The 56,978-nt window shown below is 66.7% G+C and carries 52 protein-coding genes (1 of these 52 running past the window's edge); 36 read left to right on the plus strand and 16 right to left on the minus strand.

All coding sequences use genetic code 11. The annotated features are described in order from the left end of the window. Window positions 1–161 precede the first annotated feature (161 nt). From ACMZ6R_RS07440 to ACMZ6R_RS07455, 4 genes are all read right to left on the minus strand, one after another. Window positions 162–497: a hypothetical protein gene (locus tag ACMZ6R_RS07440; protein WP_416110284.1), complete on the minus strand. Its 336-nt coding sequence runs from the start codon at window positions 495–497 to the stop codon at window positions 162–164. 148 nt (window positions 498–645) lie between these two features. After that, window positions 646–2,061: a sigma-54-dependent transcriptional regulator gene (locus ACMZ6R_RS07445; protein ID WP_416110285.1), complete on the minus strand. Its 1,416-nt coding sequence runs from the start codon at window positions 2,059–2,061 to the stop codon at window positions 646–648. A gap of 160 nt (window positions 2,062–2,221) precedes the next feature. Further along, on the minus strand, window positions 2,222–2,794 hold the full coding sequence (locus ACMZ6R_RS07450; RefSeq protein WP_416110286.1) for an EF-hand domain-containing protein: 573 nt from the start codon (window positions 2,792–2,794) through the stop codon (window positions 2,222–2,224). Window positions 2,795–3,077: 283 nt separating this feature from the next. Further along, window positions 3,078–3,719, minus strand: coding sequence for a GDSL-type esterase/lipase family protein (locus ACMZ6R_RS07455; RefSeq protein ID WP_416110287.1), 642 nt, complete (start codon window positions 3,717–3,719; stop codon window positions 3,078–3,080). A 270-nt stretch (window positions 3,720–3,989) separates the two neighbouring features. On the opposite strand from ACMZ6R_RS07455, the gene ACMZ6R_RS07460 reads away from it, so the two are divergent. Next, window positions 3,990–4,841: a PilZ domain-containing protein gene (locus ACMZ6R_RS07460; RefSeq protein ID WP_416110288.1), complete on the plus strand. Its 852-nt coding sequence runs from the start codon at window positions 3,990–3,992 to the stop codon at window positions 4,839–4,841. 46 nt (window positions 4,842–4,887) lie between these two features. Here the strand turns inward: ACMZ6R_RS07460 and ACMZ6R_RS07465 are convergent, their stop codons facing one another. Together ACMZ6R_RS07465 and ACMZ6R_RS07470 are read right to left on the minus strand one after the other, a co-directional pair. Then, window positions 4,888–5,850, minus strand: a complete 963-nt coding sequence (locus tag ACMZ6R_RS07465) for a lysylphosphatidylglycerol synthase transmembrane domain-containing protein (protein ID WP_416110289.1) — start codon at window positions 5,848–5,850, stop codon at window positions 4,888–4,890. A 77-nt stretch (window positions 5,851–5,927) separates the two neighbouring features. Further along, on the minus strand, window positions 5,928–6,215 hold the full coding sequence (locus ACMZ6R_RS07470; protein WP_416110290.1) for a c-type cytochrome: 288 nt from the start codon (window positions 6,213–6,215) through the stop codon (window positions 5,928–5,930). 193 nt (window positions 6,216–6,408) lie between these two features. Between ACMZ6R_RS07470 and ACMZ6R_RS07475 the strand changes: the two genes are divergently transcribed. Then, window positions 6,409–7,209 carry a thioredoxin domain-containing protein gene (locus tag ACMZ6R_RS07475; protein WP_416110291.1) on the plus strand — a complete coding sequence of 267 codons (801 nt, stop codon included), beginning with the start codon at window positions 6,409–6,411 and terminating at the stop codon, window positions 7,207–7,209. A gap of 12 nt (window positions 7,210–7,221) precedes the next feature. Continuing rightward, window positions 7,222–7,788, plus strand: coding sequence for a hypothetical protein (locus ACMZ6R_RS07480; RefSeq protein WP_416110292.1), 567 nt, complete (start codon window positions 7,222–7,224; stop codon window positions 7,786–7,788). Between the two features lie 74 nt (window positions 7,789–7,862). Here ACMZ6R_RS07480 and ACMZ6R_RS07485 read toward each other — a convergent pair whose 3' ends face one another. Together ACMZ6R_RS07485 and ACMZ6R_RS07490 are read right to left on the minus strand one after the other, a co-directional pair. After that, window positions 7,863–8,057, minus strand: coding sequence for a hypothetical protein (locus ACMZ6R_RS07485; protein ID WP_416110293.1), 195 nt, complete (start codon window positions 8,055–8,057; stop codon window positions 7,863–7,865). A 99-nt stretch (window positions 8,058–8,156) separates the two neighbouring features. Beyond that, a complete protein-coding gene (locus ACMZ6R_RS07490; RefSeq protein WP_416110294.1) occupies window positions 8,157–8,582 on the minus strand; it encodes a hypothetical protein in 426 nt (141 codons plus the stop codon). Between the two features lie 272 nt (window positions 8,583–8,854). Here ACMZ6R_RS07490 and ACMZ6R_RS07495 point away from each other — a divergent pair, with 272 nt between their 5' ends. The 26 genes from ACMZ6R_RS07495 (at window position 8,855) to ACMZ6R_RS07620 (ending at window position 33,957) form a co-directional block, all read left to right on the plus strand. After that, complete coding sequence (locus ACMZ6R_RS07495; protein WP_416110295.1) at window positions 8,855–9,145, plus strand: hypothetical protein; 291 nt, start codon at window positions 8,855–8,857, stop codon at window positions 9,143–9,145. Continuing rightward, window positions 9,145–10,947, plus strand: a complete 1,803-nt coding sequence (locus tag ACMZ6R_RS07500) for a hypothetical protein (protein ID WP_416110296.1) — start codon at window positions 9,145–9,147, stop codon at window positions 10,945–10,947. Before ACMZ6R_RS07495 ends, ACMZ6R_RS07500 begins: the two co-directional genes overlap by 1 nt. Further along, on the plus strand, window positions 10,934–11,296 hold the full coding sequence (locus ACMZ6R_RS07505; RefSeq protein WP_416110297.1) for a zinc ribbon domain-containing protein: 363 nt from the start codon (window positions 10,934–10,936) through the stop codon (window positions 11,294–11,296). Before ACMZ6R_RS07500 ends, ACMZ6R_RS07505 begins: the two co-directional genes overlap by 14 nt. Before the next feature lie 70 nt (window positions 11,297–11,366). Further along, complete coding sequence (locus tag ACMZ6R_RS07510) at window positions 11,367–11,915, plus strand: hypothetical protein (protein ID WP_416110298.1); 549 nt, start codon at window positions 11,367–11,369, stop codon at window positions 11,913–11,915. Between the two features lie 21 nt (window positions 11,916–11,936). Beyond that, complete coding sequence (locus ACMZ6R_RS07515) at window positions 11,937–12,908, plus strand: phage major capsid protein (protein WP_416110299.1); 972 nt, start codon at window positions 11,937–11,939, stop codon at window positions 12,906–12,908. Window positions 12,909–12,940: 32 nt separating this feature from the next. Continuing rightward, window positions 12,941–13,660: a hypothetical protein gene (locus ACMZ6R_RS07520; protein ID WP_416110300.1), complete on the plus strand. Its 720-nt coding sequence runs from the start codon at window positions 12,941–12,943 to the stop codon at window positions 13,658–13,660. 34 nt (window positions 13,661–13,694) lie between these two features. After that, window positions 13,695–14,429, plus strand: coding sequence for a hypothetical protein (locus tag ACMZ6R_RS07525; protein WP_416110301.1), 735 nt, complete (start codon window positions 13,695–13,697; stop codon window positions 14,427–14,429). After that, complete coding sequence (locus tag ACMZ6R_RS07530; RefSeq protein WP_416110302.1) at window positions 14,426–15,337, plus strand: hypothetical protein; 912 nt, start codon at window positions 14,426–14,428, stop codon at window positions 15,335–15,337. Before ACMZ6R_RS07525 ends, ACMZ6R_RS07530 begins: the two co-directional genes overlap by 4 nt. A 24-nt stretch (window positions 15,338–15,361) precedes the next feature. Further along, window positions 15,362–15,820, plus strand: a complete 459-nt coding sequence (locus tag ACMZ6R_RS07535) for a hypothetical protein (RefSeq protein WP_416110303.1) — start codon at window positions 15,362–15,364, stop codon at window positions 15,818–15,820. Window positions 15,821–16,073: 253 nt separating this feature from the next. Continuing rightward, the gene (locus tag ACMZ6R_RS07540; protein WP_416110304.1) at window positions 16,074–16,637 is read left to right on the plus strand and encodes a hypothetical protein; all 564 of its coding nucleotides are present in this window, start codon (window positions 16,074–16,076) and stop codon (window positions 16,635–16,637) included. Window positions 16,638–16,646: 9 nt separating this feature from the next. Next, a complete protein-coding gene (locus ACMZ6R_RS07545; RefSeq protein ID WP_416110305.1) occupies window positions 16,647–17,315 on the plus strand; it encodes a hypothetical protein in 669 nt (222 codons plus the stop codon). A gap of 235 nt (window positions 17,316–17,550) precedes the next feature. Continuing rightward, a complete protein-coding gene (locus ACMZ6R_RS07550) occupies window positions 17,551–19,203 on the plus strand; it encodes a transglutaminase-like domain-containing protein (protein ID WP_416110306.1) in 1,653 nt (550 codons plus the stop codon). Beyond that, the gene (locus tag ACMZ6R_RS07555) at window positions 19,203–19,670 is read left to right on the plus strand and encodes a hypothetical protein (RefSeq protein ID WP_416110307.1); all 468 of its coding nucleotides are present in this window, start codon (window positions 19,203–19,205) and stop codon (window positions 19,668–19,670) included. The genes ACMZ6R_RS07550 and ACMZ6R_RS07555 overlap by 1 nt, the downstream gene beginning before the upstream one ends. After that, a complete protein-coding gene (locus ACMZ6R_RS07560) occupies window positions 19,667–21,085 on the plus strand; it encodes a hypothetical protein (RefSeq protein ID WP_416110308.1) in 1,419 nt (472 codons plus the stop codon). Before ACMZ6R_RS07555 ends, ACMZ6R_RS07560 begins: the two co-directional genes overlap by 4 nt. Further along, window positions 21,082–23,001, plus strand: a complete 1,920-nt coding sequence (locus ACMZ6R_RS07565; RefSeq protein ID WP_416110309.1) for a hypothetical protein — start codon at window positions 21,082–21,084, stop codon at window positions 22,999–23,001. The genes ACMZ6R_RS07560 and ACMZ6R_RS07565 overlap by 4 nt, the downstream gene beginning before the upstream one ends. Before the next feature lie 16 nt (window positions 23,002–23,017). Next, a complete protein-coding gene (locus ACMZ6R_RS07570) occupies window positions 23,018–23,437 on the plus strand; it encodes a hypothetical protein (RefSeq protein WP_416110310.1) in 420 nt (139 codons plus the stop codon). A gap of 4 nt (window positions 23,438–23,441) precedes the next feature. Then, window positions 23,442–23,915 (plus strand): hypothetical protein, encoded by a 474-nt coding sequence (locus ACMZ6R_RS07575; RefSeq protein ID WP_416110311.1) that lies wholly within the window; start codon window positions 23,442–23,444, stop codon window positions 23,913–23,915. Window positions 23,916–23,918: 3 nt separating this feature from the next. After that, window positions 23,919–25,268: a hypothetical protein gene (locus ACMZ6R_RS07580; RefSeq protein ID WP_416110312.1), complete on the plus strand. Its 1,350-nt coding sequence runs from the start codon at window positions 23,919–23,921 to the stop codon at window positions 25,266–25,268. A 9-nt stretch (window positions 25,269–25,277) separates the two neighbouring features. Next, complete coding sequence (locus ACMZ6R_RS07585; protein ID WP_416110313.1) at window positions 25,278–25,616, plus strand: hypothetical protein; 339 nt, start codon at window positions 25,278–25,280, stop codon at window positions 25,614–25,616. Between the two features lie 176 nt (window positions 25,617–25,792). Further along, window positions 25,793–26,992, plus strand: coding sequence for an HD domain-containing phosphohydrolase (locus tag ACMZ6R_RS07590; protein ID WP_416110314.1), 1,200 nt, complete (start codon window positions 25,793–25,795; stop codon window positions 26,990–26,992). A 10-nt stretch (window positions 26,993–27,002) separates the two neighbouring features. Further along, window positions 27,003–27,821, plus strand: a complete 819-nt coding sequence (locus tag ACMZ6R_RS07595; RefSeq protein ID WP_416110315.1) for a Tfp pilus assembly protein PilF — start codon at window positions 27,003–27,005, stop codon at window positions 27,819–27,821. 38 nt (window positions 27,822–27,859) lie between these two features. Beyond that, a complete protein-coding gene (locus tag ACMZ6R_RS07600) occupies window positions 27,860–28,690 on the plus strand; it encodes a hypothetical protein (RefSeq protein ID WP_416110316.1) in 831 nt (276 codons plus the stop codon). Next, the gene (locus ACMZ6R_RS07605; RefSeq protein ID WP_416110317.1) at window positions 28,687–30,309 is read left to right on the plus strand and encodes an ATP-binding protein; all 1,623 of its coding nucleotides are present in this window, start codon (window positions 28,687–28,689) and stop codon (window positions 30,307–30,309) included. The genes ACMZ6R_RS07600 and ACMZ6R_RS07605 overlap by 4 nt, the downstream gene beginning before the upstream one ends. A 22-nt stretch (window positions 30,310–30,331) precedes the next feature. After that, window positions 30,332–31,546 carry an HD domain-containing phosphohydrolase gene (locus ACMZ6R_RS07610; protein WP_416110318.1) on the plus strand — a complete coding sequence of 405 codons (1,215 nt, stop codon included), beginning with the start codon at window positions 30,332–30,334 and terminating at the stop codon, window positions 31,544–31,546. 12 nt (window positions 31,547–31,558) lie between these two features. Beyond that, window positions 31,559–32,926 carry a tetratricopeptide repeat protein gene (locus ACMZ6R_RS07615; RefSeq protein WP_416110319.1) on the plus strand — a complete coding sequence of 456 codons (1,368 nt, stop codon included), beginning with the start codon at window positions 31,559–31,561 and terminating at the stop codon, window positions 32,924–32,926. An 11-nt stretch (window positions 32,927–32,937) separates the two neighbouring features. Beyond that, window positions 32,938–33,957, plus strand: a complete 1,020-nt coding sequence (locus ACMZ6R_RS07620; protein WP_416110320.1) for an SPOR domain-containing protein — start codon at window positions 32,938–32,940, stop codon at window positions 33,955–33,957. A gap of 24 nt (window positions 33,958–33,981) precedes the next feature. On the opposite strand, the gene tsaA is transcribed toward ACMZ6R_RS07620, so the two are convergent. Both tsaA and ACMZ6R_RS07630 read right to left on the minus strand, forming a co-directional pair. After that, window positions 33,982–34,494, minus strand: a complete 513-nt coding sequence (gene tsaA, locus ACMZ6R_RS07625; protein WP_416110321.1) for a tRNA (N6-threonylcarbamoyladenosine(37)-N6)-methyltransferase TrmO — start codon at window positions 34,492–34,494, stop codon at window positions 33,982–33,984. A gap of 35 nt (window positions 34,495–34,529) precedes the next feature. After that, complete coding sequence (locus ACMZ6R_RS07630; protein WP_416110322.1) at window positions 34,530–35,375, minus strand: hypothetical protein; 846 nt, start codon at window positions 35,373–35,375, stop codon at window positions 34,530–34,532. A gap of 182 nt (window positions 35,376–35,557) precedes the next feature. Here ACMZ6R_RS07630 and ACMZ6R_RS07635 point away from each other — a divergent pair, with 182 nt between their 5' ends. Together ACMZ6R_RS07635 and ACMZ6R_RS07640 are read left to right on the plus strand one after the other, a co-directional pair. After that, a complete protein-coding gene (locus ACMZ6R_RS07635) occupies window positions 35,558–38,206 on the plus strand; it encodes a cache domain-containing protein (protein ID WP_416110323.1) in 2,649 nt (882 codons plus the stop codon). 30 nt (window positions 38,207–38,236) lie between these two features. Beyond that, a complete protein-coding gene (locus ACMZ6R_RS07640; protein ID WP_416110324.1) occupies window positions 38,237–38,605 on the plus strand; it encodes a response regulator in 369 nt (122 codons plus the stop codon). Between the two features lie 21 nt (window positions 38,606–38,626). On the opposite strand, the gene ACMZ6R_RS07645 is transcribed toward ACMZ6R_RS07640, so the two are convergent. The 4 genes from ACMZ6R_RS07645 to ACMZ6R_RS07660 all read right to left on the minus strand — a co-directional run bounded on the left by ACMZ6R_RS07645 (window position 38,627) and on the right by ACMZ6R_RS07660 (window position 45,233). Then, on the minus strand, window positions 38,627–41,083 hold the full coding sequence (locus ACMZ6R_RS07645; RefSeq protein ID WP_416110325.1) for an ATP-binding protein: 2,457 nt from the start codon (window positions 41,081–41,083) through the stop codon (window positions 38,627–38,629). Between the two features lie 636 nt (window positions 41,084–41,719). After that, entirely contained in the window at window positions 41,720–42,061 is a 342-nt protein-coding gene (locus ACMZ6R_RS07650) for a P-II family nitrogen regulator (protein ID WP_416110326.1), read from the minus strand. Window positions 42,062–42,085: 24 nt separating this feature from the next. Next, complete coding sequence (locus ACMZ6R_RS07655) at window positions 42,086–43,444, minus strand: ammonium transporter (protein WP_416110327.1); 1,359 nt, start codon at window positions 43,442–43,444, stop codon at window positions 42,086–42,088. A 451-nt stretch (window positions 43,445–43,895) separates the two neighbouring features. Then, on the minus strand, window positions 43,896–45,233 hold the full coding sequence (locus ACMZ6R_RS07660) for a glutamine synthetase family protein (RefSeq protein ID WP_416110328.1): 1,338 nt from the start codon (window positions 45,231–45,233) through the stop codon (window positions 43,896–43,898). 239 nt (window positions 45,234–45,472) lie between these two features. Between ACMZ6R_RS07660 and ACMZ6R_RS07665 the strand changes: the two genes are divergently transcribed. Beyond that, a complete protein-coding gene (locus ACMZ6R_RS07665; RefSeq protein WP_416110329.1) occupies window positions 45,473–47,836 on the plus strand; it encodes a tetratricopeptide repeat protein in 2,364 nt (787 codons plus the stop codon). A 173-nt stretch (window positions 47,837–48,009) separates the two neighbouring features. On the opposite strand, the gene ACMZ6R_RS07670 is transcribed toward ACMZ6R_RS07665, so the two are convergent. Both ACMZ6R_RS07670 and phnD read right to left on the minus strand, forming a co-directional pair. After that, window positions 48,010–50,466 carry an EAL domain-containing protein gene (locus ACMZ6R_RS07670; RefSeq protein ID WP_416110330.1) on the minus strand — a complete coding sequence of 819 codons (2,457 nt, stop codon included), beginning with the start codon at window positions 50,464–50,466 and terminating at the stop codon, window positions 48,010–48,012. Window positions 50,467–50,561: 95 nt separating this feature from the next. Further along, on the minus strand, window positions 50,562–51,572 hold the full coding sequence (phnD, locus tag ACMZ6R_RS07675) for a phosphate/phosphite/phosphonate ABC transporter substrate-binding protein (protein ID WP_416110331.1): 1,011 nt from the start codon (window positions 51,570–51,572) through the stop codon (window positions 50,562–50,564). Window positions 51,573–51,736: 164 nt separating this feature from the next. Between phnD and ACMZ6R_RS07680 the strand changes: the two genes are divergently transcribed. The 4 genes from ACMZ6R_RS07680 to ACMZ6R_RS07695 all read left to right on the plus strand — a co-directional run. Continuing rightward, window positions 51,737–54,055: a bifunctional diguanylate cyclase/phosphodiesterase gene (locus ACMZ6R_RS07680; protein ID WP_416110332.1), complete on the plus strand. Its 2,319-nt coding sequence runs from the start codon at window positions 51,737–51,739 to the stop codon at window positions 54,053–54,055. Window positions 54,056–54,326: 271 nt separating this feature from the next. After that, a complete protein-coding gene (locus ACMZ6R_RS07685) occupies window positions 54,327–55,964 on the plus strand; it encodes a chemotaxis protein CheA (RefSeq protein ID WP_416110333.1) in 1,638 nt (545 codons plus the stop codon). 68 nt (window positions 55,965–56,032) lie between these two features. Next, on the plus strand, window positions 56,033–56,488 hold the full coding sequence (locus ACMZ6R_RS07690) for a response regulator (protein WP_416110334.1): 456 nt from the start codon (window positions 56,033–56,035) through the stop codon (window positions 56,486–56,488). After that, window positions 56,473–56,978, plus strand: the 5' portion of a protein-coding gene (locus tag ACMZ6R_RS07695; RefSeq protein ID WP_416110335.1) for a chemotaxis protein CheD. It continues 31 nt past the right edge of the window; the window shows 506 of its 537 coding nt (coding positions 1–506); the start codon lies at window positions 56,473–56,475; its stop codon lies off the right edge, out of view. The genes ACMZ6R_RS07690 and ACMZ6R_RS07695 overlap by 16 nt, the downstream gene beginning before the upstream one ends.

Below are 56,978 nucleotides of genomic sequence, written 5' to 3' on the forward strand. Positions count from 1 at the left end.
GAAGAAAGGTTTCCCCCAAGCCCCCTTCCAAAGACTTTTAATAATAATAATGTGTTAGCCGTACGGCATCCGTAACGGTAGAAACTTTGGGAAGGGGAGAGCGCGAGAGGGGAGAACCCTTTGCAAAAGGGTTTCCCCTCTCGCATTCTCTTATCCTCTTCTTAAGGATTTGGAATAGCGAAAAAAAGTGGGTTTGGGCGGCGGCTTTCGGACAGAAAGCTGCCTTCGAAGTAACCCTGGCCGAATCCCGCCCGGTAGCCGGCGGCGTAGGCTCCGCCCCGGGACAGCTTGGACACCGGGGAATAGGCCGTGCCCATGTCCATGCTGGCCCGGATGAGCATGTCGCGGCGTCTGGCCTCAAGTCCGGAGATGGCTTCCCAGACGGCCTGGCGGCGATCGGTGTACGTCTCCTCTCTCCCGGTGACGGCACTGGGGCCGCCCACGAAGATGTAGGTCACGAGACCGATGATGCCGATGAGGATCACGACGTATTTCACCTGGACACCGTCCGGGGCGGCGCGACGACGCAGCCGACCCCGTGTCGGTTACGCGTGTCGTCCCTTGGTGTTCCTTTCGACGGGGGGAAGGGCCATCTTTAGCCGGCGGTGAAAAAAGCCCGCCCGGACAGCCCGGAAATGACGGCCCTTACGTCCCTGTGGCCGACAGGCCGTGCTTTTTGAGCAGGGCGTAGAGCCTGGAGCGCGACAGCCCCGAGACGTCGAGCATGCGGGAAATGTCGCCGGAGAAACGTCCGGTCAGGACGCGCAGGTACTCGGCCTCGCCCTTGTCGCGAAATTCGCGGAAAGGCGGCAGGCTTGCGGCCAGGGGCAGTCCTCCGGCCATGGGCCAGGGCGCGGCGGTCGCGGCGGCAGCCCGGGCGGAAACCCGGTTGCGGGCGACGCAGACCCGGATGTGCAGGGGCAGATGCACGGGCAGCAGCACCTTGTCGCCGCCGGCCAAAGCCAATGCGCCGTCCATGGTGTTTTTGAGTTCCCGCACGTTGCCGGGCCAGGGGTAGGCGAGCAGGGCCCGGGAAAAGTCCTCGGAAAAGACCCGGGGGGCGACCCCCAGCCTGTCCGCCGCCTCGACGACGAAATGATCGGCGAATTCCAGGATGTCCTCGGGATGCCCGGCCAGGGGCGGCAGCTCGATGCTCACGCCCTGCAACCGGAACAGCAGGTCCTCCCGGAACATCCCCTGGCGCACCATCTCCGGCAGGTCCTGGTTGGTGGCGGCCACCAGCCGGAAATCGCAGGCCGCCTCTTCGAGGCCGCCCACGGGGCGCACCCGGCGTTCCTGGAGCACGCGCAAAAAGGCCTTTTGCACCGAAAGCGGCATCTCCGCCACTTCGTCCAGAAACAGCGTGCCGCCATGGGCCCGCAACAGCACCCCCTCCCGACGCCGATCCGCGCCGGTGTACACGCCCTTTTCCGAGCCGAAGAGCACGCTTTCCACAATGCCCGCCGGCAGGGCCGCGCAGTCCACCACCACGAAGGCCCCGTCCCTGCGGGGGCTCCCGTCGTGAATGGCCCGGGCGAAAAGCTCCTTGCCGGCGCCGGTGGGACCGGTCAGCAGCACATTGACGTCGCTCGGCGCGGCCTTGGCGGCCTGATCCAGGCACTGGGCCCGCTTGGCGTTGTCGCCGACAATGCCTGTAAAATGGAAACTCGACACCGGCTTGGCCGCATCCCGGCCCCGGCATCGGTGCTCCATGGCGCTGACCAGGGGCGCGGTCATGGTTTTGACCGACGGCGGCTTCTCGATATAGTCCCACGCGCCCTGGCGCATGGCCCGTTCCGCGCCGTCCGGGTCGCCCCAGCCGGTAATGACGATGACTTCGGGATTCGAGGGCGTGCGGCGGATGTCGCTGATGGCGTCGAGGCCGTTGCCGTCGGGCATGCGCACGTCGAGAAAGACCACGTCCACATCCTTGTCGCCGGCCCGGCGAAGGCCCTCGGACAGGGTGGCGGCCATCTGGGGCGCGTGGCCAAGCCGGGTCACCACCCTGGCCAGAGCGTCGCGTATGGTCTGATCGTCGTCGATGATGAGCACGTTGCCCAAGAGCTGCCTCCGCGTGACCGCCGCAATGCCGGCAATCACCTTGCGCCCTTGGTTGAACATCCCGCCCCGGCCTGTCAAGAGCGCCAGCCGCGCGTTGCGGGGGAAACGGCCGACCCGACGTCCCCCCCGCAGCGTTTTCAGACGGCCGGCCCGAGCGCGGCTACGGCCGGCCGGCCGCCCGTGGCGTGCCGGAAAGACCGAAATCGTTTGGCGGCACCGTATTGTTGACATTGAGCGCCCGGGCATTCTCCAGGCTCGCCTTGGCGCAGGCGTCATCGCCAAGACGCATGCAGGCAATGCCCAGGTTGTAGTAGGCGTAGCTCAGGTAATCCACGCAAAGCCGCTTGGTCACGGCCTGGGAAAGCATGGCGACCGCGGCCGCGTTGTCGCCGGCAATAAGCAGGTCCGTGCCGCGCATGAAAAGGTCCATGCCCTCCCGACCCGAGCAGCGCCACCAAACCTTTTTGGAATGTTTGCCCCGGGCCGCGCGTCCGACCGTGCGACCGCCCATGGCCGCATATTCCGCCCGGTCGATCCTGCCGTCCTTGTTGCGGTCGATGACGCCGTAGCGCACCAGCGTCAATCCCGAGTTGAAGACCACCATTTCCTCGTAAACGATGAGGCCGTCCTTGTTCTTATCCACATTTTCAAAGGGCGGCTTCTTCCAGGCCAGGGCCGTGGCGGCCGAACAGCACACAAGTAAAGCGACGAACACCGCGAGCACACGTTTCATGGGCGATCCTCCTCGTTTTTTTCGGAGCCTGTGCCCACGTTACATGAAACCACAATCTTTCGCAGGTATTTTTCGACTACGCATGAAAAAAGGCGGGCATGGCCCACCTCAGACCGCTGATAAAGGCCCGATGGCTGCGTTGCTTCAAAAACTCCAAACCCTCGCGTAGTGATCTACGCGTCGGCCTTGGAGTTTTCTTGCGCCTTCCACTCGAACCTTTTCAGCAGCCTGATCCACTTGGCTTTGTCGACAAGCTCGCCTTGGTCCGTGCGCCCTTGCGCCGTCAGTTGGCCGGCGGCGGCGCAACGCCAAGTCCGGCCAACGTTTCGGGCCGGGTAAGCTCCTCGTTTGAGAGCGTGACGTACTTGTCGATCACCGACCGCCACAGGGCGTAGCCTTCCGAGCGCAGGTGCACGCCATCGGAGGTAAGGCCCGCATTGAGCGCCCCGTTGACGGCGAAATGACTGTGCAGGTCGATGTAGAGGCAGTGGGGCATCTCGGCGCAAAGCGCCTTGAGCCCGGCGTTGAGTTCCACGATCTTGTCGTTGGACAGGTCCGGCCGGTTGACCACCGGCAAAACGCTTTGCACGAAGATGAGCGTCTTGGGTGAACCCTGGCCGATGCGGCGCAGGATTTCCCGGTACCGGGCCAGTATGCTGGCGTTGGGACTCCACAACTCGTTTACGCCTTCCAGGATGAAGACCTTTTCCGGCCGCATCCGCACCACCGGCGAGAGGCTCTTGAGAATCCTGGCCGTGGTGTTGCTCACCATGCCCTTGTTGATCACGCCTTCAAACCCGCCCACGTAGTCCCAGCCGGCCGTCTGGCTCCCGCCCAGGAAAACCGTCTTGGTCCATGCCTCGGATGCGCCGAAAAAAAGCAGCGCCGTAAAAACGACGCTGATCCGGAACCATGCCGCAACCATTTCTCCCCTCTCCTTGCCCATAAGAATTCCCCCGTCCGTGCAACACGAACACGGCCGGCCAGGTAGCACGGGCCGGGAAAATTGAAAAGAGTCCGGGGACCTGCGGCAAACGAGGAAATCCTCGTTGCTGGCGGTCATTGCCCTGACCGCGATTTCTATTGTAGGAAAAGCCCACCGGGTCCCGCATCCGGCATGTCGTACCAATCCATAACCGAAGCGCGTCCGTTTTCCCTCCGGCAACCAACGGATCGCATCGTCGTGAGCCCCACCATGACCGCGCATAAGCAGTCCCGCCGTCTCATGGAAGAAGCCATCACGCAACGCTCCCACTGTTTTCTGTCCCTCCCCCAGGCCGTGACGGGCCTTCGAGAGCTCGAATGCGCCATCCTGGATTTCTCGTCGCGCGGACTTTTGCTCGAAAGCGCCGGCAAGGCCGCGGCCGGTCCCCATTGGGTGGGTCTGGACGTGAAGGGCTATTTTCGGGTGGTACTGCGCAACGGCAGCCTGGACGAAGACTTCTACACCTTCGACAGTCGTATCCGGGCGGCGGCCACGGGACAGACCGGGCAGGCCAGGTTGCGCCTGAACGAACCGGAAAGGCTCGTCTTCGGCCAGCGGCGCAAGAGCCTGCGGGTGGAACCGGAGCTGTCGCGGCTACACAAGGCGTTTTTATGGCGCTACGACAAGTGCCGGGGGTTTTCCCCGGACGCGCCGGCCATCAAGGGGAGCGATTTCCAAAGCGGCCTGGCGCGACTGGCCGACATCTCGGCCGGGGGCATGCGCCTAGCCCTGCGCGCACCGCTTGTCCGGGAGCGGGAGCTGGACATGACCACGGGCGACCGGGTGGTGGTGCACCTCCAGTTCAACGAGCCGCGCGTGGCGGGATCGCACGAATTCTGGATGGTGGCCCGCATCCGCCATGTGGCCGAGGACCGGGTCAGCCGTGACCAGTTGCTGGGCCTGGAATTCCTGGCCAGCGGCGCCATCGACGCCAAGGCCGGCAAGCTCCGCTGGCTGCCGGTCAAGGACCACGTGATCGCCGGCCTGACCGACATCTTCTACCAGTGGCACCTGGACAAGCATCGGGAAAAACTCGGAGGGAACGCCGTGCCCGTGAAATAAGCGCATGCGAATCGCGCGGAGGCGGCTGGCCCCCCCGCGCCCGGCCTCAGACGGCTTCCTCCCGGGCCTGCCTCGCCTGGCCGCGCAGGTCGCGAAGGCTCATGCCGCTTGCGGCCAGACTCCAGAGTCCCGCCAGGGTCACCGGCAGGTACTGCAACAAATGCATGGCCAGCCCCACGGCAAAGGCCCGGTCCCGGTCCACCCCGAACCAGCCGAGGGCCAGCACCACCGAGGCCTCGTACACGCCCATGCCTCCGGGCGCGCCGGGTATGGCGAAGCCGAGGGTGGCCACGGCGAAAACCGTCAGCACCAGCACCGGATCGGCCGGCAGCCCGGCCATCAGGCAAAGCCCCACGGCGTACATGATCAGGTAGCCGACCCAGGTGCCCAGGGTCCAAAGCGCCAGCCGCGCCAAAAATCCGAGCCGCAGGTTGGCGGACAAAAATCCCAGGATCTCGGCCGCGAAAAGCCGCAGCCCCTCGCCCGGGATCAGCCGCGTCAGGGCATGGGCCGCGCCGGGACGCAGCCGCAGCAGGGCAAGAAACCCCCATCCCCCGCCCACGATGGCCAGCAGCGGATACAGGACCATCCCCTGGCCGAGCAGCGCCGCCACGGCCGCGCCCAGAACCAGCAAGGCGTTGAGATCGAAAAACCGTTCCCAGAACACGGCCTCCAGCGAACGGCCCAGGGAGACCTTCGCCTCGCGGCGCAGATACAGCGCCTTGGCCATTTCCCCGAGCCTGGCCGGCAGCACGTTGTTGAGCGCCACGCTCATAAGGCACGCCCGCACGCCGGTCGCCGGCCCGATGCGGTCGGCCATGAGGAAACGCAGCCGAAGCCCCGGCAGCACGACCCCGGCCAGGGGCATGACGGCGTACAGGGCCACCGCCCATAGAGGAAAGGCCGCTAGGGTGCGCCCCAGGCCGCGCAGGTCGACGCCCCACAGGGCCCAGATCAAACAGCCCGCCACAAGGGCGATGCGCAGCGTCAGGGAAAGGATGCGTTTCATGAAAGCCACCTTGCAAAAAGGCCATGGGAGCGACGCGTTCCCATGGCCTTTTTGGGCGGACGAAGCAAGCCGTACGCCTACTTCTTGGGCAGCGAGGCGTAGTAGGCGGCCAGATCGGCGATATTCTCGTCCGACTGTTTTTTCATGATGAAGATCATGGCCTTGTTCTCGCCCTTGCCTTCCTTGAAGGCTTGCATCTGGGCGGTCAACACGGCGACATCCTTGCCGTTGAGGTCGCCCTTGCTCTTATGGCAGGCACAACCCTTGGCCATTTGCTCCCCCTTGGCGGCATCCCCGGCGGCCAGCGCCGCCGCTGCCGCGCCGCACAGCACCAGCGCGAAAAAAAACACAGCGATCCGTTTCATGCTGCCTCCTTGGCATCCGTATGCGTCCCTGCCCTCCCAGTTCGGAAAAGGGTTATTGCCCTGCTTACCCCAGCGCAAAAAAAAAGCAATCGTTGCCGCCTGTTTCCCTTGCACTTCGCAAATAATTGTTGCAATTCCCTCATCCCAAGGTAGGCTCTTCAGTCGAGCTCATCCGTTTTCAAAGGAACCGCCAATGCTTGCGCGCACCGCTTTTGTCATGCTCGCCACCCTGGTCCTTTTCGCCTGTTCGCCGGCCGCCTCGGACAACGCCGTGCGCCAGACCTTAAACGAGCATCCCGACATGGTTCTCGACGCCCTGGCCAAGCAGAAGCAGGAGCTTTACGCCCTTGTCCTGGCCGGCCAGCAGGAAAACCAGGACGTAACGCGCCAGGCCCAGCTGGCCGAGGAGCTCAAAAAGCCCCTGTCGCCGACCATCGACCCGGCCCGGGCCATGCGCGGCCCGGCCAATGCCCCGATCACGGTGGTGGTCTATTCCGATTTCCTGTGCCCCTACTGCGCCCAGGGCGCCTTGACGCTCAAAAAATTCATGGAACGCCATCCGGACTCGGTGCGGGTGCTTTTCAAACATTACGCCACGGACGACCTGTCCCGGCAGGCGGCGCTGCTTTACGAAGCCCTGGCCGCCCAGGACCCGAAACTGGCCTTTGCCTTCCACGATGCGGTCTTCGCGGCCCAGCCCGAGATCGAGCAGGCCGGCGAGCCGGCCCTGTACGCCCTGGCCGTCAAACTTGGCGCGGATGTCCCCAGGCTCAAGCGCGATCTGAAAAATCCCGCCCTGGCCAAGCGCATCGACGACGATGTGGCCGAGGCGCGGCGCTTTGACATCGAAAGCACGCCCACCTTTGTGATCAACGGTGTTTCGGTGCGCGGCGCGGCCCCGCTGGATGATTTTGAAAGCGTGCTGCGCAAGGTGGCCCCCAAGGGCGGCCAGGAAGCCCCCTGCGACACCTGCAACAAAAAGAAAAAGTCGTAACCCTTCGCGCGCATGAACCAGGAACACAACGCCCGCAGGGCTGCTTTTTTTCCCCGTCTTGCCTGCCTGGCGGCGCTTGCCTGCCTGCTTGCCCTGACGGCCGGCCCCGTCGCGGCCAAGCCCCCGGAGCAGGCCCGGCAACCCGACGAGGCGACCCTTGTCGTCATGATGGACGACGTCATCAAGTATTACGGCGAGACGCGCCCATCCGACGGCCGTATCGTGGGCCTGCTCCAGACCTATGAAAAAGACAAGGACAGCGCGGAATACAAAAAAATCCGCTTCCTCTTCGATACCCACCAGAAGGTCACGACCAGCCTCAACAACCTCATCGACATCCTCTACATCTCCCTCAAGCTCGGCCGCACGGACGAAGCCGAGGTCAACCAGTACATCTACGGCCGCAGCAAGAACATCATCACCTTCCTCAACAACATGGTGTATTTCCTGACGGCCCGGAACCAGGAGATCGAGCTTCCCGCCGCTTCCGACGTGCAAAAGCTCTACGAGGCCTATCTGGTGCGGCTGACCACCCTGCTCTACGAGCTCAACAAAGCCCTGACCCATTTCCAGAAATAGCCGCAAGCACGCCTCCGGCACCATAAAAAAGGCCGCATCCCTTGGGACGCGGCCTTTTGCTCGTGCGGCGAAGTTTATGCGTTGCGATCCGCGAGCGCGCCACGGGGAATTTCCGCCAGGGCGTCCGTCCGGATCGTCGCCTCCCGCGGCAGGCTCGGCAGGCTGACCGGCGCGGCAATGGAAAACGGCCGCCGGTCGGCCGGCTCGAGCCCATCGGCAAAGGCGACGGAGTGGTAGCCGTCGGAAAGGCCGACAACAAAGTCCGTCATCACGTCCTCCCCGGAACCAATGCTGCGTCCCTTAAAAAAAACCATCCGAGCCTGTCGCCCTCGGACGCATACGGCCGCTCGAAACCCTGCCGCGAGGTCCTACTTGGCCACTTCGGCCTGAAGCGCCTTGGCCGCCTCCGCGATCTTGGCCATGGCGGCCTTCTGGGTGTCGGTGTCCAGGCTTGCGGCCAGCCCCTGGGCCGCGGCGGCAAAGGCGGCCAGACGGTCCGCCTGCATCTGCTTGTGGATCTTGGCCGGCAGCGTGTCGAACGTCGCCACCTTGGCGTCAAGCGCCGCCACCTTGGCGTCGAGCGCCGCCATCTGGGTCGTCACATCGGCCACCGACGACAATTTGGCGCTCAGGGCCACATAGACCCCAATGGCCAAAATCACGGCCAGCAGGGCGACGAAAAGCCCGGCCCGGGCCGAGGTGGCGGTTTCCTTGGCTTCGATGGCCGGGCTATCGGCCTGGCTTCCCATGACGTCGCCGTACAGAGCCCGGACTTTCTTTTCCGTACCAAGCATAGGCGTCTCCTTCCCTGGGAAAAAATTTTGTTGCGTCCCAAGCTACCGCAAAGCCCGGCAGGGTACAATGCAAATGGCCCCCAACATGCCGTGTCCTTGGGATTTTTTTCTCATTTTCAAACGCATTTCTCCCCTGAGCACTCAGTCGATTCCGCCCAAAGCGGGCCTCCCCCGAAAAATTGACGCGGACTGACTGGTTTTGGGCCGGCTCCCATGGACTGATGGGGGTTGCGGGCGGCACGGGAAGCCGCCGCCAAAAGGGAGGCCCAAACATGATCCTGCGCTGCCGACTCTGCCACGCCGCAATAGCCGCCTTTGACCCCACCGACCTCACCCCGCCGCTGACCGGCGCCGTGTTCGGCCCCCTGGAGCCCGGCTTCCCACCGCCCTTTGATCCCGAGGCGTCCTTTGACGACGCCCGTTGTCCCTTCTGCCGCCACCATCCCCAGGGCTACGGGCCGGGAGGGCGCGGCAGCCTCGAAACCGACCAGGGAACCCTGGCCATCGGGCAGCCCGCCATCCGCCAGGAAACCAAGAAGCGCCCCCGCAAGGGAGGAAAATAATGGCCGAACCCACGTGTTCCCACGAGCTGCTGCCCCCGGCCGATCGGCCGGAGCAGGTCGGCCGGCGCGTCTTCGAACTGCTCCACGCCGTGGTCACGGACAAGGTCCGGCTGGGACTGGCCGACAAATGGACCAGCAACTACCGGCTGGGCCGCAACCGGGCCTGGCGGGGGGGCGTCCACCCCGGAGTGCCGCTGGTCAGCGCCAACCTGCTCCACCTGCACCGCCAGCGCACCGTCAACATGCTCACCGACAACAACCCCACCTTCAACGTCAACCGGGTGGGGCCGGCCGGCGACGAAGAACTTTTCCGGGCCCTGGAGCGCGCCGCCGCCTGGTGGTGGACCGAGCAGGAACAGCAGGCCATTTTCGAGCGCTCGGTCATAAACGGCGAGACCTACGGCCTGGCCGTGGAAAAGGTCGTGTTCGACCCGGACCTGGAATATGGCCTCGGCGAAGTGCGCACCGTGGTGGTCGACCCCTTCGCCTTCGGCGTCTACCCCACCTCCTGCCTGGACATCCAGGACGCCGAGGCCGTGCTCCACTTTACCCCCGTAAGCCTGCGCGAAGCCAAACGCCGCTGGCCCCGGGCGGCGGACAAGCTGACCAGCGACGCCGCCCTTCTGGCCCAGCTTGGCGACGGCCGCCGCGAGGCGATCACGGGCGACGGCTCGCGCCAGGGGCTTTTCGGCCGCTTCGGCGAGGTGGTGCGGGCCATCGTCGGCGCAAGCGGCGGCGACGGCCCCAGCGACGACGCGACCCTCGTGTGCGAATGCTGGGTGCGCGACTACACCATGGACGGCGACGTGCCGCGCTATCCGGGGTTTATTCGCTGCGTCACCGTGGCCGGGGCCGGCGCGGTCGTGCTCTCCGACCAGGGCAACCCTTCGGTCAACCCGGAGCTGGAGCCGGCCGAGGCCGTGGCCAGCTACCTCTACGACCGCTTTCCCTTCACCCTGGCCAATTCGCTGACCGATCCGGCCAGCCTCTGGGGCGCGTCGGACTTCGAGCAGCTCGCCGAGCTCCAGCTCGAAGTCAACAAGTGCCTGTCCCAGCTCACCTACCACAAGGACCGCTGCGCCCGACCCAAAATCATCAACCCCCGCGACTCGGGCGTGGCCAACGCCGCCTTCACCAACCGCCAGGGCATCGTCAACCCGGCGTCCATGGCCGCCGCCCAGGGCATCCGCTACCTGGAATTCACCAACAACACCAAGGATATCGAATCGGTGCTCGGCATCTATCGGGAACTGTTCAGCCAGATTTCCGGCATCGGCGAGATCGAGCGCGCCACGGCTCCCGACCATCCCGTCATCGCCTACAAGGCCATCGCCGCCCTGATCGAACAGGCGGCCACGCTCCTTCGCGGCAAGATCCGCAACTACTCCCGGCTGATCCGCGAACGCGGCCGCATGTTTTTAAGCCACATGCAGAACTGGTACACCGAAGAACGCTGGATCAGCTTCACCGAGAACGGCCGCGCCATGGCTGCGCCCATCCACGGGGCCAAATGCCGCATCCCGGCCCGCCTGACCGTCGTCTCCGGCTCCACCATGCCCGTCTCCCGCGTCCAACAGCGCGAGGAAGCCCTGGCCCTCTACCAGATGGGGGCCATCGACCGCCGCGACCTGCTCGAAAAGCTCGACTGGTCCAGCCGCGCCGGCGTGCTGGAGAGGATGGAAGGGAAAAAAGACCCAGGGGAGGCTTTGCCTCCCCTGGACCCCACCACCGGGGGGAATAATTCCCCCCGGGCCCCCTTGGCCGGAAAGGCCGGGAAGGAGGGTGAGTATGCCGCTTTATGACTTCCGCTGCCGGGTGTGCGGCAGGGTCTTTGAAGCCATGGCCCCGATGGACGGGAGTGATGGGGTCTGCGGCTGCGGCGGCGCGGCAACACGGCTCGTGTCCGCGGGCAGGGCCTACCGCGCCGACGCCGACTGGATCGCCTCGGTCACCGACGTCGTGGACAAGGCGTCGCCAAGCCCCCATGTCCGCGCCTTTCTGGCCGACCCCAGCCGCGCCAACTACCGGCGGTTTCTGCGCGGCGAAAAGATCCGCCCCATGGAGGAAGGGGAATTTCGCCTCCCCGCGGCCCGAAACGACGCGGTGCGCCGGGAAGTCAGGGAACGCTTCATCGCCAGAAACGGCCTCTAGCGGCCGCTTCCATACGCCGACGGCCCGGCTTCGCCGGCTCCCGACAACCCTTTAACCCGCAAGGGGAGATATGGACGCCGAACCCCGCACCTTGCCGCAGACGCCCCCGGTCGCGCCAACCGCCGACGCGTCTGCCGCCGACCCGCAGTCGTTTCTCTCGGCCCTGGAAAACCGCCTCGAAGCGCTGCTCGCCTCCCGCCTCGATGCCCTGGAGGACAAGCGCCACAAGGACGAACGCGACACGCTCATGGCCCGCTTCGTGGCCGAGCATCCGGATTACCGGGAGCTGGCCGCCTCCGGAGCTTTGGAAGCCCAGAAGCGCGCCAACACGCTGCTGGACGACGTGGGCGCCTATTTCGCCGCCAGGCTCGAAACCGAAGGGCAGGCCCACGAAGCCGTCCTGGAGAAAACCCGCCAGGAAGCGGCCGCGCAGGCCGAGGCCAAGGCCCTGGAACGCATCCGGACCAAGCGCCTGGCCCGGACCTTGAGCCGCACCCCGTCCGGGGCCGGTCGCGGCGAAGGGACCGATCCCGATCTGGCCGCGCCCGAAAAATTCGGCGGCATCAACGCCGTGCTGGCCGCCCGCCTTTTAGCCCGTCGCCAGTCCGGCGACATCTAACCCAACCAGGGAGGACGCCTCATGTCGCTTTCCATGACCGAAATCGAAGCCATCACCAGCGACTATTTCGCGGCCGCCGGCGGTCGGGCCGTGGATATCTACTTCCGCAATTCCTTCCTCCTCGACCTGCTCATGAACCGGCAGGCGGGGCTCTTCGAGCGGCCGGCCGGGGGCGAAAAAATCCGCGTGCCGCTCAACTACTCCGACGCCGAGGGCGGCTTTTTCACCCGCTCCGACACCCTTTCGAGCGACGACCGGGTGTCGGTCAACGCCGCCGCCTTCCATTGGAAGCACGCCTACGGCAACGCCACGGTCTATCTGACCGACGAGGTGGCGGCCAGCGGCGACTACGCGGCCGTGCAGTTCGTGACCCAGAAAATCGAGACCGCCCAGCGCACCTGCTCCAGTTGGCTGGCCTCGACGCTCTATTCCGCCGCCGGCGACGAGGCCCCGACACTGACCGGTCTGCGGGCGCTGACCAGCACCGATGCGGACAAGGCCTACGGCGGCATCGCCGAAGCCGACCTCGTGGCCGCCGACGGCACCACCCCCTGGAAGGGCGTGACCAACAACGCGGCCGCGACCATGAGCCTCGAAACGCTCCAGGAGCTGCGCAGCGCGGCCAAGGTCTCCGACGGCCGCGACGGCAAGCCCAACGTGGCCGTGACCACCGAGTCGCTCTACAACAAGGTCTCCCGCATCCTCCAGGTGCAGCAGCGCTTCGTCACCGACGACGGCGTGGCCAGCGCCGGCTTCACCCACCTCGTCTACGAGGGCATGGTCCTGGCCGCCGACGACTACTGTCCGGCCGGACACTGCTTCGCCGTCAACACCAACTACCTCGGCTTCGCCATCCACCAGAATGGCTTTTTCGCCCGCCAGCCCTGGGTCGACCTGGCCGGCCCGGCCGGGCGCTCCATGAAGATCCTCTGGCACGGCAACCTGATCTGTTCCAACCGCAAGGCCCACGCCTGCCACTCCAACCTGTCCTAGGCACCGACACCCCAATTCTTCAGGAGGAAATGATGGCCCAACCCATGAAGCTCTCCTTCACCCAGGACGTGGCCGAGACCTCGCCGGCCAAACGCGAGACCATCGGCGCGCTGCGCATCACCGCCGACGGCCGCAAGTTTCGCTACGCCAAGGCCGGCGCGTCGGTCCTGGCCGCCGGCAGCCTCGGCATGGCCCCGGCCGCCGTGGCCGCACACCAGAACCTTGCCGCCACCGAAGCCGCCGTCGGCGACCGGGTCGTCTCCCTGACCGTGGGGACGGCGGCCGTGGCCGAAAACGCCTATGAGGACGGCTTCCTCCAGGTGGCCGACGCCTCCGGCCAGGGCCGGCAGTACCGCATCCTCTCCAACACCGCCTGCCCCGCCTCGGGCACGGTGATCCTCACCCTGGCCGAACCCGTGCGCGGCGCGCTGACCGCCGCATCCAAGGTGTCCCTCGTGCCCTCGCCCTGGGCCGGGGTGACAGCCTCGGCCACCGAGGAGAACCTGCCGGCCGGAGTCACGCCCTGCGACGTTCCGGCCGGGCACTACTACTTCGCCCAGACCGGCGGCGTGGGCTGCTGCCTGGCCGGCGGCACGGCCGAAGTGGGCAGCATGCTGGTGCCCGGGGCCACGGCCGGCAGCCTCACGGCCATGAACGCCACCCTGGACACTGACCAGCCCGTGGCCGGCGTGGCCTTTGGCGCGGCCTTCACCGCCGGGCTGTGTCAGCCCTGCTTTCTGACCCTGGACTAGCCCCAGCGCGCAAGAGACGACTTTGGAGGATGTGATGGCGCAAGCGCAACTCTCCCTGCCCCGGGCCGCGGCCGAAGGACAGAAAAACGCCTGCCCCGACACCGTGGCCGGGCTTATGGCCGAGGTGGCCGGCATCGTCGGCGATCCGGCGGTCGGCGAGAGCGAAATCCTGCGGGCGCTCGGGCGCGGGCTTATGGCCGCCGCCGCCGCCGCCCGTCTGCCGGGGCTCGCCGCCGAGGCGCAACTCACCTTCCCGGTGGGACAGGGGCATGCCGCGCTGCCGACGGATATGCAGCACGGTCCCGTTTATGCCTTCCTCCTCCCCGGGCGTGGCCGGGTCCGGGTGGCGCCGGACCTGGCTTCGCTTCGGCGGGAAATCCGCTTCGGCGCGCGCGGGCGCATCCGCTGCGTGGCCGCCGGAGCCGGAAGACTCTACGCCCGGCCCGCGCCGACCGCCGACGCGACGCTGACCGTCGGCTACTACCGCCTGCCCGATCCGCTGGTCGCCCTGTCCGACAAGCCGGATTGTCTCCCGCCGCATCTGGCCGGACCGCTTCTGGTCAGCTTCGCCTGCCGGGAGATCTTCGAACGCCTGGAGGAAGGGGCCGATGGCAAAAAGCCCCAGACCGCCGCCTATGCCCGGCGTTTCGAGGCCGCCCTGGCGGAACTAGTCATCCTGACCGGTCCGGCTGTCATCCAGGACGAGCCGGCCGATATTCCCGCCCCCTGGGACGGCGGCCTGCCGGTCTTCGGGGAGGACTGGCCGTGAGCAAGGACATGCGGCTCACCCGTTGCCTGGGCCTTGGCCAGTCGGGATCGCCCCTGTCCCTGGTCTGCGAACCGGACACCGGCCGCTTCGAACTGGCCCGAGCCGTAAACGTCGAGGTCGTCTCCGGCCGCATCCGCCGCCGTCCCGGCTACGCGGCCATCGGGGAAGCGGGATTCGCGACGCTTTTCTCCGACGGCGCGAACCTCTACGGCGCGCGCGAGGGCGGCATCTGGCTGATCCCGGGCCAGGGCGAACCGCGCCTTTTGCGTGGGGACCTCACCCCCGAAGGCCGCGTCGTCTTCCTCACCGTCGGCGACACGGTCTACTTCACCAACGGCTTCGAAACCGGCCGCCTCCGCGACGGCACCGCCCTGCCCTGGGGCGGGGGGACCTATCCGGGCCCGGACCGTTCCGGCCGTTTCGTCCCGCCGCCGCCCGGCGGGCACCTGGCCCACTTTGCCGGCCGCATCTGGATCGCCTCCGGCAATCTGGTGCGCTTTACCGAAGGGGCCGGGCTCTTCGACTGGGTGGACGGCGTGGCCGGGTTCCTGCCGCCAGCCACCGGCCGGGTGCGGTTTCTGCGCGCCGTCGGCGGCGGGCTCTACATCGGCGACGACGCCGGCGTGGTTTTTGCCGCCGGGTACGACCCGAAAAAGGCCATGACCTTCAAGCGGGTCTGTCCCACGCCGCCCCTGTCCGGCAGCGACGTCGCCCTGACCGCCGGCCGTCGCGAGGCCGTGGCCGGACAGACGCTTGCCGGCGACGCGGCCCTTTGGGCCGGGGGGGACGGCATCTACCGGGGCGAGGCCGACGGCCGGGTCACGCGCCTAGCCGCGGCCGCCATCCCGCCGGGGAAGGCCCGCGCCGTGGCCACAAACCGCCGTTACCTGCTCTTCATCAACGCCTAGCAACAACACAAAGGAGCGCCACCTATGGCCCTGCGTCTCTCCACCGGTCTTCGCAACAAGCTGCTCGGCACCGAAGGTTTCAAGACCATCATGCAAAACGGCGTGATCCGCATCTTCCCGGGCGTGCAGCCCTCCAGCGCCGACGACGGCGAAAGCGTTTCCCCTCTCCTGGAGATCACCGTCTCCTCCGGGACCTTCACCGCCGGCACGGCCGTAAACGGGCTCAACTTCGCCGCCCCCTCCGGCGGCTCCTGCGCCAAGGCCTCCTCCGAAGTCTGGTCCGGCGCGGCCGCTTCCACCGGCACCGCCGGCTGGTTCCGCTTCTACGCCAACGACATGACGACCGGCTCGGATACCAGCCACGCCCGCTTCGACGGTTCGGTCTCCACCTCCGGAGCCCAGCTCAACATGTCGAGCACCGCCATCACCGCCGGAGCCACCACCACCATCGACAGCTTCGTCGTCACCATGCCGGCCTCGTAGGGAGGGGGAGAGGAGGAACCGGGGGGAGGGAACTTTTTGAAAAAAGTTCCCTCCCCCCGGACCCCCTACCCTCAAAAACTTTCAAAAGGGGATTCCTATAAATGCACCCCTGCGCATGGGACTTGTGGCCTGAGCCGGGGGGCGGGGTGGAGCGGGCGCGAAGGCGTATTCTTCAAATATGCGCCGCACGCGGCCGCCACACCCCGCCCCCCGGCCGACCAGCCATAAAAAATACAACCGCTAGGAAAAGACCATGTCCGACATCTATCCGCTTTCCATGCACTGTCGCTTCGAAGGCTTTCCCGCCCGCATCCGCGTGACCTGCGGCCAGGCCTTCGATACGGCCCGGGCCACGCCCTATTCCTACGGCAGCCGGGTCACCCTGTCCCAGACGCCCCGAAGCGGCCTGCTCTCCGGGACCCTCACCCCCGGCGAGCCCCTGCCGACGCTGGAAACCATCTATTCCGACACCGGCGACGACGACGATTTCTCGCTCAAGCTGGCCCATTACGGCTACGGCCGGTTCTACCTGCCGGACGCGGACGCCTCCCGCTACGCCCTGGCCCTGGTCAAGGGCATCCGGGTCGAGGCCACGGGCGTGTACCGTTCCTTCGAGACCGTGGACATCTGGGACACGCTGATCCCGGCGGCGACCGACCTGTCGAAACCCCTTGCCGCGGGGGACGCCGTCTATCTCCAGGACGACGACGGCACGGGACGGACCAGCGTGGTCTGGTATCGCGGGGACATGCCGGCAGGCGGCATCGTGGTGACCGGCACCCTGCAACTCGGCGGCGACGTCGCCTTCCAACTGTAGGAAAACGCCATGGAATCCGTCTCCATCTACAGCCGCTCGGGCGATGCCGTCACCATGGTCAGCCCCGACGCCGCCGCGCCGGCTCTTTACCGGGACCTGCTTTTCGTGCGCCGCTTCAACGATGTCTTCGGCCACGTCCCGGCCGACGAGGACCGCGTGGTGCGCACCCCGGGCGAAGTCTTCTACTCCACCAACGGCGCCCACGAACCCTGGTCCGTGCGCAACCAGATGATCGGCCAGGGCGATATGGTCAACGGCTGCTGGCGGCCCGACCCGAAAAACGCCGTGCCCGAATACGTCGGCGCGCGCTTCACCGAGCCGCTGAAGCTCACCGGCTTCCAGTTCGCCTGCAGCGTCTCCGACGAGCGCATCTACTGCCCGTGTGGCTCCGGACCCTGCGCCAATCCCACCAGCTTCACCCTGGAAGGCTCCAACGACGAGGCCCACTGGACCACGCTTCTGGACATGAAGGACTTCACCGGGATGCGCATGGTCTACGACAGCCCCTACGACGACGAGGACTGCTCCTGGTGGGACCCGGCCGTGTTCCTGTCCGACCGCATGGATATCCCCGACAGCCACTATTTCCTGGCCTACCGCATGGTGATTTCGGACTTCAAGCCGGACATCTACGGCAACTACCTCGTGTCCGAACTCGTGCTCTACGGCACGTTCTGAGTCCGCCGACAATCCTTTTTCCCGAAGGTGACGCCCATGCTGACCCCTCTACCGGAGATACCGGAAGCACCGGATGCCGGCGCGACCGAACGGCCCGTGCCGCCCCTGCTTCCCCGACCCCTCCAGGACCTGAGCGACGCGGAACCGTCCTCCGCCGGCCCCGCGCCGGAGCAAAGCTCGCGGCACAACCCCTTTGCCGGAGTGCGCGTGCGGCTCGTGCTGCCGGGGAGGCGCCATGTCCTCTCTTGAACAGTACCTGCTGACCATGGAGGCCGTGGAGGAAGAACACCTCACCGCCTCGGGACTGGCCGCCCTTCAGTGGGATGTTGCGGGGACCGGCACCTGCGGCGTGGTCACCGCCGCCGACGGCATTCCCCTGCCGATCCCGGAAATCGCCGCCTCGGGCGACTGGCTGCCGGCCGCAAGCATGTCCCTGACCGGACTGACCACCCTGGCGACGACCGACGGCTGGCGTCCGGCCTGGGGCGGGGGCAGCCTGCCGATCCCGGAAATCGCCGGACAGGCCAGCCTGGCCCGCAAGGCCCGGGCGACGCTCCCCCCCCTGTTCGGCCTGGGGCTCGCCGGAGCCTGCGGGAAAGCCGCGCTTCCCGCCATGACCGCCAACGGCCTGGACGCCGCTTCCGCGCGCATGGCCTCCGGTGTGGCGACACTGCCGGTCCTCGCCGCCCATGCCTACCTGTGCGGCCTGAACAGCCCCGTGACCAGCCAGGCCGGGTCCGCCGCCGTGGTCGGCCTGCTCTGCCTGGACGATCCCGAACTGGCCGCCGTGGCAGCATCCCTGGTGGATGCTTCGGCGGGCTGGGACGTCCTGGCCGGAGCCATGCTCGCGGCCGTGGCCCGGCGCGTGGTCTACGTTGCGGACGGCGACGACGACACGGATGTCTGGAACTGTGCCCTGGGCACCTATTTCCGGGGCAGCGGCGACTGCGAGGACGGGGCCATCCTGTTGCATGCCCTGCTGTTCGCCGCCGGAGTGCCGGCCGACCGGCTGGTCACGGCTTTCGGCCGGGTGGGCATCGACCGCGAGGGGCACAGCTGGGTGGGTTACCGCCGGGTTGCCGACGGCCGCTGGGTGGCGCTCGACTGGACCTGCGGCGCGTCCCAGGACGCGGTCGCCGGCCTGCCCGTACTCGGCGAGTCGGCCTACTACGCCGTGGTGGACTACGCCTTGACCGCCGGCTCCTTTTTCACGGTGCGCCAGAACGCGGCGGTCTTTTTCGCCCGGGCCACGGCCGACGCGGTCATCCTGCCGACTGCCGCCCTTGATGCTTCAGGCACCTTCGGCGGCAACGCGTCCCTGGAAGTTCCCTCCGGCTGGATGCGCTGCCGGGCAGGCGCGGGGGCGCGCGGTTCTGCCCGCATCCCGCATCCAACCGTATCCGGCTCGGCCGGGTCGGTCCTGGTTGCAGTGACGCTTCCGACCGCCGCCCTGGGCGCGGCTTGCGGCGGCAAGGTCCGTCTTGCCCCCTCGCTTCCCGAGATATCCGCCCAGGCGGGCGGCGGCGCGGCGGCGGCCATGCGCCTTGGCCGGACGCGAAGCACGGGTGCGGCCCGGACGGGCGTGCTGGTCGCGGGGCGCGTCACAATGCCCCTGTGGCGCAACCTGGGCCGTGGCGAGGCGGGACGCGTCGCAAGGGCGCTTTGCCTGCTTCCCCGGCCGCGCTGCGCCGCCGGCGGCACGCCCGGTTCCCTGGCCCCGGGAGGCCTGTCCCTACCCGTGCCGGACGCTTCGGCCGAGGGCCGGGAAATCGCCATCGTACAGGCGATGCTCCAGGCGGCGGCCCTTGGCGCGCGCGGCCTGGCCAGGCCCGGCGACGCGATTTTTGAAACCTGTCCCTGTGACGCCGCCGTCGGCGAGGAGTGGTGATGACGACCATCGGTTTTTCCCTGGAACTGGACAGCGGCGCGGTAACGAGCCTGGCCGGCCTGCCGGTCGTTGCCGCCTGCCGCCACGGCGGGGCGGTCGTTTTCTCCGACGGCAAGCGGCTCTACCGGATCGGCGGGGACACCGACGACGGCGCACCCATTGCCGCGCGCCTGACCCTGCCGGCGACCGACTGCGGCCAGCCCGGCCCCAAGCGGCTGCTCGGCCTGATCCTCGAAGGGCGTATCGACGGCGAAACCGCCGTTTCCGCCCAAAGTTCGGACGGTTCGGTCCTGGAAGGTACGGCCGGGCCGGTCGGAAGCGAGGGGCTCCCGGGCCGAACCATGGCCCGGCTCGGCCGGGGGCGCGGCGAGCACTGGCAGGCGGCAATCGCGAGCAGTGCCCGGGGCGCGTTCGACCTCGGGGCCGTCACCCTCGTCGCCCTGCCCTTGGACCGGAGGCTGGCGTGAACCGGAATTTCCGCCCCACGGCGCGCCTGCGCTACGACGGCGACGCCGCAACGCTCGCCGGGCTGCGCGGCCAGGCGCTCCGGGAGCTTGCGGTCATGGACCGGGAAAACGTGTTCGACCTGCCGGTCTGCTCCCGCGTCCTGCGCCTCCCCGGCGGCGAAACCATCGTGTGCGGCCGCACCGGGAGCCTCGACCGGGTGGACATCGTGGCCCCGCGCCACAAAAGCTCCCGGGCGGGCGAACGCCCCCCGCTCCGGCCGCGCCCGGAGAAGGAAGGCGATTTTTTCGCCATCCCGGACTGCCTTGCCCGCTACGAGGGGATGACAAGCCTGCAAAATGCCGTCACCGACGGCGACCTGGCCGGCTGGTCCCTGGGGCTCGGCAACGACGTCACCGTCATCGCGCCCTCGCAAGCCGGGCTGGCCATGCCCGAGGGCCTGCCCCAGGCCGGCATCGCGCGCGATCCGGGCGTGTTCGCGCTCCCCGGCGGCGCGGCCTCGGGCCTGCTTTTCGGCCGGGACCACATTCCCGACAACGCGCCTTTTTCCGTCAGCTGCCTGATGCGCTTACGCGAGCCCCTGGAGTACGACTACACCTACGACGACAGGGACGTGCTCAACCCCTTCCGCGCCTATTTCCTGCAAAGTGGGGACGGCTCGGAATACACCTGGGACTGTCCGGGCAGCATCTCCCCGGTGCTGGGCTTTTGTTCGCCGCATCTCCACCCCGGCTGGACGGAAACCGTCACCTATCCCTGGTCGCCCTGGAACACGGACTTCACCAGACAGACCGAGGAACTCGCCGGGGCGAAACGCGCGGCCACGGCCTGCCCGGACGCGCCGCTTTTGACCGGCGACGCCTATCGCGATGCGGCCGGCCACGCCTATCCCTACCCCCACGGCTTCATCCTCGGCCTCCAGGCGGCCGGACTCTTTGTCTACAACGGCAACCGGCTGCTCGGGGCGCGGCTGTCCAACTTCGAAAGCCAGTTCGGCTTCGCCCCGGCCCTGACCGATCCCCTGGAATACGGGCTGTGGCACCATGTGGCCATGACCCACGACACGGACGGCACGGTGCGCGTCTACGTGGCCCGGGAAGACGACGCCGCGGCCTCGGTCTGGACCGGAAACCAGCCCCTTTGCGCCATGGACGACGCCTGCGCCTCCCAGGCCAGCGGCGTCAACGCCTGGACGCTCCATAACGGCCGCACCGGCGCGACCATCGGGGCCTACCGCATGAATCCGGTCATGGACGTGGCCCTGCCCCGCTTTTTCCACTACGCCCTGTCCGCCGACCAGGCCTACCTGCTCCAGCTCGAAGCCCTGACCGGCCTTTTCGTGGCCGACGACCAGGAACTCGGCCAGGCGGCCGCCGCCGGACTCACCCCGATCATCATCCCCAAGGAGGCGTCATGAGCGATTCCACCGGCGCGGCCGGCATCGTCCGCAACAAGTTCGACACGGCCCAGAACTACGCCAACGACGCCTGGCTTTCCGCCATCTCGTTTTTAAACCAGCTCGGCGGCGTGGCCAGACTCACCTACCCGTCCGTGGACCTGCCCGACCTGCCGGACGCGCCGGAATACGCCGGCCTGCCCGATGTTCCGGACCTCGACGCCGTGCGCCTCGGCGAGGTCGCCGCGCCGACCGCCCCGCAACTGGCCACCACCAGCCTCGATGGCCTCGAAACGCCGGACTTCACCGTCGCCCCGCCGGAGATCAGCCTGCCGGACGATCCGGATCTTGTCTGGCCCGAGGCCCCGGGCGACGCGCCGGGCGTGCCGGACATCGAGTACCCGGCCGATCCGGCCATCAGCCTGCCCGATCCGCCGGTTTTCGACCCCATCACCATCCCCGAGCTCCCCGGCCCCATCACCCCGACCTTCGAGGGGGAACGGCCGCCCATGCCCGAGCTTGTCGCGCCGGGAAACCTCTTCGTCCTGCCGGGGGAGGAAACCTACGACTCGCCGGTGCGCGCGGCGGTCACGGACAAAATCACGAAAGCCCTTGTCGACGGCGGCGCGGGCCAGGGGGCCGAGCTGGAGGAAAGGCTCTGGCAGCGGGCGCAAAGGCGGGCCGAGGACGAGCTGGCCAAACGGCTGACCGAACTTGGCGACAGCTTCGCCGCCCGGGGAGCCTCGGCCCTAAGCGGCCCCATGGCCGACCTCCTGCGCCAGATCTACGCCGACCACGCCGACCGGCTGGCCGAGGAAAACCTCAAGATCCTGGTCAAGCAGGCCGATCTGGCCGTGGCGGCGGACAAGACCGTCGTGGAGCAGGCGCTGACCCTGGAGGCGCAAAACATCGAGCTGTTCAACCAGCACGCCGCCCGCGCCTTCGACGGGGCCAAGGCGCTGGCCCAGTACGGCTACGAGGCTCTCAACGCCGAGGTGGCCATCCACAACGCCCAGCTCGCCCGCTACCAGGCCGACGCGGCGGTGTTCGAGGCCCGCATCCGGGCCTCCCTGTCCGACCTCGAAGCCTACAAGGTGCGCTTCGAAGGGGCGCGACTCTCCGGCGAGGCCCAAAAGCGCGCGGCGGACCTGTATCTGGCCGAACTGTCCGGTGTTTCCGCCCTGGTCGGGCTCTACAAGGCCCGCATGGAGGGCGCGGCGGCCAAGTCGGCCCTCGGCCGCGACCGCTTAAGCGCCTACGAGGCCCAAATCCAGGCCTACGTGGCGGGGGTCAACGCCAACACCTCCCGCTACAACGCCCAGGCCGCGGCCATGGCCGGCCAGGAGGCCAAGGCGCGCATCTACGCCGAACAGGTGAGGGCCTACGGCGAACGCGTGGCCGCGGCTAAAACCGTGGCGGAAACGCGGCTGGCCGTTTCGTCCGAGGCAAATAAGGTCAGACTCGAGGCCTACAAGGCAGACGTGTCCCGCTTCGAGGCCGAATTGACCCAGGCCCGGGCAAGGGCCGAGGCACTGCTCAAGGACAAGGAACTGGCCCTTCGGGGCTACGAGTCGCTCCTTGCCGCGCGCCGGGCCGACGCCGACCTGCGCGCCAAGGACCATGCCGGGCAGATCGACGCCTATCTCAAGGCGGCCGAGGTCTCCATCAAGGAGGCGGACATGCTGCTGCAAAATTCCCTCGGCGAGCTGCGCCTGGAAGCGGAAAAGATCCGTTCCGGGGCCCAGGTCTCGGCCCAGATGGCGGCCAGCGCCCTAAGCTCCGTCAATGCCTCGGCCCAGATCGGCTACAGCGAGTCCATCGGCCAGCGCACGAACACCTCCACCACCGAGTCCACCCAGCGTTCCGTCAGCGAATCGACCACCAAGTCGAGCGGGTTCCGGGAAAGCTACAACCACAATTACAACTACAAGGTCTAACCAAGGAGGCACGACAATGGCCAACCTGATCTATCCGGCGTTCAAGCGGTCCCTGGGCGACGGCGTCTTCGCCCTGGCGTCCGACACCTTGCGCCTGGCCCTGCTCACCAGCGCCCATGCGCCGAGCGAGGGACATGCCGTCTACGCCGACGTGGCCGGCCAGGAAGTCTCCGGCACGGGCTACACGGTCGGCGGCAAGGCCCTCGCCGGGGTGACCTGGACCCTCTCCGACGCCACGGCCGTGCTCGACGCCGACGATCCGAGCTGGACCGAAGCCACGGTCACGGCCCGTTACGCCGCTGTCTACGCCGACAAGACCGTGGGCGCGCTGACCGGTCCGCTGGTGTGCCTGCTCGACTTCGGCGAGGAAAAAGGCGTCACGGGCGGCACGTTTTCCGTAACCTTCGATGCCGCCGGCATCCTGGTGATGGAGTAGCGCCATGGCCGACATCAAAACCCGATACGGCACGGCGGCGCAGGCCCTGACCATCACCCTGGACGGACTGGAGAGCGCCTCCGGGCGGCAGTCCGACGCCGTGGACAACGCGACGACGGCTTTTCTGGATGTGCTTGTGCAGCTTGCCCTCACATCGGGATCGTCCGGCGTCTCCAGCACGGGCACCGTCGAAGTCTACGCCTACGGCTCCGTGGACGGCGGTACGGGCTACAGCGAGGGAATGACCGGGAGTGACGGCGCGGCCACGCTGACCAGCCCGCCCAACCTGGTGCGGCTTGGCACCGTCAACGTGGTGGCCGCCGCGACCACCTATCGCAGCCGGCTTATGAGCGTGGCGGCCGCGTTCGGCGGCGTCATGCCGGCCAAATGGGGCCTCGTGGTCATCAACAAATCGGGCGCGGCCCTGGGGACGGATTGCACGGCGCAGTTCCAGGGCGTGACCCTGCAAACGGCCTAGGTCATGGCGATTTTTTTACGCAAGCAGTGGCGGCAAAAGCCCCCGGAAAGCTGGCAAATCGATTGGGGCCATCCGTTGGCGGATGGCCTTGCCAGCTTTATCACGGCTGATGGGGACCATGTTTCGGGGTATCCGCTGGTATTGATGGGAGCGGCCAAGCGCCAGGGCGACGGGACGATTTATTCCCCCGGTTCCAGCACAGACGGTGCATACGTTGACTTCAATCCTCTCATATTAAACATAAAAACAGATTTTTCTATTATTGTTTTTCACAAAATAAATGTTCTCCCATCATGGAGCCATTTATTTTCCATCCCGATAAACACAACGTATGCAGGAACGCAGGTTGCTATTGATGTATGCCAATACTATGATCAAGGCAAACTCTTATTAGGTTACAAAACACAATCGACTGAAGGAAAAGTCGTTTCTCCTGGGAACTATATATCAACAACTCGTTATAGTTCTTGTATTGCTGCATGCAAGAGCAATTCAAGCGTTTTATGGTATCGTGATGGGAATTTTTCGAATGCGTATTCATTTTTTTACAGTTCATCATTGGATATCGCTCCAGATTTTTCAAATCATCAACCAATAACAATCAGCAACCACTCCAGCACCTCCCCCGGCGAGGCGACCGGCGGAGTATTCGGCCCGACCATAGTTTATTCCAAAATGCTTTCTGCCGATGCGTTAAACCAACTAAACGAAAACCCGTGGCAGATTTTCGCCCCGCGCCGGCTGTACTGCGCGCTGTCCGTGACCTCCTCCCCCTCGGCAGGGGCCCGGGTCACGGCCGCGCGTATGGCGCACTCCGCCGGAACGGCACAGGCGCGGCCGATCGTGGCCGGTTCCCCGGCTGCGCCGCTTTTGCACCCGGCCGCGCCTGCGACGGCCGCCGAGGTCGCAACCAAAGGCGCAACCGTGGCGACACACCTGGCAGCCGTCGTCAATGCGGGCGCGCCCCATGGCGCTGCAAGGGCCGCCGTAGCGCCGGCCATGTCCGCCGTGGTCGCGCGCACGGGGCTGTCCGCGTTCGCCTCGGCCCTGGCCGAGGCGCTGCCGGCCTTTTTGGGCGCGACCCCGGGCGAGCACACAGGGACGCCTATCGCCATCGTGGTCCCCGACGCCGTCCAGGCGGCGCTTGCGGCCCGGGCTGTTGCGGCGGCGGCGGCGACAACAGCCGGCGCCACGGCTTGCGTATTGCGCCTCCTGGCGCGATCGCTTGCCGGGGATATCGTCATACGCGAGGTCGCGCGCCTGGCGTCGCCCATCACGACAACGGTTCGAAGGGCCTCGGCAGTTGCCGTCGCCATACGCCTGGCGTCACCCATCGAAACGGAGCAGGCATAAGGAGGGAGCATGGCCGATACGATCTATCAGGGCGACACGGGCCTTCAAATCGTCCTCGATTGCGGCCGGGACATCACGGCCGCGACAAACGCGGCGCTCATGGTGCGAAAGCCCGATGGCTCCACGGCCAGATGGCCGGCGGACATCACGACGGAAAACGAGGAAACACGCTTTCTGGCTTATACCACCGGCGACGGCGACCTGGCCCAACCCGGGGCGTACAGGCTGCAAGCCTCCCTGACGCTTGGCGATTGGTCCGGCCGTGGGAAAACCGCCTTGCTCGTCGTCCTGCCGCAATTCGCCCCGACCGGGGCCATGGCCACGGGAACGGGTGCGTATGCGATGTAGACGGGCAGGGAGCGAGACGCGCAGGACGTCGGCCGGGGCACCGCCCGGGGACTTCCCTTTCGCTTTCTCCGGCGGACAAGGGCCGGATCGCCGCCGGCGCGCCTTGAATAACGGCCGGAGATAACCTATCCAGGGAGGGCTGGCTGCCTGGGCAAGCCGGCCCCCCCGGAGCCCTCATGGACAAACCCCGCATCCTGTTCGTGGATGATGATCAGGAGATCCTGGCCGCGTACGCCCGTGCCTTCCGCAAGCAGTATGCCGTGGAAACGGCGGCGGGACCCGGAATCGGACTGACGCTGCTCGAAAGCGGCCTCGACGTGGCCGTGGTCGTCTCCGACCTGCGCATGCCCGACATGGATGGCGTGGAATTTCTGGGGCGGGTGCGCGAGCTTTGCCCCGATGCCGTGCGGATGATTCTCACCGGGTTCGCCGACATCGCCGTGGCCATGGCCGCGGTCAACAAAAGCAAGGTGTTCAGCTTTCTGACCAAGCCCTGCCCCGAGGAGGAGCTGGAGGAAGCCCTGGGAGCGGCGCTGCGCCAGCACCAGCTCCTGGCCTCGGAAAAGGAGCTTTTGCGGGGCACGGTGCGCGGCACCATCAAGCTGCTCACCAACCTGCTCGAGATGGTCAATCCGGAAGCCTTCGGCAAGTCCTCCCGGGTCAAGCGTCTGGCCGTGGACCTGGCCGCCTACCTCGGCATGGAGGAATCCTGGCGGCTGGAGCTTGCCGCCATGCTGTCCCAGATCGGCTGCGCCGCCATGCCGGCCGACACCTTGCGCAAGGCCTACCGGGGAGAACCGCTGCCCGGGGACAAGGCCTACGAATTCGCCATGCATCCCCGGATCGCGGCCGACCTCATCTCCAACATCCCGCGCCTGCGCGAGGTGGCCGAGATCATCGCCTATCAGGAAAAACGCTTCGACGGCGGCGGACTGCCCCCGGACGCGGCCAGCGGGGAACACATTCCTTACGGCGCGCGCATCCTCAAGGTCGCCCTGGATTTCGACACCCTGGAGGCCATGTACCGGCACAAGGGCCGGGAAGCCGAGACCGTGGCCCTGTCCCTGTCCCGTATGCGCGACCGGCTCGGCTGGTACGACCCGGAAGTCCTCGACGCCCTCGAATCCCTGGCCACGCTGCCGGACGGTTTCGAGCCCCGGCTCGCCGCGGACGGGGAGCTTGCCCCGGGCATGCTGCTCGACCAGGACGTGCTCGATCTCAAGGGGGAACTGGTCCTTGGCCGGGGGCTCGAACTCAATACCATGTCCATCCGCCGGCTGACCGACCTTGGCGCGAACCTTGGCCGGAAACCGCGCTGGCGGGTCCTGGTCCCGCCGGCCGAAAAACTGGCCTTTGCCAAAATCCTCGACGGGTAAGGGCAAATCCATGGAAGCCATGCCTTCGCCCCCCTCGCCACAACGGCAACCCAAGGACGAGTTGTTCCGGGGCGCTTTTTCGACCCAGATCCACTCCGCCATCGGCTTCGGCTCCACCAAGCGCAAGGTGAAGCAGAACATCCACGTCTTTGCCGAGGAACAAAAAGACGGTTCCTACCTCGTGCGCGCCCTCAACAAGCATTTCATCCCTTCGGGCAAGCCGCGGGTCCTCAGCAAGGAGGAGCTGCTTTCGAACTACCTGCCGGAGCCCGACCTGTACATGAACAAGGTCGTGCCCATGATGCGCCAGGTGCGCGAGACCGTGGACGCGGCCGACGAACACCGGGCGCAAGCCGAATTCATGTCCGCCGAGTTCGAATACAAAAACGCCCTGCGCGTGGACGAGGAGCACATCCGGGCCACCTTCGGCCTGGGGCTCACCTACCTCGACCGGGGCGAGGTGGACAACGCCAACCTGGTGTGCCGGCGCATCATCACCCTGGAGGCGGCCTTCGGCGAGGAGCACAAGCACCTTTTCAACGAATTCGGCATCAAGATGCGCAAGCACAAGATGTACGCCCAGGCCCTGCGGTATTATTTCAAGGCCTACCGCCTGGCGAAAAGAGACGAACACCTGCTCTACAACATCGCCAGGACCTACTATGAAAAGGACAAGCCCAGGCTGGCCAGGAAATTCCTGGACATGGCCCTGACCTTGAACCCCGCCTTCGAGGAAGGGCAAAGCCTTCTGCGCGCCGTGTCGAAGAAGGAAGAAGAGGAAATACTCCTCGGGGGACGCGGGCGCGGCGGGGAACGCGCCGCGTGGTGACGGCGGGCGGCGGCCGGTCGCATCGAAAGAGGATCGCCATGAGCTTTCTTGGACGCTTTCTCGTGGAACAGGGGGCCATCACCGAAGAGCAGCTTGCCGACGGCCTGCGCTTCCAGAAGGAACACAACCGGCGCATCGGCGAAATGGCCGTGGACAGGGGCGTGCTCACCTCCGGCGACGTGGACGGCATCTGTCGCCGGCAACAGACCGACCCCAGGCTTTTCGGCGACATCGCCGTGAAGGAGCGCCGGCTGTCCCGACAGGACCTGGACCGGCTGCTGTTTTTCCAGAAGGTCCAGCACACCTACCTCGGCGAGGCCCTGCTCCTTCGCGGCCATATCGACCGGGAGCAGTACAAGCGGCTTTTGGGCCGCCACTTCGCGTTGCGCCAATCCGGACAGATCAGCCTGCGCTATATCCAGGACTTTTTCGCCGACAACACGGTGGCCGAACTGCTGGTCGCGGCAGCGGGGCGGGCCTTTTGCCGGGTCGCCGGACTTGCGCTGGCGGTGACGGCCCTCGGCCAGCCCGAAGACATGGCGGCCTTCCCGGAAACAGGGCTTCTGACCGGTCTTCTTCCCGGCCCGAGGCGGTTGTGCGCGGCCATCGGCCTAAGCGCCTCCCTCGCCGCCGGCCTGTGCCGGGAAACGGACGCCGCGCCGGCCGAAAAGGCCCTGGACGCGTTTTTCACAACCACGCTCCTTTTTTTCCAGGACATGCTGCGGGACGCCTCCCTGCTTGCCCGGGAAACCCGCCTGACCCGGGGCGGGACCTTTTCCCATCCCCGGGAGGAGTCGCTCGGCATCCGCTGCGACACGCCGGCCGGAGACGCGGCGTTCGCCATCTGGATCGAGGAAAGTCCCGCGTGAGCCGCCACCGTCCGCGATGCCGCAAGGCCCCAAAAGGCCCATGCGATCCCCGCGCTCCGTATTTCGAGGCCCTGTTCGACTCCCTGGACATGGGGCTGTGCTTTCTGGACACAAACCGCACGGTGGTGGCCGTAAACGAGGCCCTGCGCCGTTTTTATCCCGGGGACTTCGCCCCGGGCCGTCCCTGTCCGGGCGACGCGGACGCCTGTCGGCCCTGCCTGGCCGAGGAGGCGCTTACGTCCGGAAAACCGGCCAACCGGGTGGCCGACGTTCTCGGTCCGGACGGCGCGACGCGCCAGGTGGAAAGCGTCTGCCATCCGCTGCGGGGCGCGGACGGCCGGGTGTTCGGCCTGGTCGAAATCGTGCGCGACGTCAGCCGGTGCGTTTCGGCCGAGCGGGAGATGGCCATGGCCGGGCAGGATATCGAGATGCTGCTCGGCTCCATCCGCTCCATCCTGGTGGGCCTGGACGGCGAGGACCGCGTGCGCCGCTTCAACGCCAGCGCCGAGGCGACCTTCGGGCTTGGGGCCGGGCAGGCGACGGGAAAGGATTTCTTTGCGCTGCCCCTTGTCTGGGACGGGCAGGCGCTTCGCGAGGCCGTAACCGCCAGCCGCGACACGCTGTCCCCGGTGCGCGTGGACGAGGTGCGCTGCCGCATTGCGGATGGGAGCGAACGCGTGCTGGGGCTTACCGTCAACCCCGTGCCGGCCGCGTCCGGTTCCCGGCCCGGGGTGCTCCTTCTCGGCCAGGACCTGGCCGAGATCAAGGCCAGGGAACTCAAGACGATCCAGGAACGGCGCATGCAGGCCATCGGTCGTCTGGCCGCCGGCATCGCCCACGAGATCAACACCCCCATCCAGTACGTGACCTACAACGCCGGCTTCCTCGAGGACTCCTTCGCGGACATCCTGCGCCTGCTTGCGGCCTGCGGACGCCTGGCCGAGGCGGCCGCCGGCGGCAGCGAGGCCATCGCCGCCGCGGCCAGGGAACTCGACGCGCTGATCGAGGAGACGGACCTCGACTACCTGCGCCAGGAGATTCCGGCCGCCATCGCCAATTCCCGCAAAGGCCTGCGCCAGGTCTCCGAGATCAGCGCGGCCATGCGCCAGCTGTCCCACCCGGGCACGGGCGAATCGCTCTTTTTCGACATCAACGCCGCCGTGCGCGACATCGTCACCATCACCCGCAACGCCTGGAAACACGCGGCCGAGGTGGAATTAGAACTCGCTGACGGGCTGCCTTTGGTGTACGGTCAGCCCCACGAGGTGTCCCAGGTGCTGCTCAACGTGGTCATAAACGCCGCCCAGGCGGTGGAGGAACGCGTGAGCCGGGAACCCTGGCCACATGGCCGCATCGCCATCGCCACCAGCCTCGGGCCGCACGGCGTGACCGTCGCCGTCGCGGACAACGGCCCCGGCATAGATCCGGCCGATGAAGGGCGCATCTTCGACCCCTTTTTCACCACCAAGCCCGCCGGCAAGGGCACGGGGCAGGGGCTGGCCATAAGCCAGGCCATCATGTCCCGCCACGGCGGCGGCATCGAGGTGACGAACCGACCGGGGGAAGGAGCCACGTTTTTTCTGCGGTTTCCGGCGGAAGGCGCCGGAGCGACCGCGTAAGGCCGGCGGAGGCCGCTTGGGCATGGGCGTCAGACAAAAGATACTGTTCGTCGACGACGACGCGGAACTCATTGCATCGCTGAAGCGCAAGCTGCGGCGCAAGTTCGCCATCGATGTGGCCGAGGGGCCGCTGCGCGCCTTGGAAGCCGTCACCGAAAACGGCCCCTACGCGGTGGTCGTCTCGGACCTGCGCATGCCCGGCATCGACGGCCTGGAATTCCTCACCCGGCTCAAAAAGACCTGTCCCGACACCATCCGCATCATGCTCACCGGCTACGCCGACCTGCAGGAGGCCATGCGCGCCCTCAATACGGGCGGCGTTTTCCGCTTTCTGGCCAAACCCTGCCCCGAGGAGGAGCTGGAGGAAGCGCTTGCCGCGGGCGTGGCCCACTATCTCCAGGTCACGGGCGAAAAGGAATTTCTCAAGGGCTCGCTGCGGGGCATCATCAAGGTGCTCACCGACCTGCTCGGGCTGCTCAATCCCGAGGCCATGGCCCGCTCGGCCCGGGTCAAGCGGCTGGTTGTGGCCATGGCCCGCTACTGCGACGCCCCGGACATCTGGCGCATCGAACTGGCCGTCATGCTGTCCCAGCTCGGGGCCATGGTCATGCCCGAGTCCATGTTCGCCACCCTGCGGGCCAGGGGGACCCTGGAGGGCGAGCGGGCCGCGCTTTTCGCCGTCCATCCGGCCATCGGCGCGGACCTGCTGGACAACATCCCCAAGCTCGGCGAGGTGGCCCACATCATCCGCCACCAGGAAACCCCCTTTGCCGGGGACGGGGAGGACGGCCCCTCGGGCAAACAAATCCCCCTCGGCTCACGCCTGCTCAAGGCGGCCCTGGACTACGACCGGCTGCTGACCTCCGGCACCGGCCGCGACGTGGCCCTGGCCGCCATGGCCGGGCGCGAAGGACTGTACGACCCCAGGGTTCTGGAACTGCTCGGCGTTCTGGCCGGCGCGCGCGAAGGCTACAGCCGGGGCGAAGCCACGGTCACGTCCCTGACGGCCGGCATGGTTCTGGAAGAGGACATCTGTCTCGGCACCGGCGAAACGGCGGCCGTGGCCGGACAGGTGGTGGACCCGGGGCTGATCGAGCGTTTGCAGGACCTCGGCGCGTTTCGCAAGCAGACCCTCAAGGTGCTTTCGCCCACCACCGAAACCGCCGCTTCCGACATGACCGATCCGGCGCTGCTGGCCCTTTTGCGCCGGGTCAGAAGCGCCCTGCCGGACACGTAGAAAAGGTTTTCCATGCCCAATATCATGCGCGTTAAAACCGATCAGGCGGCCAGGCGTTACGAGCGCATCGTCCTGGACTACTTCGCCGCGGGCGGCCTGGCGGTCATCGCCACCGACGACGAGAGCTTCGCCCGCATGGTCAAGCTGACCCTGGCCGGCATCCGGGTGGACGCCCGGGCGTCGTGCCGCGAGACCGCCGAGTACGACGAGGCCGTGACCTTCGCCAACAAGGCCGTGGAACGTCTGTCCGTGCCGCTGCTCCTTTTTCTCGAACGGCGCATGCGCAAGACCACCTGCATCAAGACCGTCAAAGTGCTCAAAAATTTCTATGCCGACCGGGTGCGGTTGATCGTGGCCAGCACCGAAATCTCCCGGGAGGAGATGATGCTGACCCACGAGGTCGGGGCCGACAGCTTCATCACCAAGCCCATCTCGGCCAATGCCATCATCGAAAAGATCGCCTTTGCCATCCGCCCCAACAACCAGCTCGGCGTGCTGCTCGACCGGGCGGCGGAGCTGATCGAGGCGGGGGATCTGGAACAGGCGCAGCGCATCACGGCCAAGGCCATGGAACTCAAGCCCGACAGCCTCAAGTGCCACCTGCTCCTGGGGGACGTTGCCCGCAAGCGCGGTGAATACGAGGCTGCGGAGAAACATTACCAGGCCGCCGCCCGGGTGGAGAAGCTCTATATCGAGCCGCTCAAAAGGCTTGTCGAGCTAAGCCGGGAATCCGGGGAGATGGACAAGCGGCTGGCCTACCTGACGCGCCTGGACAGCCTGTCGCCGCTCAATTTCGAGCGCAAGGTGGAAATCGGCGAGACGTATCTGGCCAAGGGCGATACCGAAAAGGCCAAAGGCTGTTTCGAGGAGGCCCGGCGCGTGGTCACCCGGGAAGCCTCGGACATGGTCAGCGAGTCGCTGATGGAGATTGCCCGCAAGATCGGCGAAAAGGACCAGGAGATGGCGCTGCGCTTCGTCACCGAGGCCATCGAGGCCAAGGGCGAGAGGCTGTCCCCGGCCGATTTGTGGATGTTCAACGACCGGGGCATCCTGCTGCGCCGCCAGGGGCTGTGGTCCCAGGCGGTGGAGAACTACGCCAAGGCCCTGCGCATCGCCCCGGAGGACGCCGGCCTGCTCTACAACATGGGCGTTGCCCACGCCGACGGCAAGCAGTACGATACGGCCCTCGACTTTTTTGAAAAGGCCCTGGCCGCCGACCCGACCCTGATGACCCAGGCGCCCTCGGTCGGCTACAACATCGCCACGGCCCACCACCGTTGCCGCAACCTGGGGCAGGCCCGCGACTGCCTGCGCGCCGCATTGGGAATCGATCCCGACTACGCCCCGGCCAAACGCCTGCTCGAACACCTCGCCGAATAACGCCGACGCCTATGCCCGATTTTCTTCCCATGCGCCGCCGCAGCGCGGCCTGCCTGCTGCTGGCCCTGGCCCTTTTGCCCGCCCGGCTTTACGCCGCGCCGACGCAGCCCGGACCGGGCCCCTCCGGCTTTGACGTCTGCGGGGCGCTGACCACGGCCCCCGGCCTGGCCGATCCCTGGCCCGCCGCCAACACGGGCGTGCGGCCGGGCGGGACGGTCATGGACTCGGACAAGGGGTTCGGCTGTCGTTTCAAGCCGGGCAGCGGCCCCGTCCTTTTGGAAGCGCGGCTGACCCGGCCCACGGCCTCGGGCCTGGGCACGGCCGTGGACCGCTGGCGCGTGCCGGCGCGAAAAGGGGAACCGGCGGCCATCGTCTACGCCTTTTATCCGCCGGGCCGGGCCAAGCCCGGGGAGTGGTCCCTCGAAGTCTATGACGGCGAAACCAGGCTTGCCGCCACGACCTTCACGGTCACCGGCGCAGCGGTCCGGGGCGTCGTCGAGCCTCCCGCGCCGCGAGACGCCATGCCCGACGCGCCGCAAGAGGCCGCCCCTTCCAACCCGACGGCCGCTTCCGCCACCGCCCCGGCCCCGACAAGCGATGCCGCGGCACACCCAGCCCCCCGCGCCACGCCGGAAACGCCCGAACCACAGACCGCGCCACAGCCCGCAAAGTCCGGGGCCGCAACGCCCAAACCGCCCCAGCCCGCCGCGGCCAAACCCGTCATCGCCCAGAAGGCTCCGACAAAACCGGCCGCCGCGCCGGCGACCGGCTTTTACGCCTTGCAGACCGGGCTTTTCGCCGATGCCGCCAATGCCGACACCCAGGCCGCCAAACTTCGCGGCCGGGGCATTCCGGCCTGCGTGGCCGTGGAAAGCGGCAGGAAGGGCCGGCGCTACCGGGTGCTGGCCGGACGCTATGGCGACAAGCGGGCGGCGCTTACGATGCGCGGCGAGGTGGGCCGGGCCGCCGGGGTGCGGCCGCTGCTTTTCGCCGTGGATGCGGCCCAGGCGGGCAGGCTGCGCTGCCATTAGTCGCGCCCCGGGACCGCCCGTGCGTCATTCTGTCTCCTTGCCGTCCTGCGGCGCGAACCGGGCGTCGGCCCGCACCGAGGCCACGACGCCGTCGCGGCCCTCCATCCAACCGCTGCGCACAGCGCCTCCCGGCGCGTCGAAGGCCGGGGCATAGGGCTTGATGTCGAGCAGCGGCGTGCCGTCCAGGACATCGACCCCGCGCACGGTCACCACACTTCCCGCAACCGACGCAACTTCCACCACCGACAGCCCGAGGGGGTTGGGGCGTCTTGGCGCGCGCGTGGCGAAAAGGCCGCGCGGCGTGTCGTCGAGATAGGGCACCACCGTCGGGGCGAAGCCCTGCGAGGCATGAAAGACATAGAGGATATAGATGTGGGAAAAGCCGTCCAGGTCGGCCAGGGCCGGAGCCAGTTCGGGCAAAAGCTCCAGCCGGCCCACGGCCTCGCGGGCCCCGCCGGGCTGGACCGGCATGCCGGCCAGGCTGGAAAAGGGACTGCGGATGACGCCGATGGGCGTAAAGGAATAGGTCGTTTCCATGCCGGACCTCCGTATGCCCGCGTCCGCGGGCCGGGTCAGCCGTCCTTGGCGAAAGCGTCGCTGGCCACGAAAACGCCATACGCAAGCACCATGGCGCACACGCCGAGGAGCGGCGCGTAATAGGCCGGCGCGGCCAGGGCGAAGCGTATCAGCAGCGTGGACAGCGCGAAACCGGAATTGCGGAAAATCGATTCGAACGCCGGCAGATAGGTGTGGGACAAGAGCACGAGAAAGATGTCGCTGAAAATGAGGACCGTGTAAAAAATCAGGAAAAAGTCGTGATGCTGTCCGTAGACGACTTCCTGCCAGCCCACCCACAGGCCGAAGGACAAAAAGAAAGACAGCAGGCAAAAAGCCAGGAATTTCTTGTAGGCCACGAACGGGTAAAGCCACGGACCCTTTGGCCCCTGGGTCCGGGCCCGATAGTGCCGGTAATAAAATCCCAATCCGATGAACACGAGCAGCGCCCCGACGCCGTCGGCCAGCATGGGCAAGAGCACATGGCCGAAATCCGCGCTGGCGATGGGTTCGTGCAGATGCACCAGCTCCTTGAAGGCATCGCGCAGTAAAATAAGGCACAGCACCTCGAACTGCTTGCCCAGGGATTTGGTCACCGAGCAGGGCAACACGAAAATAAGGTCCACCACCTCCTGCACGAGCACCAGCGTGAAGGCCAGGTTGATGGCGTAGAAGTGGGACGTCGGGGTGATGCGGGCCAGAAACGGCGGCAGGAGCCCCCGCACGTTGAGCTCGATGCCGACAAGGCCGACGCAAAAGGCGAGCACCTGGCTTACGGCCACGGCCCGGCGTGTTTTGGGGTGTTCCCAGAAGACGTGAATGGGGTCGAACAAATTGGTGGCGAATTCGTAAAACGTGATCATAAGCGCATCTCGCCAGCCTTATGCCAAAGGCCCGGCCAAAAGGGAAGGTGTTCTGCGTGTGCGCCCTTGCCATTCGGTCGTTCTTCGTTCATAGAATAATTTATTCTCATACACCTTGTTTCGTCCGGTCCCTACCGCCGGCCCGGGACATGACAACCCGCGGGAGCCTTTGGGAAGACGCCATGACAAACATCAAGGACTGGTCCATCAGCCTCAAGATCGTCATTGTCAGCATCATAACGCTCACGGCCCTTTCCGTACTGTCCGTGGGTTTTTTCATCTATGAATTGCGCGTCTACCGCGACGACAACGCCCGCGCGCTGCGCGAGAAGCTCTACGCCCAGGCCAAGGCGCGCGAAGGGGAAACGGTCAAGCAAGTCTACGAGGTCGTCAACTACTTTTACGGGGTGTCCAAGGACGAAGAGGCGCTCAAAAAACGCGCCCACGACCGCCTCAAGGCCGTGGTCGATGCCGTGGTCAGCCAGGCCGGGGCTTTCTATGCCGCCCACAAGGACTCCATGCCCCGCGAGGAACTTCTCGCCCGCATCAAGGAAATGGCCAAAGACGCCCGCTTCGACGGCGGCAACTACATCTGGATCAACGACCTGACCCCGCGCATGGTCATGCATCCCATAACGCCCGCCCTGGACGGCAAGGACCTCTCCGGTTTCCGTGACCCCAACGGGGTGGCGCTTTTTAGCGACATGGTCAAGGCGGCCAAGGCCTCCGGCGAGGGCATGGTGTCCTATATGTGGGACAAGCCCGGCGCGCCGGGCGATCCCAAGCCCAAGGTCTCCTATGTGCGGCTCATGCCGGAACTGGGCTGGATCTTCGGCTCCGGAGCCTGGATCGAGGACGCCACGGCCCGGCTCCAGGAGGAAGCCAAGGCGCAGGTGTCCAAGATGCGCCTGCCCGACGGCAACTACTTTTTCATCTACGACACGACCAGGCCCATTCCGCGCATGGTCATGCACCCCATCCACCCGGATTATGACGGCAAGGTCATGGACATGCCGGACCAGGACCGGGCGACCAGCCTCCAAAGCGGCCAGGACGGCCCGGTCGCCACCTTCCCGGCGGACACGAAGAACATCGCCCAGGCCATGCTCGAGGCTGTGGAGAAAACCGGCGACGGCTACGTGACCTACGACTGGTCCAAGCCGCTGCCGGGCGGGGGCGCGACCAGGGAGCTCTATCCCAAACTCAGCTACGTCATGCTGTTTAAGCCCTGGAACTGGATTATCGGCATGGGCGATTACATCGACGGCATCGACCAGGCCGTGGCCGACGAATCGGCCCAGCTGGATAACGCCGTGCGCGCCATCGTGGTCAAACTCGTCATCGCCTCCGCCATCTTCCTGGCGCTCATGGCGGCGCTGACCTTTGTCATCATGCGCCGTCTGGTCAACCGCCCGATCCGGGCCATCGTGGACTACGCCGACCAGGTGGCCGGCGGCGACCTCGACGCTTCGGTCGGGGCGGAGCTTACGGCCGAAATGGCCCATCTGGCGGCGTCCATCCGGGCCATGGTGACCAAGCTCAAGGAAGAACTGGAATTCGCCCGGGGCATCCTCGACTCCATCACCATGCCATGCGTGGTGGCCGCCCCGGACGGCACGGTGCTTCTGGTCAACCGCTGGCTGGCCCACTTCATGGGCGAGAAAAAGGAGCCGGAGCATTACATCGGCCGCAACCTGCGCGACGTTTTCGCGGCGCACCCCCCGGTGTCGAAGACGCTAAGCGAGGTGCTCGGCCACCGGGAGATCATGACCAACGTGGAGTATGACGGGACCTACGCCTGGGGCGAACGGTTCTTCGTCAAGATCGACGCCGCGCCGATCAGCGGCGAGGACGGGCGCATGCTTGGCGTGTTCGCCATGCTGGCCACCCTGACCCGGGTCAAGCTGCAACAGGAAGCGCTGGCCGAGCAAAACCATCTCATCGCCCAGGCCGCCGGCACGGCCGAGGGCATTGCCGCCCGGCTTGCGGACAACGCCAAATCCCTGGCCGAGCTCATCGACCGCACCAGCGAGGGCGTGGCCAACCAGCGCCAGCGCACCGAGGAAACGGCCACGGCCATGGAAGAGATGAACGCCACCGTGCTGGAGGTCGCCCAGAACGCCGGGGCCGCGGCCGGCAGCGCCGAGGAGGCCCAGTCCCGGGCAAGACAGGGATCGGACATGGTGCGCGAGGTGGTGCGGGCCATCGGCGACGTCAAGGTCATGACCGAGAAACTCCGCGGCGACATGGGCGACCTCGGGCAACGCGCCGAGGGCATCGGCAAGGTGCTGGACGTCATTTCCGACATCGCCGACCAGACGAACCTGCTGGCCTTAAACGCCGCCATCGAGGCGGCCAGGGCCGGCGATGCCGGACGGGGATTCGCGGTCGTGGCCGACGAGGTCAGAAAGCTCGCCGAAAAGACCATGGCCGCCACCCGCGAGGTGGGCCAGGCCATCGAGGACGTGCAGCAGGGCGCGCGGCGCGGCAACGAGGAGACGATCAAGGCGGCCGAGGCCGTCACCCGCAGCACCGGGCTGGCCGAACAGGCCGGCACGGCCCTTGACGCCATCGTGGGCATGGTCGAGGGCACGGCCGACCAGATCCGGGCCATCGCCACGGCCGCCGAGCAGCAGTCGGCCACGGCCAACGAAATCAGCCGGGCCACGGAGGAAGTCAGCCGCGTGGCCTCGGACATTCGCGCGGGCATGGAGGCGTCCGTGACGGCGGTGCGCGGGCTCAATGAGGAAGCCGAGGACTTAAACGAACTGATTGTCCGGATGCAGTCCACAGGCTCCGGCGACACGGGGCCCGGACAACTGCCGGCCTGACGCGGCCCGGCCAAAAGGAGCGATACCACCGTGGGACGGATACTTGTCGTCGACGATGCGGCGATCACGCGCACCATGCTGCGCGACATTCTGGAAAAGGCCGGGCACACGGTCACGGAGGCGGCCGACGGCAACGCCGCCCTGGCGGCCTTCCGGGAAAGCCCGGTCGACCTGGCCTTTGTGGACATCTTCATGCCCGGCAAGGAAGGACTCGCCACCATCAAGGAACTGCTGGAGATACGCCCGCAGCTGCCGTTGGTGGCCATGAGCGCCGGCAGTACCTTCACCGACACCGAGACGCTGGGGTGGGCCAGAAGCTACGGCGCGAAATTCACCCTGGCCAAGCCGCTGCGCGCCGAGACGGTGCTCGACACCGTGAGGCAGGCCCTTGGCGGATAAAGGAAAACCAGCCGCACCGGCCTAGGACGCCGCCGGCTCGATCCCCTCGGCGGCAAATCCGTCGAGGGCCCGGCCGAACGCCGCCGCCAAGGACTCGTAGAGGGCCGGCAACGCTTCCCTTTGTCCCTGGCGGGCGGCAAACTCCAGCGCCCTGGCCCGGGCCGAGGCGGGGCTTGCCCCGACCACGGCGGCGTTGCCCTTGAGCGCATGGGCGACAAGGACCGTGGTCTCCGTATCGCCGCCGTCGAGGGCCGCCCGCAACCGCTCCAGGTCGTCCGGCGTATCCCGCAAAAAAACGGCGACAAGCCGTTCGTAGAGTTCCCGGTCGCAGCCAAGGTTGTCCAGGGCCTCGGCGCGGCCGGCATCGAACGGGACCTCCCCCGCGCCGCCATCCCCCGATTCCTCCCCCGCCCGGGCCGCAAGCCCGGCCGCTTGCGGCGCGAAGCCGCCCTGCCCCGCCGTGACCTTGGCCATGACCTCGAGCAGCCGGTCCAGATTGACGGGCTTGGACAGATAATCCGTGGCCCCGGCCGCCAGGATGCGTTCCCGGTCCTCGATGGCGCCGTGGGCGGTCAGAGCCAGAATGGGCAACCCCGGGTCGCACCCCTCCACCTGCCCCTGCCGTATGGCCCGGGTGGCGGCCAGGCCGTCCATGATCGGCATGCGGATGTCCATGAGCACGAGATCGAAGCGGCCCATGGCCAGGGCGTCCAAGGCTTCCCGACCATTGCCCACCCGGGTGACGCGGTGGCCCCGGGGGGTGAGAAAAGCCATGAGCATTTCCGCGGAAAGCGCCGAATCCTCGGCCAGCAGGATGTCCAGGGGCGGCAACGGCTGCGGGGACATCGTGGCCTGGCACGTCGCGGTCGTATCCTCCGACGTGAAGGTTTGCCCCGCGTGCGGCAGGGCGAAGCAGGCGGTAAAGAAAAACTCGCTGCCCTCCCCCGGTTGGCTGCCGACCCAGATGCGCCCGCCAAGCAGGCCGACCAGGCGGCGGCAGATGGCCAGCCCCAGGCCCGTGCCCCCGTACTGCCGGTTGATGGACTCGTCGGCTTGGCGAAAGCTCTCAAAAATGGCCTCTTTCTTCTCCGGATCGATGCCCACCCCGGTATCGCGCACGGAAAAGAGCAGGCCCACCGCCTCCCGGTCACGGCAGGCGTCCCCCCGGCAATCGTCTTCCCGGCGCACGGACACGTCGATGCGCCCCGAAGGCGTGAATTTGAGGGCATTGCCGATCAGATTGCCGAGCACCTGCCCGAGCCGGCCGGGATCGCCGACAAGGGTTTCCGGCACGTCCGCGGCGACATGGGCCTTGAGCGCCAGCCCCTGACGCGCGGCCAACACCGCGTGTCCCGCCAAGGCGGCGTCCAGAACCCGGCGCGGGGAGAAGGGGATGGCTTCGAGATCGAGCCGGCCGGCCTCGATCCGGGACAGGTCGAGCAGGTCGCCAAGGAGCGTGCGCAGGGACGCGCCGGCCTCGCGGATCATCTCGAGCGCCCGCACATGGTCCACCTTCCCCTGGCTGTCCGGCCTCAGGGCCAGGTCGGCCATGCCCAGGATGACGTTTAGGGGCGTTCTGATCTCGTGGCTCATGTTGGCCAGGAATATGGACTTGGCTTTGGAGGCCTGGTTGGCCTTCCTGCGGGCGGTAATGAGTTTGCTGGCGGTGCGCTCGTGCTCCTCGATCTCGCGGGAAAGCCTTTCGTTGGCGGTTTCCAGGGTGCGGTTGGCCTCGCGCAGGCTGGCGGTGCTGCTGGCGATGCGGGAATCCTGGTCACGGACAAGCGCGGCCAGGGTCAACTGGGCCTGGCGCTGGGTGGTTATGTCGGACAACAGGCTGACGGAGGCCGGCGCGTCGTCCCACTCGATGCGGGCCGAAACGGCCTGCACCCAGCGGATGTCGCCGCTTCGCGTCACGATGCGGAAGACCTGCCCCGGGGGCGCGGACTGGCCGGCCAACCGCCGCGTGTGGTTCCCGAGGACACCTGCACGGTCCTCCTCGTGGAGGAAGTCGGTAAAGGGATGTGCGCACAAGGTGGCGGCATCGTGGCCCGTAAGCCGCTCCATGAAGGGATTGACGTAGGCCAGCTTGCCCCCCACCGCGATGACCACGCCTTCCATGAGGTTGTCGACGACGGCCGAGAACTGTCGCTGGCAGCGGGCCAGCCGGGCACGAAGCGTCGCCAGCTCGGAGGTATCCTGCATCCAATCCAGAAAAAAAAGGCCGCCGTCGGCATCCACCAGCCGGATGCGCCGGACGCGGTACAGGCACTCCCCGTCGGCCCATTCCCAATCGGCCCCCGGCTCCGCCGGCCCGGGCAGGGGACAGGAGTGGCCGCACACGTTGCCGAAAAGACGCAGAGCCCCGGCATTGGCATGGCAAACCCGGCCGGCGGCGTCCACGAGCATGGCCGCCTCGGGGAGCGCATCGCAAAATTGTCGGAAATGCCGCTTCTCGCCAGGACCGGGCGCATCCATGGAAGCCCCTCCAGTATTGCCAACATGCGCGCCGACAGGCTTTACTGTCAAGCCGGACACGTCCGCATTTCACGTCCCTTCCTGGCGGAAACCCTCTTGTATTCGAACAAGGCTGCCCCGGTCTTTTCCGTAACCTCCTCCAGCGACGCCCACGGAAGCCGGAAGTTTTGGGGAGGGGAGAGTGCGGCCTTAGCCGCCGAGCTGTTGGCGGATGGCGGCCCCGGCGTCGAGGTGCACGCCGTCCAGGGTGAACGGTTCCGTGCGTCCGGCCTGACGCTTGGTCAGGACGGCGTTCACGTCGGCCACCACGGCTCCGGTGCGCCGGCCGATGTCCCGGATGCTGGCATTGTAGGCGTTGAGGCGTTCGGCGTTGAACTGGCTGGACGCGGCCTTTCCGGCTCCATGGGCGGCAGTGAACAGGCTCTAGCAGGTTCCAATGGCGGCATAAACCAACGCGCCTGGGGGCATGGCACGTTTCGACAGCGGCCAGGGCGGCATCGCCGGGCAAGATCCCTGACCATGCTGGCATGGCCCGCCCGCTGCCGGCGGCTTTTCCGTCCGAGGCCACGCAAAAGGCCCCTGCCGCATGCGGCAGGGGCCTTGTTTCCGGGTTGTTCCCGACCGGGCGGGAAGAAGCTAGCCCAGGATGCCGTTGCCGGTCTCGCCGGTACGGATGCGGCGGGCGTTGCAGAGATCCTGGACGAAGATCACGCCGTCGCCCTCCTTGCCGGTCTTGGCGCCGGTGGAGATGGCGTCCATGACGTCGGTGACCTTGTCATCGGCGCAGGCGACTTCCAGGCGCACTTTCTTAAGCAGGTTCACCTCGACGATGACGCCGCGATACTGCTCGGTATAGCCCTTCTGGCGGCCGCAGCCGGCAATGTTGGTGACGGACATGCCGTGGATGCCCTTGGCGTACAGGGCCTGCTTGACGGCATTGAGCATTTCAGGCCGAAAATAGGCGGTGACGAGTTTCATATATAATCTCCCAATGTCCCGTGCTTACTCGGTGATGAAGATCTGGAAGCCGCTGTAGGCCTCGGAGCCGTGCTCGGTGATGTCGAGACCCTTGAGCTCCTCTTCCTCGGTGACCCGGATGCCGACGGTGACCCGCAGCAGGGAGAAGGCGATGAAACCGGTGCCAAAGGCCCAGATGAACACCGAACCCACGCCGATGACCTGGGTGATGAACTGGGCCATGCCGCCGCCGTAGAACAGGCCGGCCACGCCGCCGAAATCGGGGCTGGCGAGCAGCCCCACCATCAGGGTGCCGAAGGCGCCGCACACGCCGTGCACGGAGATGGCGCCGACCGGGTCGTCGATCTTGAGCACCTTGTCGATGAATTCGACGGACAGGACGACCAGGATGCCGGCGCAAAGCCCGATGATGATGGCGCCCATGGGCGAGACGTTGGCGCAACCGGCGGTGATGGCGACCAGGCCGGCCAGGACGCCGTTAAGGGACATGGAGACGTCGGGTTTGCCGTAGCGGAGCCAGGTGGTCATCATGGCGGTCAGCGCGGCGGCGCAGGCGGCCAGGTTGGTGGTCACGGCGATGAGGCCGATGTTGCCGGTGGCGGCGGTGGTGGAGCCGGGGTTGAACCCGAACCAGCCGAACCAGAGGATGAAGACGCCAAGCGCGACCAACGGCAGGTTATGGCCCTGGATGGCCCGGGAGACGCCGTCGGGGGTATACTTGCCGATGCGCGGTCCCATGAGCATGGCGCCGGCCAGGGCGATCCAGCCGCCCACGGAGTGGACCACGGTGGAGCCGGCGAAGTCGATCATGGGCGCGTCGAACTTGGACAACCAGCCGCCGCCCCAGATCCAGTGGCCGGAAACGGGGTAGATGACGGCGGTGACCGCGAAGCTGAGGAACAGGTAGGAGATGAACTTGGTACGCTCGGCGATGGCGCCGGAAACGATGGTCACGGCGGTGGCGGCGAACACGCACTGGAAGAACCAGTAGGTGTAGCTCCACAGGCCGTCCGGCGTGGCGGTGGTGGCATCGGCCAGGCCGAAGTTGGAAAAGCCGATGAAGCCGCCGATGTCGTTGCCGAACATGAGCGCGTAACCGAACAGGAAAAAGGCGATGGAGCCGGCGGCGAAGTCGAACATGTTCTTCATGAGGATGTTGCCGGCGTTTTTCGCCCGGGTCAGGCCCGTCTCGACCATGGCGAAGCCGGCCTGCATGAACATGACCAAAGTGGCGGCCACGAGCGTCCACACGGTGTTGCCGTTCATGATGGACAGAAACTCGGGCTTGGCGGCCTCTTCCTGGGCCAGGGCCAGCGCGGGCAGGGCCAAAACGGCCAGAGCCGCGATCGCGCCCATTTTGTAGAGATTCCGTCTGTGTGCCATAAACCCCCCTTCTTCAAAAAGTTTGATGAAATTTTTCGGCTTGCCAGCCGCCGAAACCCAGAGACGTGCCCGGGACCGCTCTCCTCGGCCCCGAGCACGATTTGCAAATCCGAGGCCACACGGTATTAGCTTGAAATTTAAGGAATTTTAAAAACAGGCGTTTTCCCTTCCTACAGATTTGGCGCTACCCGGTCCCTCTTCGCACAAAAATGAAATATATTGCTTACGAGCAATGGAGTCCCTCACTCCCAATAAAAACAGGGAATATCTTGCATAGAGTGCCTTTCCTTGCAAGCAAAAAATCACAATTTTGACATTTTGCCCAAGCCGACGACAACAGCCCGGCCCACCGGAAAACAGGCCGCGCAATCGTCGCCAGGCCCCGCGCCGGCCGCCGCCAAGGCAAAAAAAAAAGGCCGCCCGAAGGCGGCCTTGAAGCCATGCGGCACGGCTACAAAATCGGCAGGTAGCGCTCGATTTCCCATTCCGTGACCTGGGTCCGGTAGGCGTCCCATTCGGCCTTCTTGTTTTCGAGCAGCGCCGCGTGCAGGTGGTCGCCGAGCACCTCGCGCATGAGTTCGCTTTTTTCCAGATGGTCCACAGCCTCGCGCAGGCTGCCCGGCAACGAGGAAATACCCTTGGCCGCCATTTCCTCCTCGGTCATCTTGAAGATGTTCTCCTCGATGGGCGGGGCCAGTTCGTAGCCTTCCTCGATACCCTTAAGCCCCGCGCCGAGCATGGCCGCGAAGCACAGGTAGAGGTTGCAGGCCGGGTCGGGGCTTCGCAGCTCGATGCGCGTGGCCGCTTCCTTGCCCGGCTTGTACATGGGCACCCGGATGAGCGCCGACCGGTTGCGCCGGGCCCAGGCGATGTAGACCGGGGCTTCGTAGCCCGGCACCAGCCGCTTGTAGGAGTTGACCCACTGGTTGGTGATAAGCGCGAATTCCGGGGCATGGCGCAATAGTCCCGCGATGTAGCTCTTGGCCTCGGCCGAAAGGTGGTAGACGTCGGAGGCGTCGTAGAAGGCGTTTTTCGAGCCCCGGAAAAGCGACTGGTGGCAATGCATGCCCGAGCCGTTTTCCCCGAAAAGCGGTTTGGGCATGAAGGTGGCGTAACAGCCGTGCTTGCGGGCGATCTCCTTGACCACCACCCGGTAGGTCTGGGCGTAGTCGGCCATGAGGAGGCCTTCCTGGTAGCGCAGGTCGATCTCGTGCTGGCTCGGGGCCACCTCGTGGTGGCTGTACTCCACGGCCACGCCCATGGATTCCAGGGCGAAATTGATGTCGCGGCGCACATCGTTGGCCAGATCGCGCGGCGGGGCGTCGAAATAGCCGCCGTAGTCCAGGATCTGCGGCTGGGTCGAATTGGCGAACAGAAAAAATTCCAGTTCCGGCCCCACGTAATAGGTGAAGCCGAGGTCGGCGGCTTTTTTGACCATCCGCTTGAGCACGTAGCGGGAGTCGGCGGCGAAGGGCGTGCCGTCAGGATTTTTCACGTCGCAAAAGAGCCTGGCCACCGGACGGTCGGAGGGCCGCCAGGCGACAAGCTGGAAAGTGGCCGGATCGGGAAAGGCCACCATGTCCGATTCCTGGATCTTGGTGAACCCCGTGATGGAGGAGCCGTCGAAGCCCATGCCCTCCTCGAAGGCGTTTTCAAGTTCACGGGGCGTAATCTGGAAGCTTTTGAGCACGCCCAGAACATCGATGAACCAGAACTGGATAAACGAAACGTTGTAATCCTTCACGGCCCGCAGCACATCGTCCGCGTTTTTGCAGTGAAATACCGCCATGCCCGATACCTCCTTTGTTTTCCGGCAATTATAATCCACCGGGGAATCCGGACGCCCGGCCGCCGGCCCCCGAAACCCGCCGAGGGGGCACCGGCCGACACGCTGCCATTTCCCAAACTATCGCAGTCGGGAAGAAGCGTAAAGCGCCCCACTCCGCCCGGCCGGTCGCGAAAACGCCTTGGTCGCGCCCGGGATTTCTGATAATCGTGACCGTAACTCCCTAACCCCGGAGGGTCGGTATGCGCATGTCCGAGGAGGCTCCCCCCGCGAGCCTGGATCCGGTCCGCGAGGAAAAACTGGCCATCGTGGCGCTTTTAAACGCCGGCAGCCGCGCCGACGCCGAACGCCGCGCCGACGCCCTGACCCGGCAACTGCCGCACGACGTCTTCGGTTTCAGCGTCTCCGGCACCCTGCGCCTGACCCGGGGCGATGCGGCCGGAGCCGTCAGGCGCCTGAGCCGGGCCGTCTCGCTGGCCCCCGACGTCGCGGACATCCGGACCAATCTCGGAGTCGCCCTGGCCGACACCGGCGATCTCGAGGCCGCCCTTGCCTGCTACGATCAGGCCCTGGCCCTGGCCCCCGACTCGGTCGCCGCGCTGACCAACCGGGGCGCCGCCCTGGAGGCCGCCGGACGCCACGAGGAAGCGGCCCGAAACTACCGTCGCGCCATAGCCCTCGACCCCGGCCATGCCAAGGCCCACTACAATCTCGGCAACACGCTCAAGGCCCGCGGCCGGCTGGAGGAGGCCCTGGCCTGCTACGACCAGGCCCTTACCGCCGATCCCCAGTACGTCTTTGCCCAAATCAGCCGGGGCATGATCCTGGCCGACCTGGGCCTGCACGGCGAAGCGGCCTCCTGCGCCAGGGCCGCCCTGCACCTGCGCCCGGACCAGCCCGAGGCCCTGGACCTGCTCGCCGGCTGTCTCCTCGCCCAGGGGGCCGATCCGGCCCAGGCCATGGAATTGGTCGTGCATTCCCTGGCCGTGGGGGAAGGCATCGAGGCCAGGCGGCTTTTCTGCGCCTGCCTGCGCCGGCTGCCGCCCTGGAAGCTGGACGCGGCCGGCCGGGAAACCCTGGGCCGGGCCCTGGCCGGACCCTGGGAGCGGCCGGAGATGCTGGCCGGACCGGCGGCGCGCGTGCTGGAGCACGATCCGGAAGTCGGACCATGCCTGCGTCTGGCGGTCGCGACCTGGCCCGGGCCTGTGCCCGCGGCCGCGCTTTTCGCCCCGGCCGGCGCTGCCGGGCTGGCCGCCCATCCGCTGCTGCTCCGGCTCCTTACGGCCGCGCCCGTGCCCACCGTGGAGATGGAGCGGTTTTTGACCCTGGCCAGGGGAGCGCTGCTTGCCACCGCGGCCCAGACCTTGCCGGACGAGGCAGGCGCGCCGGCCGGACTGGCCTTTTACGCCGCCCTGGCCCGGCAATGCTGCATCAACGAATACGCCTTCGCTGTCCCGGACGCGGAAGCGGGGCAAGCCGAAACCCTGCGGCGCGCGCTGGAAGAGGCCCTCACCGCCGACCGGCCGGTGCCGGCCCTGTGGGTCGCGGCCGTCGGGGCCTACGGCCTGCTCGGCGCGCTTGCCGGGGCCGACCGGCTGCCCGGCCGCGACTGGCCCGAGGCCCTGGCCGCCGTCATCGACCAGCAGGTGCGCCAGCCGGCCATCGAGGCCCGGCTGCGGGAGACCATGGAACGGCTCACGCCCATCGACGACGAGGTGTCGCTGCGGGTGCGCCGGCAGTACGAGGAAAACCCCTATCCGCGCTGGGTGCGGGTGGCGCCGGTGGATGCGCCCGTGGCCTTCGACGCCTTCATGCGCCGCCGCTTTCCCCTGGCCGCTTACACGCCCCTTGGCCGCGACGACCGCCTCGACGTGCTGGTGGCCGGCTGCGGCACGGGCCAGCACGCCCTGGAGACGGCCCGGCGCTTTCGCGGCGCGGACGTCACGGCCGTGGACCTGAGCCTCGCCAGCCTCGGCTATGCCAAACGCAAGGCGGCCCAGGTACAGGCCGGCAATATCGCCTTTGCCCAGGCCGACATCCTGCGCCTTGGCGCGCTCGACAGGCGCTTCGACGTCATCGAGGCGTCCGGCGTGCTGCACCATCTGGGCGACCCGTTCGCCGGCTGGCGCGTGCTGCTCACCCTGTTGCGCCCCGGCGGCTGCATGCGCCTGGGCTTTTACAGCGCGCTGGCCCGGCGCGGCATCGCGCGGGCCAGGGTATTTCTCCAGGCCAAGGGCTATACGGCCACGGCGGAGTCCATGCGGCGCTGCCGCCAGGAACTGCTGCGCCTGCCGCCGGACGATCCCCTGCGCCAGGTGCTCCTGTGCGATTTTTTCAGCCTGAGCGGCTGCCGCGACATGCTCTTTCATGTCTGCGAGCACACCACCAACCTGCTGGAGCTCAAGTCGTTTCTGCACGACAACGGCCTGCGCCTTTTGGGCTTCGATATCGACACGGCACCACTGGAGGCCTACCGCAAGCTCCATCCGTCCGACCAGCCGGCAACGGACCTGTCCAACTGGAACACCTTCGAGCAACAGTATCCCGATACGTTCCTCGAGATGTACCAGTTCTGGGTGCAGAAGAAAAAACGCGCCGCCGACTGACGAGGACGTGGATTTTATCCGAAGCCTCGGCTAGGGGGAGTGCTCGGTCCAGCCCACACCCAAAGCCCCGCCGGAGGAGCGCCATGGCTCTCGGCGCGACGCTGGCGATGGGCTAGCGGCCGCGCGGCACGACCGGCCGGACGCCTTCAGGGGAACCGGGCGGCGGCCGGGCGCTACTGCTTGCGCGACGGCGGGGACTCCCGGCCGGACGCGCCCCCGGGCCGGACCGCCGGGGCCGGACCCAGGGCGCTTGCCGCCTCGGGGGGAAGCGGCTTGCCGTAGAGCCAGCCCTGGGCCAGATCGCAGCCGGCCAGGGACAGGAATTCGTGCTGCAAGGCCGTCTCCACGCCTTCGGCCACCACTTCCAGGCCCAGGCGCTGGAAAAGCGCGATGAACCCCGAGACCATGGAGCGCGCCCGCACGTCGTATTCCAGGCTTTTTATCAGCGATTTGTCGAGCTTGACGATGTGCACCGGGTATTCCACCAGCACGCTTAGGGACGAATAGCCCACGCCGAAGTCGTCCACCGCGATGCGAAAGCCGCTGACGATGAGCCGTCCCAGGATGACCTTGGCCGTCTCGGGGTCGGCGATGATCATGGATTCGGTGATCTCGAGCACCACCGTGGCCGGATCGACGCCCGCCGCCCTGGCCCGGCCGATAAGGTCGTCCACGAAATCCTCGTCCTGGAACTGGTTGCGCGAAACATTGACGGAAAGGCGCAGGGGCCGGCCCTCCTCGCGCCACTGCCGCAGCCGGGCAAAGGCCATGTCCAGGACGAGCCGGCCGATGGGGATGATGAGCCCGGTTTCCTCGGCCAGGGGAATGAACCGATCAGGCGGGACCATGCCGCCGTCCGGGAGCATCCAGCGGACAAGCGCCTCGAAATGCTCGGCAACGCCCGTGGCCATGGACACGATGGGCTGATAGCGCAGGACGAACGCCTTTTCCTCGATGGCCCGCTTGAGGTTGTTTTTGAGTTCGAGCCGGGCCTTGGCCTCCTCGGCGATGGCGGGCTCGAAAAAGCGGACCCGGCCGCCGCCCTCGGACTTGGCCAGGTACATGGCCGTGTCGGCATTGCGCATGAGCGCGTCCGAATCCCGGCCGTCGGCCGGGAAAAGGGCCACGCCCACGCTGGCCCCGACCTCGAGGGCCGCGCCTTCCACCTCGAGCGGCCGCGAGGCCGCCGCCACAAGCTTCTCGCCCAGACGCGCCGCCACCGCCGGGTCCGTGGTCTCGCGCAAGATCACCGTGAATTCGTCGCCGCCCATGCGGGCCAGGGTATCCTCGTCGCGCAGGCAGGCGCGCATGCGCCCGGCAATAAGCGAAAGCACCTGGTCGCCCACGGAGTGGCTCAGGCTGTCGTTGATGTACTTGAAATTGTCGAGGTCGAGAAACAGCAGGGCAAAGCCGCGCGAACGCCGCGTGCCGATGGAAATTTCCCGCTCCAGCCGGTCCAGGAACAGGGCCCGGTTGGGAAGCGCGGTCAGGGCGTCGGAATAGGCCAGGCTGCGCAGCAGTTTTTCCGTGGCCTTGTCCTTGGTGACGTCGGAAAAGACCAGCACCAGATGGCTGCCGGCGTCATCGTCGAGGGGCAGGGCGTTTATGGACAGGCGCAGCGGCAGCGCCTTGCCCGAACGGGAAACGCCCGGACATTCGCCCGACCAGGCGGAACGCCGGGTCAGGCCGTCCAGAATGGTTCGGTGGAGCGTGGCGTCGTGAGCGGCAAGAAAGGTCTCCCGGGCGCAGCGCCCGTGCAGTTCGCCGGCGGAAAACCCCGTGATGCGCAGGCAGGCGGCGTTGACCTCCAGCACCGTCAACCGGCGGTCGGTGATGACCATGGCCGCGTCCGTGGCCGCGACCGCGATCCTGAAAAGCAGCAGACGCTTTTCCGCCAGCCGGCGCTGGGCGTTTTCCCTTTCCAGCTCGTCGTTGGCCCGCTCGAGCTGCCGCGTATGTTGGTTGATCTCGCCAAGAAGCGCGTTGTAGGCCGCGACCACCTGGCCGATCTCGTCCCGGCTGGTCCAGGGCAGGGGCTCGCGCCGACCCGTGGCATGGCTGCGGGTCAGGGCGTCGCGAAGACGCCTAAGCGGTATGCCGATGCGCCAGTGCACGGCCCATAAGAGCCCGGCGGTGAGCAGGACGATCAAGGCGGCGGCGGTCGGCAGATCGGCGTCCCGCCGGCTGGCCAGCCCCTGGCGGATGCGGCCGTCGTGGTAGGCGGCCTCCAGCCGGCCGAGGGCGTAGGTCTCGCCGCCGGCATGGTGGAGGAGGTCCCGTCTGGCCGTGAGGATCCGCACGTCCGCGCCCGGGTCCGCGCCCGAATGGGCCAGGAGCGCCCCCTTGGCGTCGTAGAGCCGTATCCATTGCAGGTCCGGGTTCTGGGCATAGCTGCGGAAAAGACGGTCGATGGTCGCTTGGTCGAATTCCCAGACCGGGGCCTCGAGTTCGGCGGCCTGGGCGGTGAGCAGGCTGTCCAGGCGGATTTTGAGGTCCTCCTGGGCCTGCCGGGCGAACCGGGCCGTAAAGATCAGGTACATGATCGCGGCCACGCTCAGGGCCACGGCCAGGGCCGGAAGCAAGACCCTGGTGGCCAGCCCGAGGTGCGGACGCTTGCCGAAAATCGCCATGCTCGTGTCGTATCCTCGACCTTCGCGTATGTCCATTTATCGCGACATACCATTGAAATGTTGTTATAAAATTCCCAGTTCTTCGGGATGCGGCGTCACATGCACGCCTGTAGGGACTGTAGCCGGCGCAATTGTTCCTCTATGGCTTCGAGCCGTTTCCGTCTCGCCTCCCGGCCTGGACCGCCCTCGGCGGTCAGGCGGAGCTTTTCCCGGTACAGTTCGATGATGCGGATGGGCACGAGCTGGCTGTTGCCGGAGGCTTCGAAGCCCGACCGACTGAGCGCGGCCAGCACCGCCCGTTCCCGGGCCAGTCGCGCCTCGGACTTGTCCGGAGCGGCCCGGCCGTAGTCCAGGAAAAAGGCCCGGATGCGGTCCTTGAGCCCGGCGGGCAGATCGGTCCGCCAAACGATGGGGTCCGAGGGTATGGGCGGCGAGGTCCAGATGGCCACGACCTCCCGGGCGAACTCGGGATAGCGCTGTCGATGGCGCTTAAGATCGAGGTTGTTGCCGGTGGCGACGTCGAGGCGGCCCGTGGCCACACCGAGAAAATTCTCCTCGTGGTTGCCGGAAACCACCCGCTTGAACACGGCGCGCGGGGAAACGCCCCGGGAAGCGAACAGATAGTAGGCCGGCACGGCATGGCCGGAGGTGGAATTGGGGTCGCCGTCGCCGAAGGTGAGCTGTGCCGCCCTGGCGAAAACAGCGTCGGCGTCCGCCAGCCCGGAATCCCGGCGCACGAGCAGATGGGAGAAATATTCGGTGCGCCCGGCCGGGTCGATGCTGCGCAGGGCGACCTCCCCCCCGGCCCGGTCCACGGCCTCGATGGCCGACTTGTTGCCGAGCCAGGCCACCTGGGCCCGGCCGGTGCCCATGGCCCAGATCACGCCGGCATAGTCCTCGTAGACCTTGGGCGTGACGGGCTCGCCGAGAAAGGCGGACAGGTCCGCCAGAAGCGGCCGCCAGCCGTCGAGCACCGTCTGCGGGGCGGAAGTCGCGATGAGGCCGAAGCCAAGCCCCCCCGCCCCGGCCATGGCCGGAGTCCCATGGCATGACAGCAGGATAAAAAGGACCACCAGCAGGCCCGCAAGCGGCTTTTTTTTGCGCATGACTTTTAAAGGCTATCCGAAAAAACGCTGATCATCGCAGGCGACATGGATTTGTCAATGAAATGTCACCGGCTCTTGCCACCGCCGACGGGCTTTTTTCCCGCATCTGGTATCTATAATCCGTATACCGTGTGCGCCCGGGGCGTTTTTTTTGGGGGGTGACCGTGAACCAGCAGCTCTTCGATTCCTCGATCATGTTCAAGCACATGCTCGAACAAAACAAATCCCTCGCCGGCAAAGTGCCCCAGGTACGGCCGCGCATGGCCTCGCTCCTGGAATGCACCGGCAACGCCCTGGAAGGCGACCTGGCCATTTTGACCTTGCAGGTGGCGGATTTCCACCTGAAATTTTCCGGCATCGGCATGGAAGCGGGACTGGCCTGCCTGCGCGCCTGCCTGGACGAAGCCATCGAACGCTTTTCCGCCGTCTACCCCGAGGGCGCGCTGCATTTCATCCAGGAAGCCTCGCCCGGGGATTACGTGCTGCTTTTCGAACACGACGGCCGCGACCCCGACGAACTGTTCTTCCTCTACCTGGCCTACCGGGCCGCCGTCACCCAGGGAGCCACCGAGCGGATGCGGCTGGTGTGCGGCGAGGAAATCGACCTGCGCGTGGGCTTCGCCCGGCTGGAGCCCGACCGGGACATGCCGCCGACGGCCGTTCTTTTCGCCGCCGTGTGCAAGGCCAAGCGGCTGGCCCAGCAAAAAATCGACGCGGCCGCCTTCCCTTCGCCGGTGGAAATAAAAAACCTCTTCGCCCAGGGGTTTACCGGCGTGGTCTACCAGCCGGTGGTCGACCTCGTCACAGGCATGACCATAGGTTGGGAAGCCTATGCCCGGGGCACCTCCGGCATTCCCATCCAGGACGCGTTGCGGCTTTTCGAGTTGACCGGATCCACAGAGAAGGCCCTGGAGGTGGAACAGGGGCTGTGCCGGCTGGCCGTCTCCGGCATCGGGCGGCTCAAGCCCCGGCAAAAACTTTTCTTGAACGTCGGCCCGGCGACCCTTTGCGGCCACGATATCCAGCCCCGCGAGTTCGCCCGGCTTATCGGCGAATTCGACCTCGAACGCAACCAGATGGTGCTCGAATTCTCCGAACGCCTGTCCTTTAGCGAACTGGCCGCCCTGCCGGAAATCCTCGACGCCTACCGCGACCTGGGCTTTCTGACCGCCATCGACGACGTGGGCGCGGGCCAGTCCAACATGATGCTTTTAGCCCGGTTGCGCCCGGATTTTTTCAAGGCCGACATCACGCTGACCCGCGACATCGAATGCAACCCCTTCAAGCGGCTGATGGTCGAAACCCTCGTGCTCATGGCCGAAAAGACCGGGGCCAAGGTCATCGCCGAGGGCGTGGAGACCGAGCTGGCCTTAAGTTCCCTCGTGTCCATGGGCGTCCACGCCGGCCAGGGCTACTACCTCGGCGCGCCGGCCTATCCCAAGCCCGAGGGCGGCATGCCCATGCCGCCGAAGGCCAGCTTCGGCCAAGCCAGCGTCGGGGACTGGAAATGCTCCTCCCCGGTGGGCGACCTGCTGGCCCCGTGCCTGGAGGTGGACACGGAGAAACGCGTCGGCGACGTCAAGGCGCTTCTGGCCGACAAGCCGGCCATGTGCAGCGTGGTGGTGGTGGAAGGCAGGACCCCGGCCGGACTGCTCATGAACTACAACCTGGACAAGGCCCTTTCCTCCAAGTTCGGTATTGATCTCTACCACAGGAAACGCATCACCCGGCTCATGGACGCAAGCCCCCTGTGCGTGGAATGTGACACGCCCATCGAGGAGGCGGCCCGACTGGCCATGAACCGGGTGGCCACCAAGATTTACGACGATATCGTCATCACCCTGAACGGGGAGCTTCGCGGCACCGTGTCGGTGCAAAAGATGCTCGACACCCTGGCCAAGGTCCAGGTGGAGCTGGCCAAGGGCTCCAATCCCCTGACCGGGCTTCCCGGCAACGTGGCCATCGAACAGGAGTTCCAGCGCCGGGGCCGGGAAAAGCTGCCCTGCTCGATGATGTACGTCGATCTCGACAACTTCAAGGTCTACAACGACGTCTACGGCTTCAGCCAGGGCGACAAGGTCATTCTGCTCACCTCCCGGGTCCTGCGCGAAGCCGTTTCCCGCCAGGGCTCGCCCGGCGACTTCGTGGGCCACGTGGGCGGGGACGACTTCGTGGTCATCGCCGCCCGGGGCGCGGCCGACGCCGTGGCCGACGCCGTGGTCACCGTTTTCGCCACCGAGGTCCCCAGGCTCTACACCCCGGAAGACCGCGATCGCGGCTTCATCCGAGGCAAAAGCCGCGACGGCATGGAAAAGGACTTTCCCCTGATCACGCTGTCCATCGGCATCCTGGAATGCCTGTTCGCCGCGCCCATCACCTTCGAGGACTTGAGCCACAGGGTGGCGGAGGTCAAAAAGTTCGCCAAGTCCCGGGCCGGCAATTCCGTGGTCCGCGACCGCCGCGCGCCCCTTGGGGCGCTTTAGAATGGAAAAAGATGCGAGAGGGGAACCCTTTTTGAAAAAAGGGTTCCCCTCTCGCGCTCTCCCTTCCCCAAAACTTTTAACGGTGACGGGTAGGGGTAATAACAACCCCCTGTAACCGTTAGAAGTCTTTGAGGAGGGGGCCCGGGGGAACCCCTTTCGTAAGACAAGGGGTTCCCCCGGGTGCGCGCCGCATCCCTTTCCGCGCCGATGCACCTTGCTTCCAGGGCGCTTGGCCCGTACACTTCCGTGGCGTGCCTGTCGCGCCACACCCATGGTCGAAGACGACAAAATATTCGAACTGTTCGCCGAAAGCTGCCTGGAGCAGCTGCGCGGCATCGAAGCGGCCATCCTCGATCTGGAAGCCGCCGGCCCGGACGCGCTTGGCCCGAAAGTTGCCGCCGTTTTTCGCGCCGCCCACACCATCAAGGGCGACGCCGGAGCCGTGGGAGCCGCGCCCCTGGCCGAACTCGCCCATGCCGTGGAATCGGTCCTCGATGCCGTGCGTGGGGGCCGTCTGCCCATAACCCCCCGGCTTGTCGGCGAACTTCTGACCGTCTTCGACGTGATCAAGACCATGGTCGAGGACCCCGTGGCCGGACGCAGTCGCGACGTGGCCCCGGAAATAGCCCACATGGCCGCCCTGCTTAAGCGGGACCAGCCCCCCCAGGCGCCCCAGCCCGTCGAGGAACCGCTCCCGGGCGAAGCCAAAGCCGACGAACATATCCGCAAGCTGGCCATCGACGCCCGGGAACTCGACATCCTGGTCGATCGGGTCGGCGAACTCGGCATCGCCCAGGCCCGGCTGGCCACGCTGTCCGCCCATCGCCACGACGGGGAACTGCGCGACGTGGCCGAGGAAATGGAGCGGCTGGCGTCGCTGCTGCGCGATCAGGTGCTGGGGCTGCGCCTTTTGCCCATCAAGATCAGCTTCCCCAAATATCGCCGGCTGGTGCGCGACACCTGCGCCACCCTCGGCAAAGACGCGGAGCTGGTCATGGACGGCGAGAACACCGAGCTTGACAAGGCCGTCATCGAACAGCTCAATACGCCTTGCATCCATCTGCTGCGAAACGCCGTGGACCACGGCATAGAGCCGCCCGACGCCCGGCAGGCCCTCGGCAAGCCCCGGCGCGGCACCATCAACCTTGCCGCCCGCCAGGACGGCAACGACGTGGTCATCGCCATCGCCGACGACGGGGCGGGCATCGACGCCGCCAAGCTGTGGCGCAAGGCCGTGGCCGCCGGCCGCATCGATCCGGACCGGCCCTACGACCCACAGGCCGCCCTGGAGCTGATCTTTCTGCCGGGCCTGTCCACGGCCGAACGGGTGGGCGCGGTGTCGGGACGGGGCGTGGGCATGGACGCCGTGCGCGAGGGCATCGCCGCCCTGCGCGGCCGCATCGAGGTGGCCTCGACCCCGGGGGCCGGATCCGTGTTCACCATACACCTGCCCGTGTCCCTGGCCATTATCGACTGCCTGGAAGTGCGCCTTGGCGCGGAGACCTATTACCTGCACCTCGACTACGTGGAGGAATGCCTGGAGTTGCCGCCGTCGGTGACCCTGCACCGGGGCCGGGGTGTGATGGAGCTGCGCGGCGAGGCCATGCCGCTCGTATGCCTGCGCCATTTTTTCGACCTGCCCGGGCCCATGCCGCAAGCCTCCCATGTGGTCACGGTGCGCCGCGGCGAAGGCCGGGCCGGGCTTGTGGTGGACGGGGTGATCGGCCGCAAGCAGGCGGTGCTCAAGCACCTGGGCCACGGGCTCGGCAAGGTGGCCGGCGTGCTCGGGGCCACGGTCACCGAGGGCGGGGACATGGCCCTTGTGGTGGACGTCCCGGGCCTGCTACACGCCGCGCTGGCCGAGGACAATGAAGCAGACGGCCACGCCGCCGCAACGAAAATTTCATGACTATGTCGGCCCGGTAATACGGATAACGGACCTTGAGGACACGACACGAAAAAAACGGAGGGTGACCCATGCCTCGCGCCCTGATCGTCGACGACAGCCGCTACCAGCGCTATCTTATCATCCAGGCCCTGGGCGACCGCTTCACGCCGGACGAGGCCGCCAACGGCCGCGAGGCCCTGGCCCTATTCAGGGCCGCCCGGGAAAAAGGCCAGACCTACGATCTGATCGTCATGGACATCCTCATGCCCGAACTTTCCGGCCACGACGCCCTGGCCGGCATCCGCCGCCAGGAAGTCGACGATGGCATTGCCGAGGGATGCCGCACGCCGGCCGTCATGCTATCCAGCCTCGACGATCCGGCCAACATGCTGCGCGCCCAGTTCGAATCCGGCGCCCAGGCCTATGTCACCAAACCCTTCACCCCGAAGACATTGCTCGAAGCCCTGGCCAGCCTCGGCCTGGCCGACAACCCGCTTAGTGCCGATGACTTCGAACCTGATACCCCTCCATGCAAGATCTTCTAGATCGCTTTCCCGGTCATAACCTGGCCTTCCTCAACGTGGCCCAGGGCGGGCTCTACGAGCAGCCGACCATGGCCCACACCGTGCTCGGGTCCTGCGTGTCCGTCACCTTTTTCGCGCCCCGCCACGGTCTGGCCGCCATCTTCCACGCCCTGCTGCCCAGGGCCTCGGAATACCGCCTCCATGGGATCGAAAGCACGCCCTACAAGTTCGTGGACTCGGCCATCACCGCCATGGTCCACCGGCTCGCCTATCGCGGCGTGCCGCTGCAGCATATCGAATGCAAGGTGTTCGGCGGCGCCTGCGCCCTTTTCGCCGAGGAACTTTCGGTGGGACGGCGCAATGTGGAAACGGCGTTCGCCACCCTGGCCGACCTGGGCCTGCGGGTGGCCGCCTCCAACGTGGGCGGCGAACGCGGCCGCAAGATCGTCTTCGCCTCGAGCACGGGCGAAATTTTCGTGCGCCTACTCGGCAACGGCAACGGCAGGCCCGC

Source organism: Solidesulfovibrio sp. C21 (assembly GCF_047785625.1).
Lineage (GTDB): Bacteria > Desulfobacterota > Desulfovibrionia > Desulfovibrionales > Desulfovibrionaceae > Solidesulfovibrio.

Coding starts and splice junctions, on each gene's coding strand:
- ACMZ6R_RS07450 (WP_416110286.1), bottom strand. CDS start 2,794: ATGAAACGTGTGCTCGCGGTGTTCGTCGCTTTACTTGTGTGCTGTTCG.
- ACMZ6R_RS07455 (WP_416110287.1), bottom strand. CDS start 3,719: ATGGTTGCGGCATGGTTCCGGATCAGCGTCGTTTTTACGGCGCTGCTT.
- ACMZ6R_RS07460 (WP_416110288.1), top strand. CDS start 3,990: ATGACCGCGCATAAGCAGTCCCGCCGTCTCATGGAAGAAGCCATCACG.
- ACMZ6R_RS07465 (WP_416110289.1), bottom strand. CDS start 5,850: ATGAAACGCATCCTTTCCCTGACGCTGCGCATCGCCCTTGTGGCGGGC.
- ACMZ6R_RS07470 (WP_416110290.1), bottom strand. CDS start 6,215: ATGAAACGGATCGCTGTGTTTTTTTTCGCGCTGGTGCTGTGCGGCGCG.
- ACMZ6R_RS07475 (WP_416110291.1), top strand. CDS start 6,409: ATGCTTGCGCGCACCGCTTTTGTCATGCTCGCCACCCTGGTCCTTTTC.
- ACMZ6R_RS07480 (WP_416110292.1), top strand. CDS start 7,222: ATGAACCAGGAACACAACGCCCGCAGGGCTGCTTTTTTTCCCCGTCTT.
- ACMZ6R_RS07485 (WP_416110293.1), bottom strand. CDS start 8,057: ATGACGGACTTTGTTGTCGGCCTTTCCGACGGCTACCACTCCGTCGCC.
- ACMZ6R_RS07490 (WP_416110294.1), bottom strand. CDS start 8,582: ATGCTTGGTACGGAAAAGAAAGTCCGGGCTCTGTACGGCGACGTCATG.
- ACMZ6R_RS07495 (WP_416110295.1), top strand. CDS start 8,855: ATGATCCTGCGCTGCCGACTCTGCCACGCCGCAATAGCCGCCTTTGAC.
- ACMZ6R_RS07500 (WP_416110296.1), top strand. CDS start 9,145: ATGGCCGAACCCACGTGTTCCCACGAGCTGCTGCCCCCGGCCGATCGG.
- ACMZ6R_RS07505 (WP_416110297.1), top strand. CDS start 10,934: ATGCCGCTTTATGACTTCCGCTGCCGGGTGTGCGGCAGGGTCTTTGAA.
- ACMZ6R_RS07510 (WP_416110298.1), top strand. CDS start 11,367: ATGGACGCCGAACCCCGCACCTTGCCGCAGACGCCCCCGGTCGCGCCA.
- ACMZ6R_RS07515 (WP_416110299.1), top strand. CDS start 11,937: ATGTCGCTTTCCATGACCGAAATCGAAGCCATCACCAGCGACTATTTC.
- ACMZ6R_RS07520 (WP_416110300.1), top strand. CDS start 12,941: ATGGCCCAACCCATGAAGCTCTCCTTCACCCAGGACGTGGCCGAGACC.
- ACMZ6R_RS07525 (WP_416110301.1), top strand. CDS start 13,695: ATGGCGCAAGCGCAACTCTCCCTGCCCCGGGCCGCGGCCGAAGGACAG.
- ACMZ6R_RS07535 (WP_416110303.1), top strand. CDS start 15,362: ATGGCCCTGCGTCTCTCCACCGGTCTTCGCAACAAGCTGCTCGGCACC.
- ACMZ6R_RS07540 (WP_416110304.1), top strand. CDS start 16,074: ATGTCCGACATCTATCCGCTTTCCATGCACTGTCGCTTCGAAGGCTTT.
- ACMZ6R_RS07545 (WP_416110305.1), top strand. CDS start 16,647: ATGGAATCCGTCTCCATCTACAGCCGCTCGGGCGATGCCGTCACCATG.
- ACMZ6R_RS07550 (WP_416110306.1), top strand. CDS start 17,551: ATGTCCTCTCTTGAACAGTACCTGCTGACCATGGAGGCCGTGGAGGAA.
- ACMZ6R_RS07555 (WP_416110307.1), top strand. CDS start 19,203: ATGACGACCATCGGTTTTTCCCTGGAACTGGACAGCGGCGCGGTAACG.
- ACMZ6R_RS07565 (WP_416110309.1), top strand. CDS start 21,082: ATGAGCGATTCCACCGGCGCGGCCGGCATCGTCCGCAACAAGTTCGAC.
- ACMZ6R_RS07570 (WP_416110310.1), top strand. CDS start 23,018: ATGGCCAACCTGATCTATCCGGCGTTCAAGCGGTCCCTGGGCGACGGC.
- ACMZ6R_RS07575 (WP_416110311.1), top strand. CDS start 23,442: ATGGCCGACATCAAAACCCGATACGGCACGGCGGCGCAGGCCCTGACC.
- ACMZ6R_RS07580 (WP_416110312.1), top strand. CDS start 23,919: ATGGCGATTTTTTTACGCAAGCAGTGGCGGCAAAAGCCCCCGGAAAGC.
- ACMZ6R_RS07585 (WP_416110313.1), top strand. CDS start 25,278: ATGGCCGATACGATCTATCAGGGCGACACGGGCCTTCAAATCGTCCTC.
- ACMZ6R_RS07590 (WP_416110314.1), top strand. CDS start 25,793: ATGGACAAACCCCGCATCCTGTTCGTGGATGATGATCAGGAGATCCTG.
- ACMZ6R_RS07595 (WP_416110315.1), top strand. CDS start 27,003: ATGGAAGCCATGCCTTCGCCCCCCTCGCCACAACGGCAACCCAAGGAC.
- ACMZ6R_RS07600 (WP_416110316.1), top strand. CDS start 27,860: ATGAGCTTTCTTGGACGCTTTCTCGTGGAACAGGGGGCCATCACCGAA.
- ACMZ6R_RS07610 (WP_416110318.1), top strand. CDS start 30,332: ATGGGCGTCAGACAAAAGATACTGTTCGTCGACGACGACGCGGAACTC.
- ACMZ6R_RS07615 (WP_416110319.1), top strand. CDS start 31,559: ATGCCCAATATCATGCGCGTTAAAACCGATCAGGCGGCCAGGCGTTAC.
- ACMZ6R_RS07620 (WP_416110320.1), top strand. CDS start 32,938: ATGCCCGATTTTCTTCCCATGCGCCGCCGCAGCGCGGCCTGCCTGCTG.
- tsaA (WP_416110321.1), bottom strand. CDS start 34,494: ATGGAAACGACCTATTCCTTTACGCCCATCGGCGTCATCCGCAGTCCC.
- ACMZ6R_RS07630 (WP_416110322.1), bottom strand. CDS start 35,375: ATGATCACGTTTTACGAATTCGCCACCAATTTGTTCGACCCCATTCAC.
- ACMZ6R_RS07635 (WP_416110323.1), top strand. CDS start 35,558: ATGACAAACATCAAGGACTGGTCCATCAGCCTCAAGATCGTCATTGTC.
- ACMZ6R_RS07645 (WP_416110325.1), bottom strand. CDS start 41,083: ATGGATGCGCCCGGTCCTGGCGAGAAGCGGCATTTCCGACAATTTTGC.
- ACMZ6R_RS07650 (WP_416110326.1), bottom strand. CDS start 42,061: ATGAAACTCGTCACCGCCTATTTTCGGCCTGAAATGCTCAATGCCGTC.
- ACMZ6R_RS07655 (WP_416110327.1), bottom strand. CDS start 43,444: ATGGCACACAGACGGAATCTCTACAAAATGGGCGCGATCGCGGCTCTG.
- ACMZ6R_RS07660 (WP_416110328.1), bottom strand. CDS start 45,233: ATGGCGGTATTTCACTGCAAAAACGCGGACGATGTGCTGCGGGCCGTG.
- ACMZ6R_RS07665 (WP_416110329.1), top strand. CDS start 45,473: ATGCGCATGTCCGAGGAGGCTCCCCCCGCGAGCCTGGATCCGGTCCGC.
- ACMZ6R_RS07670 (WP_416110330.1), bottom strand. CDS start 50,466: ATGGCGATTTTCGGCAAGCGTCCGCACCTCGGGCTGGCCACCAGGGTC.
- phnD (WP_416110331.1), bottom strand. CDS start 51,572: ATGCGCAAAAAAAAGCCGCTTGCGGGCCTGCTGGTGGTCCTTTTTATC.
- ACMZ6R_RS07685 (WP_416110333.1), top strand. CDS start 54,327: ATGGTCGAAGACGACAAAATATTCGAACTGTTCGCCGAAAGCTGCCTG.
- ACMZ6R_RS07690 (WP_416110334.1), top strand. CDS start 56,033: ATGCCTCGCGCCCTGATCGTCGACGACAGCCGCTACCAGCGCTATCTT.